This is a genomic window from Streptomyces monticola (assembly GCF_042665355.1).
Classification (GTDB): Bacteria; Actinomycetota; Actinomycetes; order Streptomycetales; family Streptomycetaceae; genus Streptomyces; species Streptomyces monticola.
Genome location: NZ_JBHTCF010000013.1, coordinates 57672 through 112547, shown reverse-complemented (window position 1 = coordinate 112547; position 54876 = coordinate 57672). Strand labels below are relative to the sequence as shown.

Sequence of the window (54876 nt, the reverse complement as noted above, 5' to 3'; positions counted from 1 at the left end):
ACGAGGACATGACCGACTGGCAGCACCACACCACCAAGGGGTTCGCCATCCACACGTTCACCTCCGGCCACTTCTTCCTGCACGACCACGAGCGGTCCGTCGTCCGTACGATCGCGGACCATCTGCGGACGATCACGGACCCTCTGCGGGCGGGTGCGTGATGACCCTGGACCTGGCACCGGCGGCCACGACATCGCCGTATCTCACTGTCGAACACGAGGCGTTCCGGGAGAGCGTGCGTGCCTTCCTCCACCGGGAGATGGCCCCGCACGCCGCACAGTGGGAGCGCGAGCGCACCATGCCGCGCCCGGTGTGGCGCAAGCTCGCCGGACAGGGGCTGCTCGGCCTGCAGCACGCACGGGCGGTCGGCGGTGAGGAGAAGGACATCTTCCACTCCGTCGTCTTCCTGGAGGAGCTGGGCCGCCTCGGCTTCGGCGGGGTGCGCTTCGCCGTCGCCCTGCACGCCTACATGGCCACCAGCTATCTCGCCTCCGACGGATCCCACGCCCTGAAGGAGCGCTTCTTGCGCCCGGCCGTCGCCGGAGAGCTCCTCGCGGGCCTGGCGATCACCGAACCGCAGGCGGGCTCCGACCTGTCCCGGCTCAGTGCCACCGCCCGTGAGGAGGGCGACGAGCTCGTCGTCGACGGCGAGAAGCGGTTCGTGGTCAACGGCGGCTTCGCCGACTTCTTCGTGACGGCCGTGCGCGTGGGCGAAGCACACAACGGCACCGGGCCCGCCGCCGGCGGTGCGCGGCGCGACCTGAGCCTGTGCGTGATCGAACGCGAGCGGCCCGGGGTCCACGTCAGTGCCAACGACTGTGTCTCCTGGCGCGCATCGGCGATGGCCGACGTCTCCTTCCAGGGGGTGCGCATCCCACGGGCGAACCTGATCGGGCGACGCAACGGCGGCTTTGTGCAGATCATGAAGAACATGCAGCTGGAGCGGCTCGCCGCGGGGCTCACCGCGGTCGGCGACGCCGCCCACTGCCTGGAGATCACCTGGCGGCACCTGAAGCGGCGCGGCGCCTTCGACGCCACGCTCAGCACCCGCCAGGCGCTGCGCCACCGTATGGCGGACCTGCTCACCGAGGTGGAGGCCACACGGCAGCTCGCCCACTACGCCGCCTGGAGCTACGCCCGCGACCCGCTGTCCATCACTGCCTGTTCGATGGCGAAGCTCAAAGCCACGGAAGTGGCCCGCACCGTCGCCGAGGAGTGCCAGCGACTGCACGGCGCCGACGGCTTTCGCGAGGGAGCTGCGCTCGTGCAGATCGTGCACGACGCGCAGGCGGCCACCGTCGCCGCCGGGGCCAGCGAGGTCATGCGCGACATCGTGGTGCAGAGCGGATACGAGGAGTCCCATGACCACCGTTGACACCCCCGGCACCGGGACGCAGGCGGCCCCCGGTGACCGCGGTCAGCTGGTCAAGGCCGTCACCGCCGGTCTCATCGCGGCCTTCGTCGGCTTCTCCAGCTCCTTCGCGGTGGTACTCGAAGGGCTCGAACAGGTCGGCGCCACCCGGGCCCAGGCCGCCTCCGGCCTGATGGCCCTGAGCCTGGGCATGGGCGCCTGCGGCATCTTCCTCAGCCTGCGCACCCGGATGCCGGTCAGCGTCGCCTGGTCCACGCCGGGCGCCGCGCTGCTCGCCGGATCGGCGTCGGTGAGCGGCGGATTCCCCGCCGCCGTCGGGGCGTTCCTGGTCTGCGGCGCGCTGATCGTGGTCACCGGACTGTGGCGGCGCCTGGGGGAGTGGGTGACGGCGATCCCCAAGCCGCTGGCCGGAGCGATGCTGGCGGGCATCCTGCTGCCGCTGTGCCTGGCTCCGGCCAAAGCGGTGCAGGCCAACCCGGCAGCGGGCCTCGCCATCGTGGTCACCTGGGCGGTCGTGGCGGCCTTCAAGAAGCTGTACGCGATGCCCGCGGCGGTCCTGGTGACCTTTGTGGTGATCATCGTGAGCAGCGACGTACCGCTCTCGGGCCTTGGGCCGCTGTGGCCCCAACCCACCCTGGTGACGCCGGAGTTCACCGCGTCCGCGCTGATCGGTATCGGCCTTCCGCTGTATCTGGTGACCATGGCCTCGCAGAACATCCCCGGCATCGCCGTACTCAACGCCAACGGCTACGAACCGAGGCCCGGCCCGTTGTTCAGCTGGACCGGCGCCTTCGGGCTCGCCTCGGCGCCCTTCGGCGGGCATGCCCTCAACCTGGCGGCGATCACCGCGGCGCTCTGTGCCGACGAGGGCGCGGGCCCCGATCCGCGCAAGAGGTTCCGGGCGGCCGCCGTCAGCGGCGCCGCGTATCTGGTGTTCGGTGTGGGGGCGGGCGCCGCGGTCACCTTCGTCGGCGCCGCACCACCGCTGCTGATCGAAGCGGTGGCGGGCCTCGCCCTGTTGGGGGCGCTCGGCACCTCGCTGCTCAGTGCGATGTCCGACGCCGAGCACCGGGAGGCCGCGGCGGTCACCCTGGTGGTGACGGTCTCGGGTGTGCAGTTCTTCGGGATCAGCGGGGCCTTCTGGGGGTTGCTCGCCGGGGGCGCGGTGTATGCCCTCGGGGACTGGCGGGCGGCGCGGCGCTCGGCCGGGGTGGCGGATTCGTCGTCGGGGGCGGCGCGGACGCCGGGGTCGGCGTGAGGCCGCCGCTGCTTTCCGTCGGGAGCGGGCTTACGCGGGAGTGTCCGCACCTTCGCCGTCCTGACCCTCGCCGTCCTGGCCGTCGTCGCCGAACAGATGGCGCTCAAGGGTGTCGTTGTAGGTCCGCAGCGCGAACTCCTGGGTACCGAAGACATGTTCGTCGTTGGCGCCCGCGGCCAGACCCTGCTGGATCTCGCGGTAGATCTCCAGGTCCTCGTACTGCACCTGGTAGGTCAGCCGGCGGTTCTCCTCCCATGACTCTGCGGCCGGGCCCGCCGCCGACCCGGGCGGCACCAGGAGCCGGAGCTTGACGAGCGTCCGGGCCGGGCCGAGCGGATGCGATGTGATCCACAGGAAATGGTCGGACTGATGCAGCACCGTTTCATTGGGAAAGATCGTGTGAATCACATTCGCGACCGAAAGCAGGCGCTGCTCGCTCCGCTTCGTTCTGCCGAGCATGTTGATGGAGCGCTTCGGCAGGATCGACCGCAGATGCGGGCCGAACGCATCGAAGAAGAACGTGTTGTTCTCAAAGAGCGGATTGGCGCTCTTCGGGTGAAGGAAAGGAAAGTGATAGCCCTCCAGAGTTCCCTCCACCACCAACTTCCAGTTGATTTCCCACTCGTGGCTCTCGGCCCCATAGATCTCGAAGTCGGCCAACCCCAGGTCATCGATGTCGGGGCGGAAGTCACCGAGGAATTCATCGACATCGGAACGGTTCGGGCGGTCCGGCGGCATCAGCCAGACGAAGCCGTAGGCCTCCACGGAAGGAAGGGACCGCAGATTCCGCTTGCCCGGGCCGAGACCAGGAAAGCAGTACGCGCTGGGGATGGTGCTCAAGGTGCCGTCCAAGTCATAGCGCCAGGCGTGATAGCCGCAGGTGAACTGCCTGCGCAGCCCTGACTCGGCCTGCTCGACGCGGGCGCCGCGATGGCGGCAGGCGTTGAGCAGCACATGCGCCCGGCCGTCGGCATCACGACTCACGAGCAGCGGGCGGCCGAAGTGCTCCAGTGTGACGAAAGCGCCGGCTTCCGGAATCTCCGATGTGTGCACCAGCATCGAGGGAAGCCGGGTGAAAACACGGTCGAGTTCCGCCTGATACCACTCGGGCGACCGATAACGCTCGACACCCACTCGGGTATCGGTGTCGGTCAACTGGATCTTCTTGTCGCGCAGATGCTCCACCGCACGGTCAAGTAACCGGAATTCCTCGTCCCGATCCATCGACCCGCCCCCTTGGAAAAAATCCTCGATTTCAACGGCGACCACTGCGATACTACAAGGCACCTGCCCGGCATTCAATGTTGATCCGTCGTCGGTTTTCCGCAGTCCCGGCACTTCCGTGCACAGGCATTGCCGTAGATCCATTTCATTGAATCCCGACGATGTATCCCGACCACGTATCTCGATGACGTACCCGGACGTCACATCTCGACGACGTATCAGGACGACGTGCTACTCACGGGAGTGACATTTCGTGTCCCACGCCCTCGCGCTCACGGCGCCGGCCCCGATGCCTCTCGCGCACACGCTCGTCGCGCTGGCCCTGATCCTCGCGGTGGCCCGGGTGTGCGGCCGGATCGCCCGGCGATTACGTCAGCCGACAGTCGTCGGGGAGATCGTCGGCGGAGTCCTCCTCGGTCCGAGCCTGCTCGGGCTGCTCCCCGGCCACCTGGACACGCTCCTGCTGCCCGCGGAGATACGGCCCGCACTCCACGTACTGTCCCAACTCGGCCTGGTCTTCTTCATGTTCGGCGTCGGCTACCACTTGGACGCGGCGCATCTGCGGTCGGGCCGGGCCAAGCGGCAGGTCGCGGCCGTCTCGCTCAGCTCGGTCGCGCTGCCGTTCGCACTCGGCGCGGGTCTGGCCGTCCTGCTCCACCCCTGGACGGACCGGAAGGCCCTGGCCGCGGACGGACCGCTCGGGCCTGCGCTCTTCCTCGGCACCGCCATGGCGATCACCGCCTTTCCCGTGCTCGCCCGCATCCTGGCCGAACGCGGCCTGCAGCGGGACCCGTTGGGCGCTATCTCCCTCGCCTGCGCGGCCGTCCAGGACCTTCTCGCCTGGTGCGTCCTCGCGGCCGTGGTTGTCGTGGTGCAGGCGGACGGCCCGTGGCCGGTGGTCCGCATGCTGCTCCAGAGCGCCCTGCTGTTCGGCTGCCTGATCTTCCTCGTACGCCCCGCCCTGGCCTGGATGCTCGCCCCGGACCGGCGGTGGGCCGGGGCGGGTGCCGCGCCGGTCCACACCGTCATCGTCGTCGGAGTCCTGCTGACGGCGGCCGGTACCGAGGCCGTCGGGCTGCACGCGGTGTTCGGCGCCTTCGCCTTCGGCGCGATCGTCCCGCGCGACCGGATCGAGACGGTCGCTCCCCAAGTGCCCCAGCAGATGGACCAGTTCAGCGCGCTGCTGCTGCCCGTGTTCTTCACCGTCACCGGCATGGCGGTGAACATCGGCGGCCTCGGCGGAGAGGGTCTGGCCGTGACGGCCGCCGTGCTCGCGGTGGCCTGCACGGGCAAGTTCGTGGGCGGCTTCGCCGCCGCCCGCCTCACCGGCGCCACTTCCCGGGAGGCCGGCGTGCTCGGCGTGCTTCTCAACGCCCGCGGCCTCACGGAACTCGTCATCCTCAACGTGGGCCTGAGCCTGGGTGTGATCGATCCCCGGTTGTTCACCGCGATGGTCGTCATGGCGATCGTCACGACGGTGATGACCGGGCCGCTCCTGACCTGCTTGCGGCGCCCCGGCGACGACCCCGCACCGCCCCGTGCCGAGCGGCCCTCCGCCGCCGCGGGGCGGGCGGAGGTGCCGGGGCCCTGAGCGCGGGGGCCGGGCGGGGCGGGTTCCACCTCCGGCCCGCCTCGGTTCAGCCGCTCTTCACGATGGCCCGTACGTTGTCGACGGCACCGCAGTCCGTCTTGAGCCGCTCGCCCCGCTCCCGCCAGAACGCGTCACCGAGTTCCTCGCGCCGGTCCATGGCCACGTTCTCGCGTGTGCTGTTGAGGATGGTGCGCTCCTCCTCGTCCGTGTGATGGGTCACCGCCTCGACGAGTTTCTCCAGCTTGTCGTCCCACTCGTCGGAGCCGACCTCGCTCACTTCGAGCAGTGCGAGCAGCGCCTTGTTGCCCTCTTCGTGCTCCTCCTCGCCGTGCTCGACCTCGTCGTCGTCGATGTGCTTGTAGCGCTTCAGGGCGGGGTAGACCTCGGACTCCTCCGCGAGGGCGTGCGCGATCAGCAGGTCGGCGAACTCCCGCAGCGCGGCGGCCCGGTCGGCCTCGACGCTGCGCATGTCGCGGAAGAGGTCCTCCATCCTGCGGTGATCGTCGAGAATCAGCTCGACGACGTCCTTGGTGCCGTTCCTGGCCGTGTCCATGGTTTCTGTCTCCTTCGAATCCGATCAAGGCCGGCGGTAGCGGTACTGGGGCTTCCTGGCGTCCGCGGCTGTGAAAGCTTCGAGGTATGGCTACAAGAGGCAAGGTACGGACTCGCGCGTGACGCGCGGACGTTCGTGCGTATGGCGGTGCCCGCAGGTCCGGTGACAGGCGGCCGCGGTCCTCGATGGCGGGCTACCGGTTCGGCACATGAGTGCTCCACACTGGGGCTTCTGGTCGCAGCGGTCCTTGCCCGGCCGCTTCGGCCGCCTCGGCTGTTTCTGCAGGTCTGCCGGATCGTCCCGACGCGGGAGTGCACCATGGGGAGTCTGCTGGTTCTTGCCTTCTGGGCTGCTGTGATCTACGGCGGGTGGCGGTTGGCCAGAGGGCTGATGGACAACCCGCCTTCCCGGCCCAAGCGCCCTTCTGCGCCACCGCCGAGGGCTACCCCGCCGAGGGCGACTCCACCGCGGGCGACCCGTCCCACGCCCCGCGTGTCAGGGGCCGCGAGGCCGGCCCCGAAACCGCACCGTCCGTCGCGCCGTCCGTCGACCGGGGTGGCGAAGAACGACGCATCGGCCCGGCCCCAGGAAGACGGGCAGGCCGGGGCGGCCTCGTCCGCGTACGCCGCCTCCGACAACGATGGCGCCGCACAGAGCCAGTGGACCGCGGCCCACCACCATCACCAGCACCATCACGGCAGCGGGCACAGCAACCACAGCAGTGGCCATGACAGCGGTAGTGGCAGTGGCAGTGGCCACTCCAGCAACAGCAGCCACCACAACAGCGACCACCACAACAACAGCAGTCATGACTACGGAAACAGCAACGACTACGGAAGCAGTGACCCCGGCGGCTACTGAAGCTGTTGAACGAGCGGCGCCGGGGCTGGGCCGCTGAGCTCAGGCGATCCGGGTCATGGCCGACTCGTAGCCCCCGCCGCCCGGGTACACCCAGGCGCCGGTCACCGCGGTGCCGTCGTCGTTGAAATCGCCGCGGAAGTAGGCGGGTGAGCCCTTTTCGCCGCCCCAGATGGTGAGGGTGTCGCCGGTCAGCTCGTAGACGTAGTCGAGGGTGTTGCCCTGGCTGTCGTAGAAGCGGGATTTGAGGTCCTGCCCCGGCTCTTCGGCGCCGAACGGGCGCTCCCTGCCGATCACTTCGAGACCCGTGATGCGCTGGCCCTCATGCTGCAGGCTGACGTCCTGGAGCAGGAAACGGCCGCCTTCCAGCCAGCGGTAGGTGACGACGCCCTCGGCACCGCCGGATACCTTCCACGTGCCGGTCAGACGGTCGAGCTCGGCGAGTTCGGCATCGCCGGTGAAGGGGGTGTGCTGCGTCATGGTGGGTGTCCTTTCCCGGGCCCTTGCGGGCTGCGTCCTGGTTGTGCCTCATGTGACGGGCGGGCGCGGGAAAAGGAATCGGTCGCGGGCGCCCGGAGGTCGGTGACCTGCGTCACAGAGTCGCGGGGAGTCCGAGGGCCGGGAGGATCTCGGGGGCGAAGGTCGTGATCTCGGCGATCAGGCCGGCCTCGATCCGCAGTACGTCGATGTTGACCGGAGTGAAGGCCGTGGCGCCCGGCTTGCGGACGTAGTTCACGACGGCCGGCATCCGGTTCACCGTGACCGGCACCGTCCGCCACTCGCCCCAGGCCCCGTCGCCCTCGTACACCGGCCGCCACAGGTCGAGGATGGCCGCCCTGCCGTCGAAGACGAGCGCCGCGGGTGGCATCGCCTGCCGTGCGTCCTCGCGCAGGAGGGCCGCGAGGGTCTTCATGTCGGCCTCCTGCGAGGCCCGGACGTAGCGCCGCAGTACCGCCTGCTCGTCCTCGCTCGGGCCGGTCGCGGTGCCCCAGTCGGCCCGGCGCTCGGGCAGACGGTCGCGGAGGGTGGCGCGGGCCCGCTGCAGGGCGCTCTTCACCGAGGCGACCGTCAACTCCAGGGCGTCCGCGGTCTCCTGGGCGGACCAGCCGGCCACGTCCCGGAGGATCAGCACGGCACGCTGGCGCGGCGGCAGGTGCTGGATGGCGGCGAGGAACGCCAGCTCGATGGTTTCCCTGGCGATGAGCGCGGCGTCCGGCCCGGCCGCGTCGAGCAGCTCGTCCGGGTACGGCTGCAGCCAGGCCACCTCGGCCAGCGGCGCGTCGGCCGGAACCAGCTCGCGGCGGTGCGCAGGGCTGTCCAGGAAGTCCAGGCAGGCATGGGTCGCGATCTTGTAGAGCCAGGCCCGGAAGGTGGCACGCCCCGCGAAGGTCTCCCGGCGCCGCCAGGCCCGCAACAGCGTTTCCTGTACGAGGTCCTCGGCGTCGGTGAACGAGCCGAGCATCCGGTAGCAGTGCACCCGCAGCTCGGGCCGGTGCCGCTCGGCCAGCTCCCCGAAGACCGCCGCGTCACCGCTGCGGACCGCCTCCACCGCGTGCAGGTCCTGCTCGTGCACCTCGCACCTCCGTACCGCTCGGGGCCCGCTCCGGCGCTCGTCGGCAGCAGCCCGAGGGCGGCCTGGCACCAGCACCTGTCGAGGCAGCCTAAGTGCCCGGCGCCGTCACCCCGGCGCTGTCACCCCGGCGCTGTCACCCCGGCGCCGTCACTCGTCGCCGCGAGGCGCCGCCTGGCCGAGTGCCTCCAGGACCGGCCGGATCAGCGGATGCTCCTCTGCCCCGCGCCGTACGGCCGCGAAGACCCGGCGGGTGGGGGCGACGCCGTCGACGGGACGGACCACGACCGAGCCGAGGTCCGTGCCGCGCAGCGCCGAGCGCGGTACGAGGGCGACGCCGGCGTCGACCGACGCGAGGGCCACCACCGCGCGGAAGTCGTCCGACTGATGCTCCAACTCCGGCTGGAATCCCGCGCTTTCGCAGGCCAGGACCACCACGTCGTGGCATGGATTGCCCGGGTAGGGGCCGATCCAGGGATCCTTCGCCAGCTCGGCGAGCGGGACCCGGTCGGCCGCCGCGAGGGGATGGGTGTCGGGGAGTACGGCGTCGAACGGCTCGGCGTACAGGGGCAGATGGGTCAGCCGGGTGTCGTCGGCGCCCGGAGCGCCGCGGTACTCGACGGCGATGGCCACATCCACCTGCCGGTCGAGGACCATCGGCAGGCTCGCGTCGCCCTCGGCGTCGTGGACCCGGACCCGGATGCCCGGCGCCGTCCCGGCGAGGAGGGCCAGGGCAGGTGCCACGACCAGGCTGATGCCGGTGGCGAAGGAGACGACGGTGACCGTGCCCGCGGTACCGGAACTGTAGTCGGCGAGCTCGGCCTCGGCCCGTTCCAGCTGGGCGAGGACCTCGTTGGTGTGGCGCAGCAGGATCTCGCCGGCGGGCGTGAGCCGTACGCCACGTGCCCCGCGCTTCACGAGCTGGTGTCCCGTCTCCTGCTCCAGGGCGATGAGCTGCTGGGACACGGCGGACGGCGTGAGGTACAGCGCGGCGGCGGCAGCCGTCACCGTACGGTGGTCGGCCACCGCGCGGAGGATGTGAAGGCGCCGTGCTTCGAGCATGAACGCGATCCTCTCAGGTCGGCCGGAGCGGCCCGCGGGCACCTCACGCGTAAGGCGGGGGCGCGGGCACCTCACGCGTAAGGCGGGGGCGCGGGCACCTCACGCGTAAGGGTGGCCGCGGGCGCCTCATACGTAAGGGGAGCCGCGGGTACCTCACTCGCTCATGGACCCGCGGCACGTCACCCGTACTCACACCGGCCGGCGGCTCACGCCCACGTCACGCGCCCAGCTCCGCGCGGGCGGCGACGAAGGCGTCCACGGCCCGGTGCACGTCCTCGGTCGAGTGCGCGGCGGACAGCTGGACGCGGATCCGGGCCTGGCCGTGCGGCACGACCGGATACGAGAAGCCGATCACGTACACACCGCGGTCGAGCAGCAGCTCCGCCATGCGCCCGGCCACGGTCGCGTCGCCGAACATCACGGGGGCGATGGCGTGGTCACCGGGAAGGACGTCGAAGCCCTCATCGGCCATCCGGGAGCGGAACAGCGCGGTGTTCGCCGCGAGCTTCTCCCGCAGGTCGCCGGCCGACTCCAGCAGATCGAGCACCTTGAGCGAGGCCGCGGCGATCACCGGGGCGAGCGTGTTGGAGAAGAGATACGGGCGCGAGCGCTGCCGCAGCAGGGCGACGATCTCGGCGCGGGCCGCCACATAGCCGCCCGAGGCGCCGCCGAGCGCCTTGCCGAGGGTGCCGGTGATGACGTCGACGCGGTCCATGACTCCGTGCAGCTCCGGGGTGCCGCGCCCGCCGGGGCCGACGAAGCCGACGGCGTGCGAGTCGTCGACCATCACCATGGCGTCATGGCGGTCGGCCAGATCGCAGATCTCGCGCAGCGGGGCGACGTAGCCGTCCATGGAGAACACCCCGTCGGTGACGATCAGCTTGCGGCGCGCCCCGCCCTCGGTGGCCTCCTTCAACTGCCGTTCCAGATCGGCCAGATCGCGGTTGGCGTACCGGAAGCGACGGGCCTTGGACAGCCGGATGCCGTCGATGATGGAGGCGTGGTTGAGGGCGTCGGAGATCACCGCGTCCTCTTCACCGAGCAGGGTCTCGAAGACACCGCCGTTGGCGTCGAAGCAGGACGAGTAGAGGATCGTGTCCTCCTGGCCGAGGAAGGCCGACAGGCGCTGCTCCAGTTCCTTGTGCACCTCCTGCGTACCGCAGATGAAGCGGACGGACGCCATGCCGTAGCCCCAGCGGTCGAGGGCCTCGTGCGCCGCGGCGACGACATCGGGGTGGTCGGCGAGGCCGAGGTAGTTGTTGGCGCAGAAGTTGAGCACCTCGCCGGGACGGCCCCCGGCGGTGACGTGGACGGTCGCGGACTGCGGGGTGCCGATGACCCGTTCGGGCTTGTGCAGGCCCGCGGCCCGGATGTCATCGAGCGTGGCGCGCAGATCGTCGCGTACGGAGTCGAACATGAGGAGGCTCCTGAGGTCCTGGGGGTCCTGAAGGTCACGAGAGTGCGAGTGCGGTCGCTGAACGTGCCGATGCGGTACGGGAGGTGAAGGGGAGCGCGCGGACGGCGGTCACGCGGTCCAGTCGAGGATGACCTTGCCGCCCTTTCCGCTCGCGGCGTCCGTGAAGGCCGCCTCGAAGTCGCGGTAGCCGTACCGGCCGGTGATCACGGGGGCGAGGTCGAGGCCGCCTTCGAGCAGCACCGACATGGCGTACCAGGTCTCGAACATCTCCCGGCCGTAGATGCCCTTGACCGTGAGCATGGAGGTCACCACCCGGGCCCAGTCGACGGCGAACTCCTGCGCGGGCAGGCCGAGCATGGCGATACGGCCGCCGTGCGTCATGTTCGCGATCATGTCGCGCATCGCCTCGGGCCGCCCCGACATCTCCAGGCCGACGTCGAAGCCCTCGCGCAGGCCGAGTTCGCGCTGCCCGTCGGCGATCGTGGCGTCCTTCGCGTCGAGCGCGAGGCTGACGCCGATCTTGCGGGCCAGTTCGAGGCGCTCCTCGCTCACGTCCGTGATGGCGACATGGCGCGCGCCGGCGTGCCGCGCCACCGCCGCGGCCATCAGACCGATCGGACCGGCCCCGGTGATCAGTACGTCCTCGCCGACCAGCGGGAAGGACAGCGCGGTGTGCACGGCGTTGCCGAACGGGTCGAAGATCGCGGCGATATCGAGGTCCACGGGCACGCGATGCACCCATACATTCGCCGAGGGCAGCGCCACATACTCGGCGAACGCGCCGTCACGCCCCACGCCGAGCCCGACCGTCGCACGGCAAAGATGGCGCCGGCCTGCCTGGCAGTTGCGGCACTTGCCGCACACGAGATGGCCCTCGCCGCTGACCCGGTCGCCGACCGCGACATCGACGACGTCACGCCCGATGGCGACCACGTCGCCGACGAACTCGTGCCCCACGACCAGCGGGGTGCGGATCGCCTGCTGCGCCCAGCCGTCCCACGCGCGGATATGCAGGTCGGTGCCGCAGATTCCGGTCCTGAGGACCTTGATCAGCACGTCGCCGGGGCCGATGGACGGCTCGGGCACGTCCGCGAGCCGGAGTCCCTGCTCGGGCTTCTCCTTGATCAGTGCCTTCAACGCTACGGCTCCCGTGAAGTGAGGTCCCGGGTCCGGGCATGCCGAAGGCACCCGTACCGGGGAGGGAAGGGGGATCTCCCGGAAATCATCCGCACGGCGGCCCCCGGGGTCCATCGAGGATTTCTTAAGCGCCGCCGCAGCTTTCCTTCACGCGGACAGCAGTACGCACTTCACGCGGACAGTGCGCATCTCACTCAGGCAGTACGCACTTCACGCGGACAGTGCGCACCTCACTCAGGCAGCACGCACTTCACGCGGACAGTGCGCACCTCACGCACACACCGCGCATCTCAAGCACACTGCTCCCCATGAGCCGACCGCAGATCAGCGACGAGCAGCGCCGCGCCCGCCTCGTCACCCGTCACCTGCTGACTCCCGCCACCCGTGCGGCCGGGCCCGAGCAGGTCGCCGACGCCCTGCTCGCCCTGCACGCCACGGACCCGGCCTCGGTGTATCTGTCGGTGGCCGCCCGGACGGCCGCGCCGTCGGTGGCGGATCTGGAGCGTGCCCTGTACGAGGACCACACGCTCCTGCGGATGCTGTGCATGCGGCGCACCATGTTCGTCGTACCCCGCGCTCTCGCACCCGTCGTCGACGCCTCCACCGCCCGCGCCGTGGCGGCCCGCGAGCGCAGGAACCTCCTGAAGGACCTGGGCGCACAACTCGGTCATGACGAGCGCCGGCTCATCGCGACCGAACAGGAGGTACTCACCGCCCTGGCCGAACTCGGTGAGGCCACGGCCGCGCAACTCGCCGACGCCGTACCGGTGTTGAAGGCGCAGCTCGTGATGGCGCCGGGCAAGCCGTACGAGTCGCGGCCGCGTATCACCAGCCGCGTCCTGTCCGTCCTCGCCGCCGAGGGCCGTATCCGGCGCGGCCGCCCCCTCGGCACCTGGGCCTCGTCCCAGTACCGCTGGATCGTGGCCGAGCCCCATCCCGAGCTGCCGGCCGACGAGGCGAAGACCGAGCTCGCGGCCCGCTATCTGACCGTCTTCGGTCCCGCCACCACCGAGGACCTCAAGTGGTGGACCGGCTGGACGCTCACCGACACCCGGAAGGCCCTGGCCCGCGCCGGTGCCGTCGAGGCCGACCTCGCCCACGGCCCCGGGCACGCCATGCCCGAGCATCTGGAGGCGCCCGCGGCACCCGAGCCCGCGGCGGCGCTGCTGCCCGCGCTCGACCCGACGCCGATGGGCTGGCGCCACCGCGACTGGTACCTGGACCCCGCCCACGCACCCGAACTCTTCGACAACAACGGCAATATCGGCCCCACGGTGTGGTGGGACGGCCGGATCGTCGGCGGCTGGGTACAGCGCCCCGACGGCGAGATCGTCACCCATCTCCTCGTGACCCGGGGCGTCGGCCGCGAGGCCAAGGACGCCATCGCCGCCGAAGCCGCCCGCCTCGCCGCCTTCTTCGGTGACATCCGGATCCGCCCCAGCTTCCGCACCCCGCTGGAACGCCGCCTCACGGGGAGCTGAGTGCCCGCGCACCTCAAGGCGAGGGCCACCCGGTCGGGGCCGCCCGGTCGGAGCCGCTCGGTGCGGGTTAGTCGGTGAGCCCCGCCTCCGCGCACGCCACCGCGTACTTCGGGGTGCAGATCTCCGACACCTTGAAGATCCCGTCCTTGATCACGGTGCTCTTGATGTTCTCGCGGGTCAGCGGCTCGACCATCACCGTGTGTGCCTTGATCTCCTTGGCCGTCGGGCTGTCCACCACGTCCGCGGCCATCGCCTCGAACTCGATGTTGCGCCCCTGGGAGATGCGTACCGCCATCTCGGCGACCGTCGCGGCCTCCTTGATGTACGGCTTGTAGACGCTCATGTACTGATCACCCGTCAGAATACGTCGCACGGCGGCGAGTTCGGCGTCCTGTCCGGTGACCGGCGGCAGCGGGGAGACCCCGGCGTCCTTCAGCGCCTTGATGACACCGGCGGCCATGCCGTCATTGGCGGAGTAGACCGCGGCGATGTTGTCGCCGCCGAGCTCGGAGACGGCCCGCTTCGTATGGGCCTCGGCGTTCTGCGGCTTCCAGCCGGCCGTGTCGTACGACTTGGCGATGGTCACCGCGGAGAGCCGGCTGCGGGCGCCCTTCTCGTACGAGGCGCTGTTCGGGTCGGTCGGCGAGCCGTTGATCATGACGATCTTGCTGCGCTTGGAGGCCTTGCCGTCCAGCGCCTCCACCAGCGCCTTGCCCTGGGTCTCGCCGACGAGCTCGTTGTCGAAACCGATGTACGCGTCGATGGGGCCCTCGGCGAGCCGGTCGTACGCGAGGACGTGGATACCGGCGTCCTTCGCCGCCCGCACGGAGCCGGCGATGGCGTGCGCGTCGACCGCGTCCACGACGATCGTGTCCACCTTGTCGGAGATCATCGACCGCATCTGGCGCTTCTGCAGGGCCACGTCCCCACCGGAGTTGGCGTACACCAAGTGACCCTTGCCGTTGGTCAGTTCCTCCACCTGTTTCTTGACGATGGGGTGGTCGAACTTCTCGTAGCGGGCCGTCTCCTTCTCCGGAAGGAGCAGGCCGATCGTCACGTCGTCGCCCTTGCGTACGGGCGGACTGCTGTCACCGTCCCCGCCGGGCAGCATGCCACCGCAGGCGCCGAGAGCGAGACCAGCAGGACGGATGCGATGCAGACAGCGGCGGCGCATCGCATGCGCGCATTCATGTTCGGTGCCTCCCTGACATGGCCGAAATGGTGCGGCCGAAGTGGACCGCAGCCAACTCGGTCACCCGGCCCGAGTCAAGAGGTGAACCCATACCGCAATAGAACTGGGCTCTTGCCTTCCTCAAGTGAAGTCATCGCCGGTCCGATCGGCCGGGCGCTGCGCGGGAGTGCAGACTGTCCCCGTGGAGAGCTGTCAGGGGGTGTCCCGCGACCCCGCCCCAAAACGGTACGGCCGGCTGCGCGTCGAGAGCGCCGATCTCGGCCCGGCCCGCTGGCTGACCGAACGCGCCCCGGGGCAGGGCGACTTCGGGACCGTCGCGGGAGTCTCCGCGCCGGGGTTCCCCGCCTACGCGCGGGTGCTGCATCCGGCTTCCCTGGACGAGCGGCCGGTGCGGTGGAGCACCGTGGCCGCCGCCGACGGGCGCAGGATGACGCCGGGTACGACCTGGCACGAACTCATCGGAACGGACCGCAACTACCACAACCTCTCCGAATACGGTCGGCCCGGTGTCTGGGACGAGCACCCGGCCGAGGGCCCGACACCGCCCGAGGTCGCCCGCGCCCTGCTCCCCGTCCTGGTCCGGCACACCGACGCCCCCGAGCGCTGCTGGTACGGCCTCTGGCACGGCTACGGCCGCTGGGACTTCGAGCACATTCCCTGCTTCGCGACCCCGGGCCGTGACGAGGTGCTGCTGTCCGGGTCCCTCGCCGATGCCGTCTCGCCGGTGTCCCTGGACGAGTTCGCCGAGCTGCCCGACCTGTGGTGGCCGCAGGACCGCGCCTGGTGCCTGGGCGGAGACGTGGATCTGGTCAGCACATACGTCGGCGGGTCCCCGGAACTGGTCGCCGAACTGCTTGCGGCACCTGACCTCGAGGCCCATCCGGTGGCGCCCGGCGACCCGGTCGACTGAGCGCCGCCCGGGTGCCTTGGGGTGCTGTCCGTGCCGCTTTATGCTCGCTTTCATGAACGTGTCGCCGCCTTCTGGTCCGTTGTGCACGAAGGACTCCCTGGCCGTGGATCTGCGGGCGGCGGGGGTGCGGACGGGCGGGACCGTTCTGGTGCACTCGTCGCTGCGGTCCCTCGGCTGGGTCGTCGGCGGCCCCGTGGCGGTGGTCCAGGCACTCCTTGAGGTCCTCGGGCCCGGCGGGACGGTGCTGGTTCCGGCGTACACGGTCGACAACTCCGATCCCGCGGGCTGGTCGCGGCCCCCGGTGCCGCCGGAGTGGTGGCCGGTGATCCGTGCGTCCATGCCCGCCTACGACCCGAGGATCACGCCGTCCCGCGGCCTCGGGGCGATCGCGGAGACGGTGCGGACCTGGCCGGGGGCGCTGCGCAGCGCGCATCCGCAGACCTCGTTCGCGGCGGTGGGTGCGCGGGCCGCCGAACTCACCGAGGGGCACGCCGTCGACTGCCGTTTCGGCGACGCCAGTCCGCTGGCCAGGGCGGAGGCGGCCGGGGCCCAGGTGCTGCTGCTCGGCACCGGGTTCGACACCTGCTCCTGCTTCCACCTGGCCGAGTTCCGCGCCTTCAGCGCCACCGAGGAAGAGTCGTCCGCGGTGCTGACCCCGCAGGGCCGCAAGTGGATCACGGTCCGCGAACGCGTCAACAACAGCGAGGACTTCGACGAGCTGGGCGCTGCCTTCGAGCGCGAACGGCCCGTCCGGCACGGCACGGTCGGGGCGGCGGCCACGCGGCTGTTCCCTCTCGCGGACGCCGTCGCCTACGCCGAACAGTGGCTGGTGCGCACGCGAACCGGCGCTTCGTGAACCGGCGCTTTATGAAACGGACTTGGTGAGCCGGACCTGGTGAACCCGGCTCGGTGAAGGGGGCGGGGTCAGCAGGTCTTCCCGCCGGGGCCGGGCGGCTCGCCCCACGGTGCTTCCAGTGCCGCGCGCAGGGCTGTCACCGTTTCGGGGCCGAGGCGCCGGGCCAGGGTCTGTTCGAGGTCGGCGAGGATGCGTTCGGCCAGGTGGTGGGTGCGCAGACCCTCGGGGGTGCGACGGATCAGACGACGCCGGGCGGAGGCGGGGTCGGGGGCCTGTTCGAGCAGGCCGATACCGATCAGACCGTGGACCGCTTGGTGGGCGGTCTGGCGGGTGACGCCCATGCGCCGGGCCAGTTCGGAGACGGTGGTGCCCTCTTCGTCCAGGGCCGCGAATACGGCGGTCTGCGTCGGGGACACGGGCGCGGCACCGGCCTCCGCCAATGTGGCGAGCAGCGCTTCTTCGAACCACCGTCTGGCGTCGCCGAGGAGCTGGGGCAGGGGGCGGCCGGTCGTCGACATCGGGTATCGGGTCCTCATGTGCGGGGAGCGGGGAGCGGGTGCGGGGAGGGCGCGGCAGGGGTCCGGGGACGGCGGAAGTGAATCGCGAGCTTATCGACCGGGGCTGCCGGGGCTACCGGGGGTTGTCGGCCGCGATCCGACTGTGTCAGGCTACCTGACATGCAACGGTGGTGCGGTGTGCCGAATCCGGCTGCCGGCCACCGGCCGCCGTCCGCGTCGCCGAACGCCACTTGGGGAGCCATGACCATCGAATACGCCACGCGCTACCGCAGCGCCTCACGCATTCCGGCCGACCCGGCCAAGCCGTACTTCATAGAGAAGGGCGAAGGGGACCGGGCCCACCTGTTCGGCGACCTCGTCACCGTCTACGCCGGCGGGGAACAGACCGAGGGCACCTTCAACTTCTTCACCGTCGAGGGCCCCAAGGGAGATGTGATCCCCGCCCACCGGCACGCCGACACGCACGAGGTCTTCTACATCACAGCGGGGGCCGTGCGGCTGTTCGTCGAGGACACCGAGGGGGAGCAGCAGGAGAAGCTGCTCACGCCCGGCGACTTCGGCTTCGTGCCGAAGAACTGCACCCACGCCTACCGCATGGAGCGCCATCACAGTCAGGTCGTGGGCGTCGCCGCCGGTCCTGCCGGTACCTTCGAGCGGTTCTTCGAGACCCTCGGTGCCCCCGTCACCGAGCTCGGCCTGCCCCGGACGCCGCTGATTCCGGCGCCCGAGAAGTTCGCCACGGTGCCGCGCGAGTACGACGTGGAGTTCAAGCCCGGCCACCAGTGGCGCACCCGGTGAGCGCCGCCGCCCGGCCGGTGCCGCGCGAGCTGATCGCCGCGCCCCACCCGGACACGGCGCCCCTGCCGCCCGCCGCCGGGCTCGCACACGGCGTACGGCTGCTACGGGCCCTTCCCTATGCCCAGTTGGACGGCAGCAGGCCGCTGGAGCTCGACCTGTGGCTGCCCGGTGCGGACGCCGCCGGGCCCGTGCCGCTGGTTTTGTTCGTGCACGGCGGTGCCTGGCGCCGTGGCCGCCGCGACGACATGGGGCTTCGCACCCGCGCCTGGAACCCCGGGCCCTTCGCACGGATCGCGGCCGCGGGCGCGGCCGTCGCGTCTGTCGACTACCGGCTGAGCGGCGAAGCGGTCTTCCCGGCCCAGCTGGATGATCTGCGTGCCGCGCTGCGCTGGCTCGCCCTGCGGGGCGGGGAGTTGGGCGTCGACGCCGGGCGGACGGTGGTGTGGGGCGAGTCCGCCGGCGGCCACCTCGCGTCGCTGCTCGCCCTCGGCCGCACCGCGCCGAGCCTCGCGGGCGCCGTCGTCTGGTACGGCCCGAGCGATCTCACCGCGGCCCGCGCGCCCTTCGACCCGTACGACCCGGCCACGCCCGAAGCCTCGATGCTGGGCGCCGTCCCCGCCGCGGATCCGGCACGGGCCCGTGCCGCCAGCCCCGCGGAGCAGGTGCACGCGGAGGCCCCGCCGTTCCTGGTCATCCACGGCGGGGCCGACACCATGGTCGCACCCGGTCACAGCGAGCACTTGGCGGAACGCCTCCAACAGGCGGGAGTGCGGGCGGAGTTGGAGATAGTGCCGGATGCGGACCACGGCTGGTACGGGCTGTCCGACGCGGAGGTGGAACGGATCTTCGCCCGCTCGACGGCCTTCGCGGCGACCTGCCACGCGGCCTGGAACGTGCCCTGAAGGGGCGCGGGGAACTGTGCGACCAGCCGCGACGCACCCGCAGGTGTCGTACCGGACTTCCCGCGGAGCGCTCAGCTGACGGGTTCGGCACCGGCGCGGGCGGGCACCCGTGCGCCGTGCAGGACCGCCGTCAGCGAGGAGTGCGATATGCCGAGCCGGATCCTCAACCGCCAGGAGGTGCGGCGTTTGGCCGAGGAGGAAGGCGCGCAGCTCGTCGATGTGCTGCCCCGCGAGGAGTACGCGTACGCGCATCTGCCGGGTGCGGTGCACATCCCGCTGCGACGGCTCGACGACAAGGCCCCGCGGCTTCTGGACCCGGACAGGCCCGTCGTCGTCTACTGCTGCGACGCGCTGTGCGACCTGAGCCCGCGGGCCGCGGTACGCCTTGAGCAGCTCGGCTTCCGGTACGTCTACGACTACGCCCCCGGCAAGGCGGACTGGCTGGCCGCGGGCCTGCCCAGGGAAGGCGCGGCGGCGTACCTCGTCTTCGCCGGTGATGTGGCCCGCGACACCGTGCCGACCTGTGGTTACGGCCGGCCCCTCGACGAGACACTGGCCCAACTCCGGGCGGCCGCCCAGGACTTCTGTGTCGTCGTGGACGACGACCAGATCGTCCTCGGCACGCTCTCCGCGCGCGAGGCCGAGCCCCGCGCGGGGGCGACCGTCCAGGACGTGATGCGGCAGGGGCCGCCCACGGTCCGCGCGGGCGAATCCCTGAAGCCGCTGGTGAAGCGGATGGGGAAGCGCGCGTCGGACCATGTCCTGGTCACCGATCCGGAGGGGCGACTGCTCGGCGCCCTCTCCCGGCGCGACGCGGAACGCGCCCTGGAGAGGGCCGAGTCCGACTGACGGCGGCTTGCCGCCCCGGCCGACTCGTGCGGTCGGCAACGGCTGCCCGTGAGGCCGGACCTGCAGGTCCGCGTCGTTGCCCGTCCGCCCGTCCGCCCGTCCGCCCGTCCGCCGGTCCATCGGCCCATCGGTCCGTCGCTACTGATCCGCGACGTGCCTGCCGCCCTCCAGAAGGGTCTTCAGAGCCGACAGGATCATGATCCAGCCGCCGCTGACGCCTTCCAGCATCTTGCTGTCCGGGCTGTCGAAGTCGTCGTGCGTGATGGTGAGCTTGACGCCCGCCGAGGGCTCCTCCGCGGGCTCGATGTCGAAGGTGACCTTGGAACGCTCCTTGGTGGCCTGCTCCCACGCCTCGTCCGAGGCGAAGTCGAACATCTCACGGTGCATGGGCTGCAGCGTGTGCCAGGTGTACGAGAGGCGCTTGCCCGGCTCGGCCTCGAGGACGCGCTGGCCCAGCTCCTCGGCCTCGCCGTCGGGGCCCATCTTCCACTTCACGGTCGAGCCGACCTCCCACGTGGACTGCGGGCCCCACCCGTCCATGTACTCCTTGATGAACTCCCAGTCGGTGAGCGCCTCGTAGAGCTTCTCGGGGGTGGTCTGAATGTACGTCACGTAGACGAACTCGGGCTTGGTCATGGCCGGTTGTCCTTCCAGGGTCTGTTTGAGCCGGGAGAGTGTCGCCATCCGGCCGCGTTCGTAGCGGCCGATCCAGCGGTCGGCGATCTCCTGGATCGGTACGGGATTGAGGTAGTGCAGCTTTTCCCGGCCGCGCCGGACGGTGGATATCAGCCGGGCCGCCTCAAGGGCCGCCAGGTGCTTGCTCACCGCCTGCCGGCTCATGTCCAGGCCCTCGCTCAGCTCCCGCAGACTCTGGCCGTTGCGGGCGTTGAGCCGGTCGAGCAGGGCGCGGCGGCTGGGGTCGGCGAGCGCGCGGAACGCGGCGTCCATCGTCACGCCACGACTATAGGCAACCAAATGGTTGCCTATCAAGCCGAGCTCCGCAGGGCTGCGGGTGCGGGGGAGCGGAGGAGAGGTGGGGCGGGGCGGGATGGGGGAGCGGGTCAGGCGGCCCGCCAGTGCGACGGGCGCTCCGCCCAGGCCGGGAGCCGGGTCGCCGCGTTCCCCTTGGCCGCGTTGACCTGCACCTGAGTGAGGAAGAGCGCGCCGCGCAGGTCCGCACCGCTGAGATCGGCGTCGCGCAGGTCGGCCCCGATGAGATCGGCGGTGCGCAGATCGGCCCCCGAGAGGTCCGCCGCGATCAGATACGCGCCGCGCAGGTTCGCGCCCCGCAGGTCGGCCCCCTTGAGGCGGGCACCCATGAGGTCGGCCCCGCGGTGGTTCTTCTTGCGGCCGGGCGCCTTGGCCCGTGCGTGTTCGCTCGTACGCAGCAGCAGTCCGCTGACGTCGGCGCGCAGCGCGGGCACGTCCGCGGCGGCGAGCGTGTCCGCGTCCGCCCCGGTGAGCCGCTCGACGTCACGGAGGGCGCGGCGGAGGTCGGTGAGGAGGGGTCCGGACGTCGGCAGGGTGAGCGCCTCGTTCAGGTACCAGAGCAGCTCGTGCAGATGCCGCATCACAGGGAAGACCGCGAACATCTGCCGCGCGCTGCCCGGCTCGCGGCGCCAGTCGCGGCCGCCGAAGGTGACCTGCGAGACCTGCTGGCCGGCCCCGAAGCAGTCGTAGACCGTGCAGCCGGAATAGCCGCTCTCCCTCAGCCGGTTGTGGATGCCGCAGCGGAAGTCGCTCTGCAGGTTGCCGCACGGCTGGCCCGCGGCTTTGCTGGCCGCGAAGTCGGCGGAGGCGGTGAAGGGCAGCGCGACGCAGCACAGCCCGAAGCAGTCCCCGCACTCCGCCTTGAGCCCCCGCCGCGCGGCCTCGGCCACCGTGGACTCCTCGGATGCCTTGGGTTCATAGGGCGCCCTGGATTCGTGGGGCGCCTTGGTTTTCAGGGGCGCCTTGGACTCTTGGGGCGCCCTGGTTTCCGGGTACGCCTTGGATTCCGGGGACACTTTGGACTCCTGGGACTTGAGGGTCTTTCGGGACCCATGGGGTTCCCGGCGCTTCTGGGGCTTCCTGGGCTTCCGGGGGTTCTGAGCTTGCAGAGACTCAAGGGACCCCTTGCCTTCCTTGGGCCCTCCGGTCTCCTTACGCTTCTGGAAGTCCGAGACGCCCTTGCGCTTCGTGGCCCCCCTGAGCCCTTGGGATTCCTTTGCTCCCTTCGCTCCCCTTGCTGCCTTGGCCCCCTGGGACTCCCGGGCCGTCCTGGCCTCCTGGGATCCCCCGACTCCCTTGGGCTCTTCGGGCGCCTTGGATGCCCTGGACTTCCGGGAGTCCTGAGCTTTCAGGGACTCCCGGGATTCCCTGGCCCCTTTGGAGCCCTGGGATTCCGTGGCTCCCTTGCCCCTACCGGCCCCCCTGGCCCTCTTGGACCCCTGGTGCTCCCTGGCTCCCTTGGAGTTCTCGGCTTCGCGGCGCGGTCGGCCGGCTGCTGCGGACTGCTTCGACAAGGGGGTGGTCTCCTGGTGACGCGAGGGAGTGGCGCCGTATGCAGCGGCGCCGGTGCAGACCTCCCATTCTCCCCGATGAGGGGAGGCGTCCCCCGACCCGGGGAAGGCCTCGCCCACCTGGGACGGGGCCGGTCGCGCTTCACCCTTTGTGGCGCACGCGCCTCGGAGTCCACATCCCCGCCCTTGATGCCACGTTGTCAGGAGTGCCGGATACAGGATTTACCGAAAGGACTATGACGTGCTTCGTTCCCTTGCCCGTGGGGCTGGAGTCACCGCTGCGGCGCTCGCTCTCGGCAGCGTCTTCACGGCTTCCGGGGCCTTCGCAGCGGACTATCAGGGCACTCCCGAGCGTCTCAACGCGGCCGCCTACTACGGATCCGTCGATGTGCTGGCCCGCCAGACCCACGGCCTGAAGGCGAAGCTCACCAAGGTGGACGGCAGCCCGGTCGCCGGTCTGCCCGTCACGTTCACCGTGGCGGGCGAAAAGACAACCCTGTGCGAGGCCACCACGGACACCAACGGCAACGCCGAGTGCCAGAACTCCCCTCTCCCGCTCGGGATCCCGACGGTCAAGCTGGTGACCGCCGGATACGACGCGACCTTCGACGGAAACGCCAGGTACGCACCTGTCAGCGCCCACAACTCCGTCGGTGCCCTTTAGCGATGCCTCCGGCGGTCTGCGCGTGGGGCCGGAGGCGCACAGGAGCAACGGTGTCCTTTGTGGCCACGGCCCGGAAGGTCTTTGACGCATTGATCGTGCGCTCCACCTCGTCCGTGCGCTTGTAGATCGCCTTGTCGCAGCCGACGGGCCGGCCGCCCCCGCTCCCGCGGGCTTGCCGGTCGGCCCGCTGGTTCTTCGGCCCGGCAACCGTGTGCTTTCCCGGCACCCGCGGCGCTCCCCTGCAGGCTCGTGCGGAGTTCTGGCGGGCCCGGCAGGAGCGCCGAAACGCGCAGGCCGACGTCGTTCTGCGGGGCCGTGACAATCAGCCCAGCCCAGCCCAGCCCAGCTCAGCTCCGAGCGGACGCAGCCACGAGCCGCGCCGCCGCCGCGTCCCAGGCCGCACGGTCACCGCTCGGCTCGTAGTGCCGCAGCGGCTGCGTGGCAGCGACCAGGGCCCGCATCTGCGCACGGTCGCCGACAAGCCCGGCAGCCCTGGCCTGGACGAGGATGTTGCCGAGCGCGGTGGCCTCCGCGGGCCCGGCCACGACGGGCAGGCCCGTGGCGTCGGCGGTGAACCGGCACAGCAGCTCGTTGCGGGAGCCGCCGCCGACGAGGTGGACACGCGTGACGTCGTGACCCGCCAGCGCGGCGGCCGCACGCAGCACCCGCCGGTGGGCGAGGGCCAGACTCTCCAGGACACAGCGGACCAGGGCGCCCCGGCTCTCGGGTACCGGCTGCCCGGTGCGCGCGCAGAACTCCCGTATCCGGGCGGGCATATCGCCGGGCGCGAGGAACTCGGGCGCGTCCGGGTCGATGACCGCGGCGAACGGCTCGGCGCGGGCGGCGGCGGCCAACAGCTCCGGCATGGAGGAGGGTTCGCCCCGCAGGTCCCAGGTGCGGCGGCACTCCTCGAGGAGCCACATGCCCATGATGTTGCGCAGATAGCGGACGGTGCCGTCGATGCCGCGCTCGTTGGTGAAGTTGGCGGCCCTCGACTCCTCCGAGAGGACCGGCGCGTCGAGTTCAAGGCCTGCCAGGGACCAGGTGCCGCACGAGATATAGGCGAAGCCCGGCTCGGTGGCGGGGACGGCGGCCACCGCGGACGCGGTGTCGTGCGAGGCGACCGTGGTCACCGCGGTGCCGGGCGCCAGGCCGGTGTGCGCGGCGGCATACGGCAGCAGCGTGCCGGCCGGAGAGCCGGGGGCGCGCAGCGGCGGCAGCAGCGCGGGGTCGATGCCGAGCCGGTCGAGGAGGTACGGGGACCACATACCGGTACGGGCGTCGAGGAGCCCGGTGGTGGAGGCGTTGGTCTGCTCCGCGCCGACGGATCCCGTCAGCCAGTGGGTCAGCAGGTCGGGGATGAGCAACAGACGGTGTGCTGCGGCTAGTTGGGCACTTCCGGCGGCCGCGGTGAGCTGGAACACGGTGTTGAAGGGCAGGTGCTGCAGGCCCGTGATCCGGTAGAGCTCGTCCGGCGCCACCTTGGGCCATACGTGCTCGGCGGCGCCCTCGGTGCGGCCGTCCCGGTAATGGAACGGCGCACCGAGCAGGGCGCCGTCGCCGTCCAGGAGCCCGTAGTCCACGGCCCAGCTGTCGATGCCGACGGAGGTCACGGACGGGCCACTCGCCGCTGCCGCCGCCCGCAACCCGTCCAGGATCCCCTGGAAAAGGGCGAGTACGTCCCAGCGCAGCCCGTCGGGCAGTCGCACCGGCGTGTTGGGGAACCGGTGCACCTCGGTGAGGTCGAGGCGGCCCGCGCCGACCCGGCCGAGCATCACCCGGCCACTGGTGGCGCCGAGATCGACCGCGGCGAATGCCGAGCCGGGGGCCGGAGGTGATGGCGGGTTGGTGGTCACGAGTGGCAACTCCGCGTAAGAGAGGGCTGGTTGACGGTCTGCCCGTTGCAGGGGCCGGATGCACACGGGCGCAGGCCGGCTGAGCGCTCCGCGGGAAGTGCGCCCCACGGGGCGTGGGGCTGTGTCGATATGCGGCTCCGCCGCGTGGGCGCGACCAGCCACGACGCACCCGCAGTTGCCATACCGGACTTCCCGCGGGGCGCTCAGCGCAGAAACGCCGCCGCCACCCCCGCGTCGACCGGGACGTGCAGCCCCGTCGTATGCGTCAACTCGCCGCCTGTCAGGGCGAATACCGCGTTCGCCACATGCTCCGGGAGCACCTCGCGCTTGAGCAGGGTGCGCTGGGCGTAGAACTCGCCGAGCTTGTCCTCCTCGATGCCGTACGTCGCCGCGCGCTGTGCGCCCCAGCCGCCCGCGAAGATGCCGGAGCCGCGTACCACCCCGTCCGGGTTCACACCGTTGACCCGGATGGCGTGCGCGCCCAACTCGGCCGCGAGCAGCCGTACTTGATGGGCCTGGTCGGCCTTCGTGGCGGAGTAGGCGATGTTGTTGGGTCCGGCGAAGACGGCGTTCTTCGAGGCGATGTAGACGATGTCGCCGCCGAGCCCCTGCTCGGTCATGACGCGGGCGGCCTCGCGCGAGACCAGGAAGGAGCCGCGGGCCATGATGGCGTGCTGCCGGTCCCAGTCCTGCGCCGAAGTCTCAAGGAGGGGTTTGGAGATGGAAATGCCGGCGTTGTTGACGACCAGGTCCACGCCGCCGAAGGCGAGCGCCGCGGTCCGGAAGGCGGCCGCGATCTGCTGCTCGTCGGTGACGTCCACGGTGACCGCGACGGCCTTGTCGGGGCCGCCCAGTTCCTCGGCGACGGCGGCGGCGTTCGCGGCGTCGACATCGGCGACCAGTACGCAGGCGCCTTCCGCGGCGAGGCGGTGCGCGATGGCCTTGCCGATCCCCGATCCCGCGCCGGTCACCAGGGCGACGCGGGTGGCGAGCGGCTTGGGCTTGGGCATCCGCCGCAGCTTGGCCTCCTCCAGCTCCCAGTACTCGATCCGGAACTTCTCCGCTTCCTCGATGGGGGAGTACGCGGAGACGGCCTCGGCGCCGCGCATCACGTTGACCGCGTTCAGATAGAACTCGCCCGCCACCCGCGCGGTCTGCTTGTCCTTGCCGAACGAGAACATGCCGACACCCGGTACGAGCACGATGGCCGGATCCGCGCCGCGCATCGCGGGCGAGCTGGGCGTGGCATGGCGCCGGTAGTAGGCGGCGTACTCCTCGCGGTAGGCGGTGTGCAGCTGCCGCAACCGCGCGGTCACCGCGTCCGGTTCGGCGTCCGGCGGCAGGTCGAGGACGAGGGGGCGGACCTTGGTCCGCAGGAAGTGGTCCGGGCACGAGGTGCCGAGCGCGGCGAGCCGTGGGTGCTCGGTGCGGGCCAGGAAGTCAAGGACGGCGTCCGAGTCGTCGAAGTGCCCGACCTGCGGACGGTCCTGCGAAGCCAACCCCCTGATGAGCGGCGCCAGTTGAGCGGCGCGCTCGCGGCGCCTGTCCGCGTCCAGGGGTGTGTAGCCGGGGCGGAGGGGACCGAAGGGCTCCGCCTTGCCGCGCTCGGCGAGGAAGGTCTCCGCGGTCCTGATCATCCACAGGGCGTTGCGCTCGCACTCCTCGGCCGTGGCGCCCCAGGCGGTGATGCCGTGCCCGCCGAGCACGACCCCGACCGCCTGCGGGGCCGACTCCTTGATCGCGGCGATGTCCAGGCCGAGCTGGAATCCGGGGCGGCGCCACGGCACCCAGGCGACCCGGTCGCCGTAGCACTCCTTCGTCAGGGCCTCCCCGTCGGCGGCGCAGGCAAGGGCGATCCCGGAGTCCGGGTGCAGATGGTCCACGTGCGCCGCGTCGACCAGGCCGTGCATGGCCGTGTCGATGGACGGGGCAGCGCCGCCCTTGCCGTGCAGGCAGTAGTCGAACGCGGCGACCATCTCGTCCTCGCGCTCCACCCCCGGGTAGACGTCCCTGAGCGCCCGCAGCCGGTCGAGGCGCAGCACGGCGAGGCCGTCCTCGGTCAGGGTGCCCAGGTCGCCGCCCGAGCCCTTGACCCACATCAGCTCGGTGTCGCCACCGGTGACCGGGTCGGTGGCGGTGCCCTTGGCGGACGCGTTGCCGCCGGCGTAGTTGGTGTTGCGCGGGTCGGAGCCCAGGCGGTGGGAGCGTGCCAGGAGAGCGGCGACTTCGGGGTGGGTGGCGGAGGCCATGCGTTCTTCCTTCGGGGCGGGCGGGGACATCGGGTCGGCGTGGGTGAAGTGAGGGCCGGGGCCGGGTGCGTCGGAGGGGGCCGGGGCGGACGGAAGGGCTATGCCCCCCAGCCCGCCTGCTCCCCGCCCACCCGCTCCGCGGCGATCCGCTCCTGGCGCCCCGAGGCGAGATAGGCCGCCACCGGGTCGGGCGCGAGCCCCCGCTCCTCGCGGATTTCGGCGAGCAGCGGTCGCACGTCGGTGTTGTACGCGTCCATCAGGACCGCGTTCGCGGCCAGTACGTCACCGCCGCGCTGTGCGGCGCCCAGCGCGTCGAGGTCCACGAGCAGGGCCTTCGCGGTGGCCTCCTGGACGTTCATGACCGAGCGGATGACGGCCGGGACCTTCGCCTCGATGTTGTGGCACTGGTCGAGCATGAACGCCACCCGGGTCTCCGGCGCGAGTCCGCCGTTCTTGGCGACCTCGTGCATGATCCGGAACAGCTGGAAGGGGTCGGCGGAACCAACCATGAGGTCGTCGTCGGCGTAGAAGCGCGAGTTGAAGTCGAAGGCGCCGAGCCGACCCTCGCGCAGCAGGAACGCGACGATGAACTCGATGTTGGTGCCGGGCGCGTGGTGCCCGGTGTCGACGACCACCTTCGCCCGGGGGCCGAGCCGCAGACAGTGTGCGTACGACGTGCCCCAGTCGGGCACGTCGGTGGTGTAGAAGGCCGGCTCGAACAACTTGTACTCCAGGAGCAGCCGCTGCCCCTCGCCGAGGCGCTCGTACACCGTGGACAGGGACTCGGCGAGCCGGTCCTGGCGGCCCACCACATCGTCCTGGCCCGGGTAGTTGGTGCCGTCCGCGAACCACAGCTTCAGATCGCGTGAGCCCGTGGCGTCCATGATGTCGACGCAGTCGAGCAGATGGTCCACGGCCTTGCGGCGGACCGCGGCGTCGGGGTGGCAGACGCTGCCGAGCCGGTAGGAGTCGTCCTGGAAGGTGTTGGAGTTGATCGCGCCGAGTTCCAGGCCGCGTTCCTTCGCGTACGCCGCCAGGGCCGCGTAGTCGTCGGTCCTGTCCCACGGGATGTGCAGGGACACTTGGGGCGCCACTCCGGTGAACTCGTGGACGGCGGCGGCGTCGTCCAGCTTCTCCCGCACCGTCCGTGGCACGCCTGCCTGCGCGAACACCTTGAACCTGGTGCCGGAGTTGCCATAGCCCCAGGACGGCGTCTCGATCCGCTGGGCGGTCAGTGCGGCCTTCACGGCAGCGATGTCAGGCATGTCCACCTCGTGTGATGAATCGATTCATTCAGAAGCGGAAGCTAGACCCGGACGTGGTGAGCGTCAAGACCTTGGACATTCGGCCGGTGAGTTTCAGAACCTTCTTTGATACGGGCAGTTCCTCTTCGCGCAGGACCTCTTGACGCACCAAGCCGACCGGGCTAGCTTCCCGGCAACTCGGTTGAAACATTTCAGTTCCAAGCGACGGTCAGAGCCAGTCGCCGCCCTTCGCGCCAGCCGCCCGGGCCCGCCCCTCCCGTATCGCAGCCGTACCGCACCGCATCCGTACCGCACTGGAGAGCTCATGACGCACCCCGAACCGGAGCCGACTCCGGTGCTCGCGCTGGAGGGGGTGAGCAAGTCCTTCGGCGCCGTCCGGGCCCTGCGCGATGTCTCGCTGCGCCTTTACGCCGGTGAGGCGCACGCCCTGGCGGGGGAGAACGGGGCCGGAAAGTCGACCCTCATCAAGACCCTGGCCGGTGTGCACCGCCCCGACACCGGCACGGTCCTCCTCGACGGCACCCCCGTCGGCCTGCACAGCCCGGCCGACGCCCGTGACGCGGGCATCGCCGTCATCTACCAGGAGCCGACGCTCTTCCCCGATCTGTCCGTCGCCGAGAACATCTTCGTGGGCCGCCAGCCGCGCCGCTCCCTCGGCCGTGTGGACCACCGCGCGGTCCGGCGGGCCGCCGCCGGTCTCTTCGCCCGCCTCGGTGTCGACCTCGACCCCGACCAGCCCGCCCGCGGCCTTTCCATCGCCGACCAGCAGTTGGTGGAGATCGCCAAGGCGCTCTCCTTCGACGCCCGGGTCCTGATCATGGACGAGCCGACGGCCGCGCTCACCGGCTCCGAGGTGGCCAGGCTGTTCGGTGTCGTCGAGACACTGCGCGAGCAGGGCGCGGCGGTGCTGTTCATCTCGCACCGCCTGGAGGAGATCTTCGAACTCTGCCAGCGCGTCACCACGTTGCGCGACGGCGCCCTGATCTCCAGCGAGCCCCTCGACGGACTGCGCGAGGACGACCTGGTGCGCCGCATGGTCGGCCGTGAACTGGCCGAGCTCTACCCCAAGCAGCACACCGAGCCCGGTGAAGTCGCCCTGAGCGTAAGGAGGTTGACCCGCGAAGGAGTCTTCACCGATGTCTCCTTCGAGGTGCGCCGCGGCGAGATCGTCGGTCTCGCGGGCCTGGTCGGGGCGGGCCGCAGCGAAGTGGCACGGGCGGTGTTCGGCGTCGACCGCTTCGACGGCGGCGAAGTCGAGGTGCTCGGCCGCCGGCTCCGCCCCGGAGCGCCGAGCCTGGCGATGGCCGCGGGCCTCGCCCTCGTACCCGAAGACCGCAGGGCGCAGGGCCTGGTGATGGATCTGTCCATCGAGCGGAACATCGGGCTCACCGGATTCGCCGACACCTCACGAGCCGGCCTGATGAGCCGCCGCGCCGAACGCAGCCGCGCCGTGGACTGGGCGGTGCGGCTCCAGGTGAAGTACGCCCGCCTGGCCGATGTCGTCGGCACGCTCTCGGGCGGCAACCAGCAGAAGGTCGTCCTGGCCAAGTGGCTGGCCACCGCGCCCCAGGTGCTGATCGTGGACGAGCCGACCCGGGGCATCGACGTCGGCACCAAGGCCGAGGTGCACCGGCTGCTCTCCGCGCTGGCCGCCGACGGTGTGGCGGTGCTGATGATCTCCTCCGACCTGCCGGAGATCCTCGGTATGGCCGACCGGGTCCTGGTCATGCACGAGGGCCGCCTCAGCGCCGGGCTCACGCGCGCCGAGGCGGACGAGGAGACCGTGATGGCGGCGGCCACGGGCCGGTCGTCGAGCCGGGGGAGGGCGGCGGGATGACCGTGACAGCGGAGCCGGTGCGGCAGCGGACCGCACCCGAGTCCGTCGCCGCCCGACGCTTCCTCGACAAGGTGTTCAAGGCCCGCGAACTCGCCGTGGCCGCCGTGCTCGTGCTGATGCTAGGCGCGACCCAGCTGTCCAACTCCGAGTTCCTGTCCCAGCAGGGCATCAAGGACCTGATGCTGAACGCGACCATCCTGGTTCTGGTCGCCGTCGGCCAGGCCATGGTCGTGATCACCCGCAATGTCGACCTGTCCGTCGGATCGGTCCTGGGCATCTCGGCGTTCGCGGCGGGTGTCCATCTGCAAGGCGGCGGCAGCCCGTTCGTCGCCGTGCTGCTCGCGGTGGGACTCGGCGCGGTGTTCGGCGTCCTCAACGGGGCGCTCGTCAGCCTGGGCAAGGTGCCCGCGCTCGTCGTCACCCTCGGCACGCTCTACATCGTGCGCGGCCTCGACTCGCTCTGGGTCGGCTCCCGGCAGATCACCGCGGACGCCCTGCCGCAGAGCTTCGTGGACTTCGGCCACGACGGCCTGTGGGTGGTGCCCTGTCTCGCCCTGCTCGCCGTACTCGTCCTGGCCGCCGTGGGCTACTACCTGCGCAGCTACCGCGGCGGCCGCGACATGTACGCCCTCGGCTCCAGCCCCGAGGCGGCTCGCCTGGCCGGAGTCCCGGTGCGCGCCCGCATCATGACGGCGTACGTGCTGTGCGGCGCCCTCGCCGGCCTCGCCGGTGCCCTCTACCTCGCCCGCTTCGGCAACGTCGACTCCGCCACCGGCAGCGGCTACGAACTCACCGTGGTCAGCGCCGTGGTCGTCGGCGGCGTCGCCTTCACCGGCGGCTCCGGCACCGTCTACGGCGCCGCGCTCGGCGCCGTCCTGCTGACCTCCATCAACAGCGTGCTCCCTGCGATCGGTGTGAGCTCGGTCTGGGTCACCGCGATCAACGGCTTCCTGCTGCTGCTCGCCATCGCCGTCGACCGGATCCTGGCCCTGCGGGTCGCCGGGGTGCTGCGGAAGAAGGCCGCACAGAAGAGGAGTGCCCGGCATGGCTGATCCCGCGACGGAGGCACGGGGCCACAAGTCCCGTACCGCTACTGCCTCTTCCGGCTCTTCCGGCTCCTCCGGCTCTTCCGGCTCTTCCGGCTCTTCCGGCTCTTCCGGCTCCTCCGGCTCCTCGCCACTGGCCGGGCTCGGTGGGGCGGTGCGCTGGGACAGTGCGGTCGGTGCGCTGCTCCTGGTGCTGCTGATCTGCTCGTTCTCGTTCGTCGACAACTTCGGCAACGCGCTGAACCTGTCGTTCCTGATCGGCAACACCCTGCCCATCGCCCTGATCGCGCTGCCGATGACGATGCTCGTGGTCGCCGGTGAGGTCGATCTGTCCGTGGGCTCCACGGCCGGACTCTCCGGGGCCGTGATGGGCGCCCTGTGGAACGCGGGCATGGCCATCGAGACGATCATTCCGCTCTGTCTGCTGCTCGGCGTGGTCTGCGGTCTCGTCAACGGTCTGCTCGTGACCCGCCTGGGCCTGCCGTCTCTCGCCGTCACCATCGGCACCATGGCGGCCTACCGCGGTATCGCCCAGATCGTGCTCGGCTCGGACTCCGTCACCGACTTCCCCGCGCAGTACCTCGACTTCGGAGCGGGCCGGATCGGCGACACCTTCATCCCGTACGCCGCCGTGCCCTTCACCGTGCTCCTCGCCGCGGCCGTCGTCGTGCTGCACGCGACCAGGGCGGGCCGCTCGCTCTTCGCCATCGGGGCATCCGAGGAGGCCGCCAGGTTCTCCGGTGTCCGGGTCAAGCGGCTCAAGCTGTCGATGTTCGTGGCCACCGGCCTGGTCTCGGCGCTGACCGGGGTGTTCTGGGCCCTGCACTACGCCAGCGCCCGCTACGACAACGCCACCGGCCTCGAACTCTCCGTCATCGCGGCCGTGTTGCTGGGCGGCGTCGACTTCGACGGCGGCCGCGGCACCCTCGGCGGAGCCATCGCGGGCGTCTTCCTGCTCGGCACCCTGCAGAACGTGATGAGCCTGCTCAACGTCTCGGCCCAGTCCCAGATCGTGGTCACCGGTGTGCTGCTCGTGATCTCCGTACTCGCCCCGCGCGTCGGCCGCCGGATCGCCCACACCCGGGCCCGCAGGAGAACGGCCTCCGCGCCCACGGCCAAGCCACCCGCGGCTTCGCTCCCGTAGCACCGAGCCCGGTGCACACCGCCGGTCACCGCCCCTCTCTCCCGGCCCTCCCCTGCCCAAGGCAGCGAAAGGAACCCCCATGCCCGCCACCGCTCCACGCCGCCGGCTCACCGCCGCCCTCGCCGTCACCGCGGCCCTCACCATGGGGGTCACGGCCTGCGGCGGCACCACCAAGGACTCCGCCGGCAAGGAGGGCGGCGCCACCGCCACCGGGTCCGCCGACCCGAAGGCGCCCCTGAAGAAGGGCCTGACCGTCGCGTATCTGCCCAAGCAGGTCAACAACCCCTACTTCACCACCGCCGACAACGGCGGCAAGAAGGCCGTCGAGCAACTCGGCTCCACGTACAAGGAAGTCGGCACCAGCAGCGGCACCGACACCTCGGGCCAGGTGTCCTACGTCAACACCCTCACGCAGCAGCAGGCCGACGCCATCGCCGTCTCCGCGCAGGACCCCGGCGCCCTGTGCACGGCCCTGAAGCAGTCGATGAAGAACGGCGTCAGCGTCGTCACGTACGACTCCGACACCAACAAGGACTGCCGCCATGTCTTCGTCTCCCAGGCGAGCGCCGAGGATCTGGGCCGCACCCAGATCCGGCTGCTCGCCGAACAGATCGGCGGCAAGGGCGAGATCGCGATCCTGTCGGCGGCCCAGACGGCCACCAACCAGAACACCTGGATCGAGTTCATGAAGGACGAGCTGAAGAAGCCCGCGTACAAGGACATCAAGCTCGTCACGACCGCGTACGGCGACGACGACGCCCAGAAGTCCTTCCAGCAGACCCAGGGGCTGCTGCAGGAACACCCCAAGCTGAAGGGGATCGTCTCGCCCACGACGGTCGGCATCAAGGCGGCGGCGCAGTATCTGTCCGGCTCCCGCTACAAGGGCAAGGTCAAGCTGACCGGCCTCGGCACTCCCAACGACATGCGTGCCTACGTCAAGAACGGCACCGTCGAGGCCTTCGAACTCTGGGACCCGGCCCAGCTCGGCGCCCTCGCCGGACACACCGCCGTCGCCCTGGAATCCGGGCGGATCACCGGCGCCGAGGGCCAGAAGTTCAAGGCGGGCGACATGGGCACCTTCACCGTCGGCAAGGACGGTGTGGTCCTGCTCGGCAAGCCCACCGTCTTCGACAAGTCCAACATCGACGAGTACGACTTCTGAGCGCACTCCGCGGAAGGCGGTCCCCTCGCATGCAGCGCGTCTGTTTCCTTCTGAAGGTCCGCCCCGAGCGTGCCGAGGAGTACCGCGAACGGCACGCGGCCGTCTGGCCCGAGATGCTCGACGCCCTTCGCGGCGCCGGCTGGCACAACTACTCGCTGTTCCTGCGCGAGGACGGCCTCCTCGTCGGCTACCTGGAGACCGAGGACTTCGAGGCGGCCCGCGCCGCGATGGACGCCACGGAGGTGAACGCCCGCTGGCAGGCGGAGATGGCGGAGTTCTTCGAAGCGGAGCCCGGCTCGGTCCCGGGCTCCGGCTCCGGCTCGGGCTCGGGAGAAGGGGGAGGGGGAGGCTGGACCCCCGACGCCGCCATGCGTCCCCTCACCGAGGTCTTCCATCTGGCGTGAGGCCGGCGTGGGGCCCGGCGGGAGGCCCGCTGGCTGTCAGACCCCGCCGCGGGCTTCATAGGATGACGGGCTCCATAGGATGAACCGGGTCCGTCAGGTCCGATGCCTGCGGGACGCAACACGGGGACAGATGGCGGTGCACACCGGATGAGGCACATGACGAGCAACGGACGGACCGTCGGCATCAAGGACGTGGCCCGAGAGGCCGGGGTGTCGGTGGGAACCGTGTCCAACGTGCTCAACCAGCCCGAGCGCGTCTCGGAACGTACCCGCAGCCATGTCGAGGGCGTCATCTCGCGCCTCGGCTATGTCCGCAGCGAGTCCGCCCGCCAACTGCGGGCCGGCCGCAGCCGGATCATGGCGCTCCTCGTGCTCGACATGGCGAACCCGTTCTTCGTCGACGTCGCCCGCGGTGCCGAGCGCACGGCCCGCGCGGCCGGCCTGGGCGTGATGCTCTGCAACAGCGCCCAGAGCCCCCAGGAGGAGGCGGACTATCTCGCGCTCTTCGCCGAGCAGCGGGTCCGCGGCGTGCTGATCACCCCCGCCGACCCCAGCGGCCGGAACCTGGCGGAGTTCCGCCGCCACGACATCCCCTTCGTCCTGGTGGACCGGGTGGCCGGCGGGCAGGAGGGCTGCTCGGTGTCCGTCGACGACGTCGCCGGCGGCGCCCTGGCCATCCGCCACCTCACGGCGGCGGGGCACCGCTCATTGGCGTACATCAGCGGGCCCGAGCAGCTCAAGCAGGTGCAGGACCGCAGGGAGGGCGCCCTGGCCGCACTCGCCGAGGCGGATCTGCCGCCGTCCGCGCTCCAGGAGATCCCCGCCGAGCGCCTCGACGTGGCCGCCGGACGCGACGCGGGCGCCCGCCTCCTCGGCCTCGCGGCCCGGCCCACCGCGGTCTTCTGCGCCAACGACCTGCTCGCCCTCGGCGTGCTCCAGGCCCTCTACAGCGCGGGTGTCGGCGTCCCCGACGACATGGCCATCGTCGGCTACGACGACATCGAGTTCGCCGCGGCAGCCACGGTGCCCCTCACCTCGGTACGCCAGCCCGCCCTCACCATGGGAGCGATGGCGGCGGACCTCCTCCTCCAGGAGACGGACACACAGGCCGAGGACCACGAGCACCAGCACGTCATCCTCCAACCGGAGCTGGTCGTACGGCACTCCAGCCTCAGCCGCCGCTGAGGGCGTACAGAGCGGGTCCGGCGGCATGGGCGGCCCGCCGGTGCCCGTCGACACTGCCCAAGGCCTCCACAGCATTGATCACGATCAGCCTGAGCTGCGACGGAGCCCGTTCCAAGAAACCGTGAGATGTGCCGTGCAACCACACGGGGTGTTCACGAGTCCTTCACATGTACTCGTAAGAGCCCTGGGGGGTCCATGCGCATCCGTACGCGCATCATCACGGCCACTGTTCTGGTGGCCGGTCTGCTCACCGCCGCAACGGCCTGCGGTGGCACCGCATCCGTCGACACCAAGCCCAAGGGGTCGACGGCCGAGAAGGCCAAGGACAAGGGAGAGGGCACGTCCGAGGAAAAGGGCGAGGCCGAGGCCAAGGACAAGGACGCGGGGGTCGGTGACACCCTGGCCCTCAGCGGGATGGAAGAGGGCAGCGAACTCGACGTCACCGTCGTCAAGGTCGCCGACCCCGCCAAGAGCGGTGACGAGTTCTCCTCGCCGCAGGCCGGAAACCGCTCGGTGGGCGTCCAGTTCCAGCTGGTCAACACCGGCGGCAAGCCCTACGCGGACAGCCCCCAGAACGGCGCACAGCTCGCCGACGCGAAGGGTCAGCAGTTCGAGTCGACCTTCGCGGACATCACCGCGGGCCCGTCGATGTCGTCGGACGTGAAACTCCGGCCCGGCGCGAAGGCCTTGGGCTGGGTCGTGTTCGAGGTCCCCAAGGGCGCCAAGCCCGTCACGGCGCAGTTCGCGATGGACTCAGGCTTCGCGGACGAGTCGGGCCAGTGGAATCTCAAGTAGCCACGTGGGCAGGCGACTACATCGGCACATAGCCGCACAGGCACCGGAACCGGCCCGGCCGTACCCCCAGTACGGCCGGGTCTTGCCCGTACGGCGGGGGCTTGCCCGGCAAGGGCGTGGCGGTGGCCCGTGCCGGCACAAGATCGCTGCGGTGTACGCCCTGTCGATAACATGCCGCAACAGGGGCGAGGTTTGGGAAGCTTGTCCGTTCGGTTGCGACAGTGAGGGAGTGCCCATGGGGGTTCCGGAGAAGGGCCCGCAGCGGTTCGCCGCGATGCACGAGCGGATCTTCGGCGAGCACAACAAGGCCGTGGCCGACGCCCGCGCCCGCGTGATCGACACGATGGCGACCGGAACCGGAACCGTCGACGCCCTCGACGCACTGGAGCGCGCCGTGGAAAAGCGCGCCGCGGAAAGGATCCGCGACAGCCTGCCCGGCGCCGCCGAGCACTCCGCCCCCACCGAAACCACCCGGGCCTGGCTGGCCGCCGCCGACCTCATCGACCCGGAGGCGCGGTAACAGGCGCGGTAGCGGCGCCGCCGCGTACAGGCGGTCCGGATCCGTAGCGGTCTCGCTTGCCCAGGTGCCCGCCCTCCCGCCGACGTGGGCGGGAGGGGGCACGTGCAGGTGGCTACCGGTCGTCGCGGTCGCGCAGCGAGTCGCGTACGCCGTCGGCCTTCTCGCGCACGTCCTCGGCCGCGTCGCGGACCTTGCCCTTGACCTGGTCGGTCTTGCCCTCGGCCGCCATGCGGTCGTTGCCGGTGACCTTGCCGAGCATCTCCTTGGCCTTGCCCTTGGCCTTGTCCATGGCGTTTTCGCCCATGATCACTCCTCTGGTGGTTAATGGGGCGATCATCACGCTATGGGCGGTATGGGCAACCCGCATCCGGGGGAAGTTTCGGCCCGCTGCGTTTGGGGGCTCGCTCGAGCCGGCCTTCTCGGGTCGTCCCACCGTCCGGGCGTGACTCCCACCGGCACACGAGCCCGGCCCGCGGGCGCACGAATACCGCCGGCCTGCGCCTTCTACAGTCGAGCCCAAGATCCGCTGAAGCAGGCCGCGGCAGCGCCTCGGAGCGGGAACGTCAAGGTCACGGGGACTGCCTGGCAACGGCTGGTTTTCGCTGTGGGGTCTAGCGGGCAAGCCACAGGGGGCCAAGAGAAGAGGGGGAACCGTGATCGTTTGGATCAACGGTGCGTTCGGTGCGGGGAAGACCGCCGCCGCACGGGAACTGATCGAACTGATCCCGAACAGCACGCTCTTCGACCCTGAGATCATCGGCGGCGGACTGCGCCACCTGCTGCCCCAGAAGCATCTCGACGAGGTCGGCGACTACCAGGATCTGCCCATCTGGCGACGGCTCGTCGTCGAGACTGCTGCCGCGCTGCTCGCCGAGGTCGGCGGTGTGCTCGTGGTTCCCATGACGCTGCTGCGGCAGGAGTACCGGGACGAGATCTTCGGCGGGCTCGCCTCGCGCCGCGTGGTCGTACGGCATCTGCTGCTCGCCCCGGCGGAAACGATCCTGCGGGAGCGGATAGCCGGCCGCGCCGCCCACGAGGACGGCGCGGAGGACGGCCCGGACGGCCAACTGCGCCTGCGGCAATGGGCGTACGACCACATCGACCCCTATCGCGCGGCGCTGGCCGGCTGGCTCACCGCCGATGCCCATGTCGTCGACACCAGCACCCTCACTCCGTACGAGACCGCCGAGCGCATCGCCGACGCCGTGCGCAACGGACAGGCCGGACTCTGCGACATCGTGCAGACACCCGAGCCGACCGCCGAGACCCTCGCCGCCGGGGTGCTGCTCTTCGACGAGCAGGACCGGGTGCTCCTCGTGGACCCCACGTACAAGGCGGGCTGGGAGTTCCCCGGCGGCGTCGTCGAGTCCGGTGAGGCGCCCGCGCGGGCCGGGGTGCGCGAGGTCGCGGAGGAGACCGGCATACGACTCGACCGGCTGCCGAGCCTCCTGGTGGTCGACTGGGAACCGCCGCGGCCGCCCGGCTACGGCGGGATGCGGCTGCTCTTCGACGGCGGCCGTCTCGACAGCGGAGCCACCGAACGCGTGCTGCTGCCCGGACCCGAGCTGCGCGGCTGCCGCTTCGTCACCGAGCAGGAGGCCGCGCACCTCCTTCCGCCCGTGCGCTTCGAGCGGCTGCGCTGGGCGCTGCGGGCGAGACAGCAGGGCAGCGCCCTGTACCTAGAGGGCGGCGTACCCGTCGGCTGAGGCGCGCAGCGCCGCCGCATCCTCGGTGACCGGGGCGCCGTGCCCGGAGCACGCCACTCGCGTATCGAGCGCCGCCAGCTTCCGGAACGACGCGAGCGCACGCTCCCGGTCCAGGTTGAACACCCCGAGCATCACCTGGCCGTCCACGGGTGACGCCGCGACCGCGTCACCCGCGAACAGCACACCCGGGTGCGGGAGATGGAGCGCGATACTGCCGTCCGTGTGGCCGGGCGCCGCCACGACCCGGGCGCCACCGCCGAAGTCGAGCACATCCCCGTCCGCCAGTTCCCGGAGATCCCGGACCGGTGCCGGCGCCGGTGCGTTCTGGTGGGCCGCGAGCGTTGGCTGCGCCTCGGCCCGGACCGGCAGCTCCCACTCCTCCAACACCGGCCGCGGACCCGGCACTTCACCGCGTACGAACGGGGCGTCCAGGTGGTGCGCGAAGACCGGCGCCCCGCTCAGCGCGGCGAACTCGCCCGCCCCGCCCATGTGGTCCTCGTGGAAGTGCGTCAGGACGATCCGGCGTACGTCACCGGGGTCATGACCGAGCGTCCGTACGGCGTCCGCGATCGTACGGCCCGCCCCCGCCGGACCCGCGTCGATCAGGGTCAACTCCGCGCCGTCACGCCACAGATAGGCCTGACCGACGGGAAAGCGCAGGAGGTGGAGGCGGGGGACCACCTCGATCACGTCCACGGGAAGGGAGATGCTCATGGACGGGAACATACGCAGGCCCCCCGCCACGGGCGAGGGGCCTTGGCTCTCGGCAGAGCGGCTCAGCTCGTCGCGTACTTCTGCAGGAACAGGGCCTCCGTCACCGACAGCCGCTCCAGCTCCTCCGGCGAGACGCTCTCGTTGACCGCGTGGATCTGCGCCTGCGGCTCGCTCAGACCGATCAGGAGGATCTCCGCCTCCGGGTAGAGGGCGTTGAGGGTGTTGCACAGCGGAATGGAGCCGCCCTGACCCGCGTACTGCATCTCCTCACCCGGGTACGCGATCCGCATCGCCTCGGCCATCGCCGTGTACGCCGGGCTCGCGGTGTCCGCGCGGAAGGGCTGGCCCTGGCCGATCTGCTCGGTGCGCACCCGGGCGCCCCACGGCGTGTGCGCCTCCAGGTGGGCGCGAAGGAGCTTGGTGGCCTCGGCGGCGTCCGCGCCCGGCGGCACCCGCAGGCTGATCAGCGCCCGCGCGCCCGCCTGCACCGAGGGCGTGGCGCCCACGACCGGCGGGCAGTCGATGCCGAGCACGGTCACCGCGGGCCGGGCCCAGATCCGGTCGGCGACCGTGCCGTCACCGATCAGGCCGACGCCGTCGAGCACCTTGGCGTCCTTGCGGAAGTCGCCCTCGTCGTACTGAAGGCCGTCCCAGGTCTGGCCGCCGTCGAGCCCGTCGACCGTCGTCGAACCGTCCTCCGCGCGCAGCGAGTCCAGGACCCGGATCAGCGCGCCCAGAGCGTCGGGCGCCGCGCCGCCGAACTGGCCGGAGTGCAGATTGCCCTCCAGGGTGTCGATCTCCACGCGCACCAGGGTCATGCCGCGCAGGGTCGAGGTCACCGTCGGCAGGCCGACCCGGAAGTTGCCGCTGTCGCCGATCACGATGGAGTCGGACTTCAGGAGCTCCGGGTGGGCCTCGGCGTACTTCTCCAGACCACCGGTGCCCTGCTCCTCGGAACCCTCGGCGATGAACTTGACGTTCACCGGCACACCGCCGTCGGCCTTCAGGGCGCGCAGGGCGAGCAGATGCATGATCACGCCGCCCTTGCAGTCGGCGGAGCCGCGTCCGTACCAGCGGCCGTCCCGCTCCACCAGCTCGAACGGCGGGGTCTGCCAGGCCGCTTCGTCCAGCGGCGGCTGCACGTCGTAGTGGGCGTAGAGCAGCACGGTCGGCGCACCCTCGGGCCCGGGCAGGAAGCCGTACACCGACTGCGTGCCGTCCGGGGTGTCGAGCAGCGCCACATCCTGGAAGCCCTCGGCGCGCAGTGCGTCCGCCACCCAGTTCGCGGCGGCCTCGCTCTCGCTCTTCGGGAACTGCGCGAAGTCCGCCACCGACTTGAACGCGACCAGCTCGGCCAGCTCCGCCTGCGCGCGCGGCATCAAGGAGGAGACGGTTTCGGCGATCTGCTGCGACGGCATGGGCACGCTCCTGTTGGGTGCGACGTTGATACGTATTGGGTGTGTATACGCACTTCGAATATGGGGCCGATCTTCCCACAGGCGAAGGCGTGCGGTACCCGCCGTAGGATGCCGTGGACAGCGGCGGAAGACAGCTGATCGGAGCAGCAGCCCATCGTGAGCAGCGAGAACTCGAGCGAGCACCCGACCGACGAGCGGCCCGAGCCGGGCGACGAGCGGCCCGAGCCCGTCGGAGAGCGGTCCGAGCCGGGCGACGAGCCGTCCGAGCCCGTCGGCGAGCGGCCCGAGCAGCCGGGGGCCGATCCGGGCGACGCGGCCCCGGAAGAGCGTGCGGGCGACGCGGTCCCCGAGAAGCATGCGGGCCGGGAGGGCCGCGAGGAGCGCGAGGCGTGGGACGTCATCGTGGTCGGCGCGGGCCCCGCGGGCGCCTCCGCGGCGTATGCCGCAGCCGTCGCCGGACGCCGCGTGCTCCTCCTGGAGAAGGCCGAGCTGCCGCGGTACAAGACGTGCGGCGGTGGCATCATCGGCCCCTCGCGCGACGCCCTGCCGCCCGGCTTCGAACTGCCGCTGCGCGACCGGGTGCACGCGGTCACGTTCGCGCTCGACGGCAAGTACGCGCGTACGCGCCGCTCGAAGCAGATGCTCTTCGGACTGATCAACCGGCCCGAATTCGACCACCAGCTGGTGGAGGCCGCGCAGAAGGCCGGCGCCGAACTGCGCACCGGCGTCACCGTCTCGCGCGTCGAGCAGCACGGCCCCGCGGTGCCCGACCGCCGCACCGCTGCCGTCGTCCTGGCCGACGGCGAGACGCTGCTCGGGCACGCCGTGGTCGGCGCGGACGGCAGTGCGAGCCGCATAGGAGCACATGTCGGGGTGAAGCTCGACCAGGTCGACCTCGGCCTTGAGGTGGAGGTCCCGGTGCCGCCGCCGGTCGCGGAGGACTGGGCGGGCCGCGTCCTGATCGACTGGGGGCCGATGCCCGGCAGTTACGGCTGGGTCTTCCCCAAGGGCGACACCCTGACCGTCGGCGTGATCTCCGCGCGCGGCGAAGGCGCCGCCACCAAGCGGTACTTGGAAGACTTCATCGCCCGCCTCGGCCTCGCCGGCTTCGAGCCGAGCATCTCCTCGGGGCATCTGACCCGCTGCCGCAGCGACGATTCGCCGCTCTCGCGCGGCCGGGTCCTGGTGTGCGGGGACGCGGCGGGACTGCTCGAACCGTGGACCCGCGAGGGCATCTCCTTCGCGCTGCGCTCGGGGCGGCTCGCGGGGGAGTGGGCCGTGCGGGTCGCCGAGGCGCACGACGCCGTGGACGCCCGCCGGCAGGCCCTCAACTACGCCTTCGCCATCCGTGCGGGCCTCGGTGTGGAGATGAGCCTGGGGCGGCGGATGCTCCATCTCTTCGAGCGCCGTCCCGGCCTGCTGCACGCGGCGCTGACCGGGTTCAGGCCCGCGTGGAACGCGTTCGCGCGGATCACCCGCGGTTCCACCACCCTCGCCGAGATCGTGCGGACCCACCCTGTGGCACGGCGCGCCCTGCACGCACTCGACCGCACCGGGGTGCGTGCCGAGTCGGCCGAGGGGACGGCCGCCGGATCGGAGGGCTCGGAGGGCTCGGAGGGCGGCTCCGTCAGCCCTCGACCCTGATCCGGAAGGTCAGCCCTCGACCGTGATCCGGAAAACCGGGTGGTCCGGCGCCGCGGCGAGCAGTTCGGCGTCGCCGGACTGCGCCGTCACGCCCTTGAAGTACTGGTTCACCTCCCACCCCCAGCGCTCCAGATAAGTGCGCAGAACGGCGGTCTTCACCACGTCGTCGGTGATCTCCACGGCGGTGAAGCGGCGCACCTTACGGCCGACGCGCAGCTCGCCGCCGCCCGCCGCCCGCATATTGCGCACCCACTGGGAGTGGCCGCGCGCGGAGACGAGGTACTGGCCGCCGTCGTGGCGGTGCGGGTTGACCGGGATCCTCTGGAGCTTGCCGCTCTTGCGGCCCACGACGGAGAGCTCGGCGGAGCCCATGAGGCTGATGCCACGGCGGGCCAGCCAGCCGATGACACCGTTGAACCGTGCGGCGATGGTGCCGGCCTGCAGGTAGTACGGGTTCGGAGTCGGCGTCGGCGTCGGCGACTGGGAGGACGGCTGGCTCTGGGCCTGGGGCTCGGCCTGGTTCTTGACCTTGCTGCGCTGTGCGGACATGCGGGTCACCCGACTCTCAGATAGTGAGCGGTGCGCCGAACTGTGAGCACTGCTCTCACGTAAGAGCAGTGTTCCACGGCCGTGCGCGCTAAAGCAAGAGCAGTGCTCACGATTGTGTTCACCGCTCACCAACGAGGGCAGCGCTCCCGGTTCGGAACAGTGCTCTGGCACACTGGCCCCCATGAGTACCCACGGGAAGAGTGCGAGCGAGAGCGACCGCGAGCCGGGGAAGGCGCGGGGCGCCAGGGCGCGGGCCCGGATCGAGATCACCGCGGCCATCAAGGACGAGGCCCGCCGCCAACTCGCCGCGGACGGCGCCGCGAAGCTCTCCCTGCGCGCGGTGGCCCGCGAACTCGGCATGGTGTCGTCCGCGCTCTACCGCTATTTCCCGAGCCGCGACGAACTGCTCACCGCGCTGATCATCGATGCGTACGACTCTCTGGGCGAGGCCGCGGAGGCGGCCGACGCGGCGCACGCCAAGGCCGGTGCAGCCCCCGAAGTGCGCTGGGTGGCGGTCTGCGGCGCGGTGCGGGAATGGGCCGTCGCCCGGCCGCACGAGTACGGCCTGATCTACGGTTCGCCCGTGCCCGGCTACACCGCCCCGCAGGCCACGGTCGGCCCGGCCTCGCGCGTAGGGCTGCTGCTGATCTCCATCGCGAGGGACGCGCACCGGGGCGCGGGACTCGGTGTCGCCCCGCTCTCGGAGGACGTACGGCCCGAGGCGGACCGGCTCGCCGCCGATGTGGCGCCCGACCTGCCGCCCGCCGCGGCCGTCGCGCTCGCCGCCGCGTGGGCGCAGCTGTTCGGCCTGGTCTCCTTCGAGGTGTTCGGCCAGTTCAACCGGGTGGTCGAGGACCGTGAGGCGTTCTTCGTCCACGCCGTCACCGAACTCGCCCGCGGCGTAGGGCTGCTGAGCCGCGACAGGCCGGCCTGAAAAGGGCTCAACAGAGCAGTGACGGGGCTGAACAGATCCGTAGCGGCGGGGATGGACGGGGCAGTACGGCCCGGTGGGCGCGGGCGTCACGTACTCCCCGGGGAGTACCCGTGATCACTGCGCCAGGCTGACGCCCCCGCCGGGGCCCGGCGATTAGCGTGACCGGTATGGATGAGCAGCGCACACGCAGGCCGGACGGCCCGCCGCAGGGATCGGGCGGGCCGCCGTGGCGGGACGGGCCGCCAGGGATGCGCCGCTGGGAGGCGGTGGTGGCCGACCGGCGCCGACTGCCCTGGGCGACGACGCTCGCGCTCGTCGTCTTCACCCAGCTCGGCTCGACCTTCGCGGCGCACGGCCAGGAGGGCGTACGGGCGGACCTCGACGTCTTCGCGCGCGTGCTGCTCTTCGTCGCATCGGCCGTGCTGCTCCTGCGGCACCGCCACCCGGTGCCGGTCGCCTTCGTCAGCGCGGCCGCGGCCATGGTCTATCTGGGCGCCGGATACCCCTATGGGCCGGTGCTCGTCTGTGTGGCCGTCGGCTGCTTCGCGGCCCTGGTCGCCGGGCACCGGTACGCGGCGTGGAGCGCGCTCGTCATGCTGTGGGCCGGCCATCTGCTGATCTCGCACTGGCTGTACCGATGGCTGCCGCCGAGCGGTGACGCCGCGGCGAGCTGGGGGCAGGAACTGTTCGTCGCCGCCTGGGTGGTGGCGATCGTCGCGCTCGCCGAGCTGATGCGCAGCCGCCGCGAGCAGTGGGCCAAGGAGCGCGTCGAGCGCGAACAGGCGGCAAAGCGGCGTGCCGACGAGGAACGGCTGCGTATCGCGCGCGAGTTGCACGACGTCCTGGCCCACTCGATCTCGGTGATCAACGTGCAGGCGGGTGTCGGCCTCGCCCTGCTCGACTCCGACCCCGAGCAGGCCCGTGCCGCCCTCACCACCATCAAGTCCGCCAGCAAGGAGGCGCTCGGCGAGGTGCGCCAGGTCCTGGACACCCTGCGCACCCCGGGTGACGCGCCCCGCGCCCCGGCGCCCGGCCTCGACCGGCTGCCCGAGCTCGTGGAGCAGGCGGCGAGCGCCGGCCTGACAGTGGAGGTCACCGCCGAGGGGAAGTGGGTGGCGCTGCCGCCGGGCACGGATCTGGCCGCGTTCCGGATCGTGCAGGAGGCGCTCACCAACGTCGTACGTCACTCCGGTTCGCGGCACGCGCGCGTGCGGGTGGTGTACGAGGACGGGACGGTGCGTCTGACCGTCGACGACGACGGCCCCGCCACCAAGGCGGACGCGGGCGGCAGCGGCAACGGCCTTGCCGGGATGCGGGAGCGCGCGGGCGCCCTGGGTGGCACGATCAAGGCGGGCCCGCTCCCCGACGGCGGATTCCGGGTCCTCGCCGTGCTGCCGCAGCGCCCCGAGCCCGAGGAGAAGACCACGTGATCCGCGTACTGCTCGCCGATGACCAGTCCCTGGTACGGGCCGGTTTCAAGGCGCTGCTCGACGCCCAGCAGGACATCGAGGTGGCCGGGGAGGCCGCCGACGGCGAGGAAGCCGTCCGCATGGTGCGTGAACTGCGCCCCGACGTCGTCCTGATGGACATCCGGATGCCGGTGCGCGACGGTCTCGCCGCCACCCGCGCGATCTCCGGCGACCCGGATCTGGCCCAGGTCAAGGTGGTCATGCTCACCACCTTCGAACTCGACGAGTATGTCTTCGAGGCGATCCGTTCCGGCGCCTCCGGCTTCCTGGTCAAGGACACCGAGCCGGATGAACTCCTGCGCGCGGTAAGGGCGGTGGTCGAGGGTGACGCGCTGCTTTCGCCCGGGGTGACGCGGCGTCTGATCGGCGAGTTCGCGGCCCGCTCCAAGGAACCGGCCGTCGAGGAGTCGCTCGCCGGGCTCACGGAGCGGGAGCGCGAGGTCATGGCCCTGGTCGGCATCGGCCTGTCCAACGAGGAGATCGCCGGCCGTCTGGTCGTCAGCCCGCTCACCGCCAAGACACATGTGAGCCGCACGATGGTGAAGCTGGGCGCCCGTGACCGGGCCCAACTGGTCGTCCTGGCCTACGAGTCGGGGCTCGTGCGTCCCGGCTGGCTGGGCTGAGGGAACTCCTCCGCGGCGCCCTCTACCTCAGCGCCCTCCCGCGTACGTTCCTCCTGTGCGGCCACGGCCTCCTGGTACCGCACCAGCACGCTGACCACGCGTACGCCGAACACCAGCGGAACCAGCACGGTGGCCGCGATCAGCAGCGCGTGGTCGACGCCGCCCGGCAGGTCGAAGAGCAGCACGGGCCCGGCGAGCGCGCCGAGGACGAGTGCGGCGGCGACGGCCGCGGAGGTGAGGGCGTAGGCGATCTCGACGGTCATGGCGTCGCGTTGGGCCTGGCTGCGTGTCCCCATGGGCCGAGTGAAACAGGCCCGCGCCCGGTGGACAAGGGAGACCTCGGTCCACCGGGCGCGCGGTGTGCCGCACTGGAGCAGCGGGAGCGGCAGCGGCTCAATCGCGGCCAGCCGCAGATACGGCAGCGGCCTCCCTTGTCGTCGAAGCGGCCTCCTCCGGCGCCGACTTGGCGACCACGAGCGACGGTGCGGCGCCCCGCGCGCGCAGGCCGGGCAGCGTGATCAGGAGTCCGGCGAAGGCGACCACCGCGACCACCACGAGGCCGGGACGGAAGCTGTCGAGCACTTCCTGCGGCGGCGCGCCCGCGGTGTCGGACGCCGTCACCACGGCCGTGGTCACGGCGAGGAAGATGGCCCCGCCGACCTGCACCGAGGTGTTGAGCAGACCCGAGACCATGCCCTGTTCGTCGTCGTCCACGCCGTTGGTGGCCTGGATGTTGAGCGAGGGGAAGACCAGGGCGCAGGCCGCGCCGATCAGGAGCATGGTGGGCAGGATGACGGTGGCGTACTGCGGGCTGAGGCTGACCCGCAGGAACAGGACGTAGCCGATGACCATGAGGACGAAGCCCGTGGCGATGACGCGTGGGGTGCCGAAGCGGTCCACCAGCGGGCCGATCTTCGTCGAGGAGAGGGCGACCAGGGCGCCCGCGGGCAGGAACGCGAGCGCGGTCTGCAGCGCCGACCAGCCGAGCAGCGACTGGAAGTAGAGCGTCACCATGAACTGGAAGGACACATAGCTGCCGAAGAACGTCATCGCGCCGAGGTTGGCCCGGATCTGGCTGCCGGAGCGCAGCACTCCGAGCCGGATCAGCGGGCTCGCGCTGCGGCGTTCGATCACCACGAAGGCGGTGAGCAGTGCGGCGGTCGCGAGGAACGAGAGCAGGGTGCGGGCCGATGTCCAGCCGGCCTCGGGGGCCTCGACGACGGTGAACACGAGCAGCAGCATCGAGGCCGTGCCGGTGACGGCGCCGGGGATGTCATAGCCGCCGCGGGTGGTCTCGCGGGCGCTGTGCGGAATCAGCTTCAGGCCGAAGAGCAGCGCGATCAGGGCGATCGGCGCGGGCAGCAGCATGGTCCAGCGCCAACTGGCCTGGGTGAGCAGGCCCGACAGGACCAGGCCCATGGAGAAGCCGGTGGCCGCGCAGGTGGTGTAGATGGACAGGGCCCGGTTGCGCACGGGGCCCTCGGCGAACGTAGTGGTGATGATGGACAGTCCGGCGGGCGCGGTGAACGCGGCGCTCAGGCCCTTGATGAAGCGGCTGGCGATCAGCAGCGGCCCGGAGTCCACCAGGCCGCCCAGCAGCGAGGCGAGCGCGAAGACGGCGAGCGCGATGAGGAAGACACGGCGGCGGCCGAGGAGGTCGGCCGCGCGGCCGCCGAGGAGGAGCAGGCCGCCGTAGCCCAGGATGTAGCCGCTGACGATCCACTGCAGGGCCGAGGTGGACAGGCCGAGGTCGGTGGCGATGGAGGGCAGGGCGACGCCGACCATGGAGACGTCCAGGGCGTCCAGGAACATCGCGGCGCAGAGCACCAGGAGCGTGCCCCACAGTCGTGGAGTCCAACGCTCCGTGGAGGCAGGGGTGTTGAGCGGAGAGGTCATACGGAGGACAGTACATGCACATGCATTGAATGCAAGTGCATTTAATTCCTGTGCAACAAACCTTCGTTTCTCTGCTACCGTGCGGACATGGCGGCGAAGAAGGTGGAAAGCGGTCTCGTGGACCACGAGGACGCCCTCGTGGGCCGGTGGCGGGAGATCCTCGCCGTGCATGCCCGCACGACCTGTGAGCTCGACCGTGAGCTGCACCAACACGGTCTGGGAGCAAGCGACTTCGAGGTGCTCGACGTGCTCGCGCAGGCCGATTCCTCGTATCGCGTGCAGGAGCTTTCCGGGCAGGTCCACCTCAGCCAGAGCGCCCTGTCGCGCCTTGTGGCCCGTCTGGAGAAGGAAGGCCTGCTGACCCGCGGAATGTGCAGTTCCGACCGGCGCGGAGTGCAGGTGGCGCTCACCGAAAAGGGGCGCGCCTTGTATACGGAGGTACGTCCGCTGCAGCGCGCGGTGCTCGAACGCACCCTGGGTCGGACGACCCGATAGCGCGCGTACGCAAGGCGGTTCAGCCGGCGCGAGCGCGCAAGGCGGTTCAGCTCCAGGTGACCCCCGAGGTCTCCCGCCACAGGCGTGCGAGGGCCGGATCGCCGGTGAGCTGCGGCGCCGGGAGCCGGTTCCACAGCGACAGGTAGACCCGCGCGGCAGGACCGCTCAGTTCGCAGTCCGCCTCCACTTCGCCGTCGCGCGCCGTCCCCGGTGCGCTGTCTCGCGTCGTCACCGGTGCGTCCTGCGAGAGGCGTATGGTCCACGCGTCGCCGGTGTCGGTGGTCCGTACCCGCAGAACGGCGGGCTTCTCGGTACGCACTTTGCTGCGCCGCCGCCCGTGGAAGCCGAGCAGCAGCTCGTCGATGCCGTCGGCGGCGAAGGCGGCGGCGATACCGACCCGTCCCGTGCTGCGCCGTGCGGACTCCGCGTCGAAACGGTGCACCGTCGTCTCGTGGGCCTGCCGCCGCGCCCAGAACGCCAGCGGCGACGGCGCGGGCAGGAACGACCAGCACTCGAGGTCGGCGGGAGCCTCGGTCAGCGCGGTCACCAGGGCGCTGTGGCCCTCGCGGAACCAGCGGAGCAGCGCGGCCCCGTCCAGGTCGGGAAGCCCGCCGTCGGGGTGGGGCGAGGTGTACCCCTCGGTGATGAAGGCGGCGGCCCACCGGTGCACCATCCCCGTGTGCCGCAGCAGGTCGCGCACCTGCCAGCCGGGGCAGGTGGAAACGGTCGCGCCGGGACCCGCGTCCTCGGCCGCGTGGGCGAGCAACTGGCCTTCCCGGTCGAGGACTTGGATGTGTTCGGCAATCTCCATGGCCTGATTGTGCCCTTGATCGGACCGAGGTAGGCGAGGGGCTGCAGAGTCGTCCCGTGCGGGGCTACGACTTGAGAGAATCCCCGCACGGCCCCGCCGCGGCCCGCAGGTCCCTGCCGCGTGCCCGCAGATTCCCCGTTTGCTCAGGCCCGGGCCCCGGCCCCCCGCACCGCGTACCCGATCACCGCCGCCACTCCGGCGAGCACGGCCACGCTCGTCAGGGCCGTCGGCAGCGAGAACCAGTCGGCCATGAAGCCGATCGCGGGCGGACCGAGGAGCATGCCGCCGTAGCCGAGCGTGGAGGCCGCGGCGACGCCGCTCGGTCCTGCCAGGGCGCCGGCGCGCTCGATGGCGACGGGGAAGATATTGGCGAGGCCGAGTCCGGTGATCGCGAAGCCCGCCAGGGCCGCCCACACCGACGGCGCGAGCGAGCCGAGCAGCATGCCGAGCGCCGCCGTGACACCGCCCGCCACCAGGGTGCGGGTCTGGCCGAGCCGCTCAAGGAGCGTGGTGCCGCTGAGTCGGCCCAGGGTCATGGCCCCCGCGAACAGCGAGTAGCCCGCCGCCGCGGTGCCGGGGTGCGCGGCGAGGTCCTGCTGCAGATGCAGCGCGCCCCAGTCGGCGAGCGCGCCCTCGCCGTACGCGGTGCACAGCGCGATCAGGCCGAAGACGGCGACGATCCAGCGGGTGCGGCCGTCGAGGCGGCCACCGTCGCGGGGGGCGCCGTCGCGGGATGCGTCCTCGCGGGATGCGCCGTCGGCGGCGGTCGCCGGCCTGGGCGCCGGGTTGTCGTGGCGCAGCAGGGTCGGCGCCGCCACCGCGGTGATGAGCAGGCCGAGCACGGTCAGGGCGAGCAGATGCCGGGTGGGGGAGAGGTGGCCCGCGACCAGTCCGCCGAGCCCGGCGCCGATCATTCCGCCGAGGCTGAACGCCGCGTGGAAGCTGGGCATCACGGGGCGCCGCAGGGCGCGCACCAGGTCGACGGCGGCGCTGTTCATCGCCACGTTGATGCCGCCGTACGCGGCGCCGAACACCAGCAGTACCAGGCCGAGCGCGAGCGGCGAGTGGGTCAGTGGCGGCAGCGCGACGCTGAGCGGCATGAGGATGCCGCAGACCACGGTCACCGCATGGCTGCCGTATCGGCGGCACAGGCGGCCGGTCAGCGTCATCGTGATCACCGCGCCCGCCGAGACGCCGAGCAGGGCGAGGCCGAGGTCGCTCGCGGAGGCGCCGGTCTGCTGCTTGATCGCGGGGATACGGACCACCCAGCCCGCGAAGATGAACCCGTCGAGGGCGAAGAACGCGGTCAGGGCGATACGCAGCCGGGTGAGGCTGGTGGCCCGGGGTCCGTCGGACGCCGTTGTCCTGAGTTTGTTTAGTGTCGGCACAAAGTCAGGGTAGGGGTCGGCGGGGGCTCTTCACAAGCGCGCGCGGAGGCGTGCGGACTGCGCACCGATGGCGAGGGTGCGCGGCGGATCGGCCCGGCCCACAGGGGAGTTCACTGCAGGGAAGGAACCGCCGCTCACGATGAGGGAGGAGCCGCCGTTCACGATGAGGGAGGAGCCGCCGTTCACGGCGCGGGAGGAGTCCCCGGGCGAGCAGCGGACGGCCGGGTGACCGTGCGGCGGCGGTGTGCCAGATGCCGGCCCAGGGCGAGCGAGGTGAGCAGCGCGACCAGGGCGCACACCCCGAGCCAGCCGAGACCGGTGTACGCCCGTGCGCCCAGCCATGAGCCGAGGCTGCCGCCGAGGAAGCCGCAGGTCATATAGGCGGTGTTGAGGCGGGAGCGGGCCTCGGGCCGGAGCGCGAAGATCCGCACCTGGTTGGCGACCATGCCCGCGGACATCGCCACGTCGAGCAGCAGCGTGCCCGCGACGAGCGCCGTGAGCCCCACCGCGCCGCCGAGCACACCGCCCGCGAGCACGCCCGCCGACACGAGCGCGTCCAGGATGGCCACCAGGCTGACCGCGTCGGGACCCCGGCGGTCGGCCTTGCGGCCCGCCAGCGGCGAGCACGCCATCGTCGCCACATTGACCAGGGCGAGGAGTCCGACGGCCTGGGCGCCCAGGCCGTACGTACCGCTGGTGAGGAGCAGTGCGACACCGGTCCACACCGCCTGGAACGCACCGAAGACCATCGCCTGGTACCAGCAGGAACGGCGCAGTTCGGGCTCGGTGCGCAGCAGGCGCAACGGCCCGGCGACGAGGCTCGCGTAACGCTGCCGGGTCGGCGCGGGCGTCGTCGGCAGGGCTCGCGCGAGCAGCACCGCGATACCCCCGGCCAGCGCCGCGGCCAGCAGATACGGCGCACGCCAGCCGAGCCATTCGCCGAGCGCACCGCCGGCGGCCCGGGAGAGCAGCATGCCGCCGAGGGAGCCGCTCAGGAGGGTGCCGTTGACCGCGCCCCGTCGGTCGGCGGGCGCCAGGCCAGCCGCCATCGGGGCGATCACCGGCGCGATGACGGTGGTGACGCCGACCAGGACGCTCGCCCCGAGCAGCGCGGGCAGTTCGGGCGCCGCGCCCGCGGCGAGCAGGCTCAGGGCCGTGATGCCGAGCAGGGTGGCGATCAGCGGGCGGTACGGGAAGCGGTCGCCGAGCGGGACGAGCAGGAAGATGCCGACGGCGTAACCGAGTTGGGCCGTGGTGACCACCAGGGCCGCCGTGTCCGGCGGCACCCCGAGGCCCGTGGCGACCAGCGGGCTGACGGCCTGCGGAAAGTAGATATTGCCCACGGCGGCACCGCAGGCCACCGCGAGCAGCAGCACCAGACCCCGGCTGAGGGCGGGCGGGGAGGCGGACGGGCACGGGGACGCGGGCGGAGGCGGGGACGTCGGCACAAGCACCTTTCTCGACGGAGCGCGCCCACGATCCACGGTGCCCCGGTGGGGCGCAAGGGATTTGTGAGCGGTACGGGGCAACCGGTGCGCGGCACAAAGGAGTTGGCCCACGGGGTGCGGCACGGCTTCTCTCTGTGGAGGGCAGGCGACCTGCAGAGGGCATGCGTCCTGCGGAGGGCATGTGTCTGCGACGGCTGGTTCCCCGCGACGGCGGGCGGGACGCAGGCGTGGCCGGGGGAGCCGGAGCGAGTCGCTGCCCCGGGGCGGCCGGCGCCGTGCTTGGGAGAATGGCCGCATGAGTCACCCGCACGACCAGGCCGACCAGCTCTTCCCCAGGGAGCGCGCCGAGATCGCCCCCGGAGCCGTCCACGTACCCGACTGGCTGGCCCCGGAGCTCCGGCGTGAACTCCTCGCGGCGTGCCGTGAGTGGGCGCGGCCGCCCGCGGGCCTGCGCACGGTGCGTACGCCCGGCGGCGGGCAGATGACCGCGCGGCAGGTGTGCCTGGGACGGCACTGGTACCCATACGGCTACGCCCGGACCGTCGTCGACGGGGACGGCGCTCCGGTGAAGCCGTTCCCCGAACTCCTCGGCAGGCTCGCCCGAGAGGCGGTGCGGGCGGCGTACGGGGCGGAGGCACAGCCCGTGGCCTACGGCGCGGACGCTCCCCCCTCCGCGTACGACACCGCGTACGACACCGCGTACGACATCGCGCTCATCAACTTCTACGACACCGAGGCCCGTATGGGCATGCACCGCGACAGTGACGAACGCGCCGACGCCCCGGTCGTCTCGCTCAGCCTCGGAGACAGCTGTCTGTTCCGCCTCGGCAACACCGAGCACCGCGGGCGCCCCTACACGGACGTGGAGCTGCGCAGCGGCGATCTGTTCGTCTTCGGCGGCCCCTCGCGGCTCGCGTACCACGGTGTTCCCAAGGTGTATCCGGGCACCGGCGACCCCGCCCTCGCCATGGGGCCCGGCCGGCTCAACATCACGTTGCGGGTCTCCGGTCTGCCGGACTGACCTGCCCCGGATCATGGGAGACTCGCCTCCATGAACGGCAAGGCGGCGCCCCGCGATGCGGGGCAGATGTCCACGCGGACCCGGCTGGAGCGAGGGCGCGGCGCGCTCGGCCCCGCACTGGAACTCGTGCACACCGGGCGGGCCCCGACCCGTGCCGTGCTCACCGCCGAACTCGGCGTGACCCGGGCCACCGCGGGCGCCGTCGCCGCCGAACTCGAGGCGCTCGGCCTCATCCATGTCGAGCCGGGTTCGGCGGCCGGCGCCCAGGGCCGTCCCTCGCACCGGCTCGCCGTCGCCGACGACGGGCCCGTGGCGCTCGCCGCGCAGGTGCACGCCGACGGGTTCCGGGCCGCGCTCGTCGGCCTCGGCGGGCAGATCGTCGCCACCGCACCCGGCTGCGAGCCCATCGAGGCCGACCCGGCGCAGGTGCTCGGCTCCCTCGTCGAGGCGGGCGTGGAACTGCTCGCGCAGACCGGGCGCCGCTGTGTGGGCGCGGGTCTCGCCGTGCCGTCGGCGGTCGCCGAACCGGAGGGCAACGCCCTCAACCCGCTGTATCTGGCATGGCCCGCGGGCGCCCCGGTGCGCGAGATCTTCGCCGAGCGGGTACGGGCCGCGGGCCTGACCGGACCGGCCTTCACCGGCAACGACGTCAACCTCGCCGCACTCGCCGAGCACCGGCACGGCGCCGGGCGCGGTGCCAAGGACCTGCTGTGCGTGGCCACCGGGCATCGCGGCGTGGGCGGCGCCCTCGTCCTCGACGGCCGTCTGCACAGCGGCAGTTCGGGCCTCGCCCTTGAGGTCGGCCATCTGACCGTGCACCCCGAGGGGCGCCCCTGCTACTGCGGCAGCCGCGGCTGTCTGGACGTCGAGGCCGACCCGATGGCCTTCCTCACCGCGGCCGGCCGCGATCCGGGCCCCGAGGTGTCCCTGCTGCAGCAGGCGCGCGATCTGCTGCGCAGGGAGTACGCCGGCGACCCCGCGGTGCGGCACGCCGCCGACGCCCTCATCGACCGCCTCGGACTCGGCCTCGCGGGCCTGGTCAACATCCTCAACCCGGACCGCATCATCCTCGGCGGCCTGCACCGGGAACTCCTCGCCGCCGACCCGGAGCGCCTGCGCGCCGTCGTCGCCGACCGCAGCCTGTGGGGCCGTAGCGGCCAAGTCCCCATCCTGGCCTGCACGCTGGACCACAACAGCCTCGTCGGCGCGGCCGAACTCGCCTGGCAGCCGGTGCTCGACGACCCGCTGGGAGCTCTGACCGCGTAGGCCACGGGCCGAGTAGGTCGCGGGCCGCCCTGGCTCCACAGGGCGGCAGCTCCAGGAAGCAGGCCGTGACCTGCCGCGTACTCCCCGGGAGGTATGTCAACGGCCGCTGGCCGTACGACGACCCGGACCCCCTCTGCAAGCGAATCTCAAGGCATCGAAGAAACCGGCGCCCGAATCCTCGGGCAACCGGTGGACCCGCTACCGAGGAGATGAATCGATATGCAGACACTGGCGCACTGGGACGGCGGGCCCGGCCCGTGGATCCTGCTCTTCCCGCTGTTCTGGGCGGCCGTGCTCACTGGTGCCGTGACACTGCTGCGGCGCACCGTGTGGCGCCGTCGCGGCCGCGGGCCATGGGGCGGCCCCGACCATCACTCGCCGATCTCCGTGCTCGGCCACCGCTTCGCCGCGGGTGAGATCGACGAGGACGAGTACTGGCGCCGGCTTTCCGTCCTGAACGAGGAGTTCGGACGCACGGCCGCAGGCAAGAAGGGCGGCGCGGCATGAACAGCACCGCCTCCGCCTCTGCCTCCGTCAGGGAAACCACCACTCCGGCCGCCCGGGTCGTCGACGCCGCGAAGGTCTACGGCTCCGGCGACACCGAGGTCAGGGCCCTGGACGGGGTGAGCGTCGACTTCCGGGCCGGCCGTTTCACCGCGATCATGGGGCCCTCCGGCTCGGGCAAGTCCACGCTGATGCACTGCGCGGCCGGGCTCGACCCCCTCACCTCGGGCGCCGCGTACATCGGCGACACCGAGCTGAGCTCACTCGACGACCGCAGGCTCACGCTGTTGCGCCGCGACCGGGTCGGCTTTGTTTTCCAGGCGTTCAACCTGCTGCCGACGCTGACCGTCGCGGAGAACATCACGCTCCCGATGGACCTGGCCGGTGCCCGCGGGGACGCCGAGTGGATCGACGCCCTCGTCGACGTGGTCGGGCTCGGTGACCGACTGCACCACCGGCCCGCGGAGCTCTCCGGCGGACAGCAGCAACGCGTCGCCGTGGCGCGGGCGTTCGCGAGCCGCCCCGACGTGGTCTTCGCCGACGAGCCCACCGGCAACCTCGACTCGCGCTCCGGCGAAGAGGTCCTCGGACTCCTCGGCCGCGCGGTGCGGCAGATGGACCGTACCGTCGTCATGGTCACCCACGACCCGGTCGCCGCCGCCCACGCCGACGAGGTGGTCTTCCTCGCCGACGGCCGGCTCGTCGACCGGATGCCCGCCCCCACCGCCGACCGCGTCCTGGACCGTATGAAGGCCTTCGACGCCGCGGGCGGCCTGCGCCGGGCGGTGCGGTCATGAGCGCCGCAGCCACCGCC

54 protein-coding genes (2 of these 54 running past the window's edge) are annotated in these 54876 nt (G+C 71.5%); 31 read left to right on the top strand and 23 right to left on the bottom strand.

The features are described 5' to 3' along the window. The 3 genes in view from ACFQVC_RS27220 to ACFQVC_RS27210 are tightly spaced (each overlapping or abutting the next) and all read left to right on the top strand, a layout consistent with a single transcriptional unit that may run on beyond the window. Positions 1-161, top strand: the 3' portion of a protein-coding gene (locus ACFQVC_RS27220) for a thioesterase II family protein (RefSeq protein WP_381835393.1). It extends 616 nt beyond the left edge of the window; only the last 161 of its 777 coding nucleotides appear in the window; its start codon lies off the left edge, out of view; the stop codon is at positions 159-161. Then, positions 161-1375 (top strand): acyl-CoA dehydrogenase family protein, encoded by a 1215-nt coding sequence (locus ACFQVC_RS27215; RefSeq protein WP_381835391.1) that lies wholly within the window; start codon positions 161-163, stop codon positions 1373-1375. Before ACFQVC_RS27220 ends, ACFQVC_RS27215 begins: the two co-directional genes overlap by 1 nt. Then, complete coding sequence (locus tag ACFQVC_RS27210; protein WP_381835389.1) at positions 1362-2630, top strand: benzoate/H(+) symporter BenE family transporter; 1269 nt, start codon at positions 1362-1364, stop codon at positions 2628-2630. The genes ACFQVC_RS27215 and ACFQVC_RS27210 overlap by 14 nt, the downstream gene beginning before the upstream one ends. A gap of 30 nt (positions 2631-2660) precedes the next feature. Here ACFQVC_RS27210 and ACFQVC_RS27205 read toward each other — a convergent pair whose 3' ends face one another. Next, complete coding sequence (locus ACFQVC_RS27205; RefSeq protein ID WP_381835387.1) at positions 2661-3998, bottom strand: aromatic ring-hydroxylating oxygenase subunit alpha; 1338 nt, start codon at positions 3996-3998, stop codon at positions 2661-2663. A 109-nt stretch (positions 3999-4107) separates the two neighbouring features. Between ACFQVC_RS27205 and ACFQVC_RS27200 the strand changes: the two genes are divergently transcribed. Beyond that, positions 4108-5445 carry a cation:proton antiporter gene (locus ACFQVC_RS27200; protein ID WP_381835385.1) on the top strand — a complete coding sequence of 446 codons (1338 nt, stop codon included), beginning with the start codon at positions 4108-4110 and terminating at the stop codon, positions 5443-5445. A gap of 46 nt (positions 5446-5491) precedes the next feature. Here ACFQVC_RS27200 and ACFQVC_RS27195 read toward each other — a convergent pair whose 3' ends face one another. Continuing rightward, on the bottom strand, positions 5492-5998 hold the full coding sequence (locus ACFQVC_RS27195; protein ID WP_381835383.1) for a hemerythrin domain-containing protein: 507 nt from the start codon (positions 5996-5998) through the stop codon (positions 5492-5494). A 555-nt stretch (positions 5999-6553) separates the two neighbouring features. Between ACFQVC_RS27195 and ACFQVC_RS27190 the strand changes: the two genes are divergently transcribed. Further along, positions 6554-6859 (top strand): hypothetical protein, encoded by a 306-nt coding sequence (locus tag ACFQVC_RS27190; RefSeq protein WP_381835381.1) that lies wholly within the window; start codon positions 6554-6556, stop codon positions 6857-6859. 39 nt (positions 6860-6898) lie between these two features. Here the strand turns inward: ACFQVC_RS27190 and ACFQVC_RS27185 are convergent, their stop codons facing one another. From ACFQVC_RS27185 to tdh, 5 genes are all read right to left on the bottom strand, one after another. After that, positions 6899-7336, bottom strand: a complete 438-nt coding sequence (locus tag ACFQVC_RS27185) for a hypothetical protein (RefSeq protein ID WP_381835379.1) — start codon at positions 7334-7336, stop codon at positions 6899-6901. Positions 7337-7448: 112 nt separating this feature from the next. Continuing rightward, positions 7449-8429, bottom strand: a complete 981-nt coding sequence (locus ACFQVC_RS27180; RefSeq protein ID WP_381835377.1) for an RNA polymerase subunit sigma-70 — start codon at positions 8427-8429, stop codon at positions 7449-7451. Between the two features lie 147 nt (positions 8430-8576). Beyond that, entirely contained in the window at positions 8577-9488 is a 912-nt protein-coding gene (locus ACFQVC_RS27175; protein ID WP_381835375.1) for a LysR family transcriptional regulator, read from the bottom strand. A 217-nt stretch (positions 9489-9705) separates the two neighbouring features. Beyond that, a complete protein-coding gene (locus ACFQVC_RS27170) occupies positions 9706-10905 on the bottom strand; it encodes a glycine C-acetyltransferase (protein WP_381835373.1) in 1200 nt (399 codons plus the stop codon). Between the two features lie 108 nt (positions 10906-11013). Then, complete coding sequence (gene tdh, locus ACFQVC_RS27165; protein WP_381835371.1) at positions 11014-12042, bottom strand: L-threonine 3-dehydrogenase; 1029 nt, start codon at positions 12040-12042, stop codon at positions 11014-11016. A 308-nt stretch (positions 12043-12350) separates the two neighbouring features. On the opposite strand from tdh, the gene ACFQVC_RS27160 reads away from it, so the two are divergent. Then, positions 12351-13523, top strand: coding sequence for a winged helix DNA-binding domain-containing protein (locus tag ACFQVC_RS27160; protein WP_381835369.1), 1173 nt, complete (start codon positions 12351-12353; stop codon positions 13521-13523). A 67-nt stretch (positions 13524-13590) separates the two neighbouring features. Here ACFQVC_RS27160 and ACFQVC_RS27155 read toward each other — a convergent pair whose 3' ends face one another. After that, entirely contained in the window at positions 13591-14634 is a 1044-nt protein-coding gene (locus ACFQVC_RS27155; RefSeq protein WP_381835367.1) for a substrate-binding domain-containing protein, read from the bottom strand. Positions 14635-14896: 262 nt separating this feature from the next. Between ACFQVC_RS27155 and ACFQVC_RS27150 the strand changes: the two genes are divergently transcribed. Then, positions 14897-15625 carry a hypothetical protein gene (locus ACFQVC_RS27150; protein ID WP_381835365.1) on the top strand — a complete coding sequence of 243 codons (729 nt, stop codon included), beginning with the start codon at positions 14897-14899 and terminating at the stop codon, positions 15623-15625. 52 nt (positions 15626-15677) lie between these two features. After that, on the top strand, positions 15678-16481 hold the full coding sequence (locus ACFQVC_RS27145; protein ID WP_381835363.1) for an AAC(3) family N-acetyltransferase: 804 nt from the start codon (positions 15678-15680) through the stop codon (positions 16479-16481). A 68-nt stretch (positions 16482-16549) separates the two neighbouring features. Here ACFQVC_RS27145 and ACFQVC_RS27140 read toward each other — a convergent pair whose 3' ends face one another. Next, the gene (locus ACFQVC_RS27140) at positions 16550-16999 is read right to left on the bottom strand and encodes a MarR family winged helix-turn-helix transcriptional regulator (protein ID WP_381835361.1); all 450 of its coding nucleotides are present in this window, start codon (positions 16997-16999) and stop codon (positions 16550-16552) included. Between the two features lie 240 nt (positions 17000-17239). Between ACFQVC_RS27140 and ACFQVC_RS27135 the strand changes: the two genes are divergently transcribed. The 3 genes from ACFQVC_RS27135 to ACFQVC_RS27125 all read left to right on the top strand — a co-directional run bounded on the left by ACFQVC_RS27135 (position 17240) and on the right by ACFQVC_RS27125 (position 19548). Continuing rightward, entirely contained in the window at positions 17240-17797 is a 558-nt protein-coding gene (locus ACFQVC_RS27135; RefSeq protein ID WP_381835359.1) for a quercetin 2,3-dioxygenase, read from the top strand. After that, entirely contained in the window at positions 17794-18699 is a 906-nt protein-coding gene (locus ACFQVC_RS27130) for an alpha/beta hydrolase fold domain-containing protein (RefSeq protein ID WP_381835357.1), read from the top strand. The genes ACFQVC_RS27135 and ACFQVC_RS27130 overlap by 4 nt, the downstream gene beginning before the upstream one ends. A gap of 147 nt (positions 18700-18846) precedes the next feature. Further along, positions 18847-19548: a rhodanese-like domain-containing protein gene (locus tag ACFQVC_RS27125; protein ID WP_381835355.1), complete on the top strand. Its 702-nt coding sequence runs from the start codon at positions 18847-18849 to the stop codon at positions 19546-19548. A 138-nt stretch (positions 19549-19686) separates the two neighbouring features. Here the strand turns inward: ACFQVC_RS27125 and ACFQVC_RS27120 are convergent, their stop codons facing one another. Both ACFQVC_RS27120 and ACFQVC_RS27115 read right to left on the bottom strand, forming a co-directional pair. Next, positions 19687-20496, bottom strand: coding sequence for an ArsR/SmtB family transcription factor (locus ACFQVC_RS27120; protein WP_381835676.1), 810 nt, complete (start codon positions 20494-20496; stop codon positions 19687-19689). A 113-nt stretch (positions 20497-20609) separates the two neighbouring features. Then, positions 20610-21428, bottom strand: coding sequence for a pentapeptide repeat-containing protein (locus tag ACFQVC_RS27115; RefSeq protein WP_381835674.1), 819 nt, complete (start codon positions 21426-21428; stop codon positions 20610-20612). 862 nt (positions 21429-22290) lie between these two features. On the opposite strand from ACFQVC_RS27115, the gene ACFQVC_RS27110 reads away from it, so the two are divergent. Next, positions 22291-22713: an Ig-like domain-containing protein gene (locus ACFQVC_RS27110; RefSeq protein ID WP_381835353.1), complete on the top strand. Its 423-nt coding sequence runs from the start codon at positions 22291-22293 to the stop codon at positions 22711-22713. A 347-nt stretch (positions 22714-23060) separates the two neighbouring features. Here ACFQVC_RS27110 and ACFQVC_RS27105 read toward each other — a convergent pair whose 3' ends face one another. The 3 genes from ACFQVC_RS27105 to rhaI all read right to left on the bottom strand — a co-directional run bounded on the left by ACFQVC_RS27105 (position 23061) and on the right by rhaI (position 28083). Next, a complete protein-coding gene (locus ACFQVC_RS27105) occupies positions 23061-24569 on the bottom strand; it encodes a rhamnulokinase (protein ID WP_381835351.1) in 1509 nt (502 codons plus the stop codon). Between the two features lie 203 nt (positions 24570-24772). Then, entirely contained in the window at positions 24773-26818 is a 2046-nt protein-coding gene (locus tag ACFQVC_RS27100) for a bifunctional aldolase/short-chain dehydrogenase (RefSeq protein ID WP_381835349.1), read from the bottom strand. Positions 26819-26916: 98 nt separating this feature from the next. Then, a complete protein-coding gene (gene rhaI, locus ACFQVC_RS27095; RefSeq protein WP_381835347.1) occupies positions 26917-28083 on the bottom strand; it encodes an L-rhamnose isomerase in 1167 nt (388 codons plus the stop codon). Between the two features lie 304 nt (positions 28084-28387). On the opposite strand from rhaI, the gene ACFQVC_RS27090 reads away from it, so the two are divergent. From ACFQVC_RS27090 to ACFQVC_RS27055, 8 genes are all read left to right on the top strand, one after another. Next, the gene (locus ACFQVC_RS27090; protein ID WP_381835345.1) at positions 28388-29920 is read left to right on the top strand and encodes a sugar ABC transporter ATP-binding protein; all 1533 of its coding nucleotides are present in this window, start codon (positions 28388-28390) and stop codon (positions 29918-29920) included. After that, positions 29917-30972 carry an ABC transporter permease gene (locus ACFQVC_RS27085; RefSeq protein ID WP_381835344.1) on the top strand — a complete coding sequence of 352 codons (1056 nt, stop codon included), beginning with the start codon at positions 29917-29919 and terminating at the stop codon, positions 30970-30972. Before ACFQVC_RS27090 ends, ACFQVC_RS27085 begins: the two co-directional genes overlap by 4 nt. Beyond that, positions 30965-32110: an ABC transporter permease gene (locus tag ACFQVC_RS27080; protein WP_381835342.1), complete on the top strand. Its 1146-nt coding sequence runs from the start codon at positions 30965-30967 to the stop codon at positions 32108-32110. Before ACFQVC_RS27085 ends, ACFQVC_RS27080 begins: the two co-directional genes overlap by 8 nt. A 79-nt stretch (positions 32111-32189) precedes the next feature. Beyond that, positions 32190-33272, top strand: coding sequence for a rhamnose ABC transporter substrate-binding protein (gene rhaS, locus ACFQVC_RS27075; RefSeq protein WP_381835340.1), 1083 nt, complete (start codon positions 32190-32192; stop codon positions 33270-33272). 29 nt (positions 33273-33301) lie between these two features. Continuing rightward, complete coding sequence (locus ACFQVC_RS27070) at positions 33302-33676, top strand: L-rhamnose mutarotase (RefSeq protein ID WP_381835338.1); 375 nt, start codon at positions 33302-33304, stop codon at positions 33674-33676. 156 nt (positions 33677-33832) lie between these two features. Beyond that, positions 33833-34861 carry a LacI family DNA-binding transcriptional regulator gene (locus ACFQVC_RS27065; RefSeq protein WP_381835336.1) on the top strand — a complete coding sequence of 343 codons (1029 nt, stop codon included), beginning with the start codon at positions 33833-33835 and terminating at the stop codon, positions 34859-34861. Positions 34862-35056: 195 nt separating this feature from the next. Continuing rightward, positions 35057-35656, top strand: a complete 600-nt coding sequence (locus ACFQVC_RS27060; protein ID WP_381835334.1) for a DUF4352 domain-containing protein — start codon at positions 35057-35059, stop codon at positions 35654-35656. Between the two features lie 235 nt (positions 35657-35891). After that, complete coding sequence (locus ACFQVC_RS27055; RefSeq protein ID WP_381835332.1) at positions 35892-36176, top strand: hypothetical protein; 285 nt, start codon at positions 35892-35894, stop codon at positions 36174-36176. 112 nt (positions 36177-36288) lie between these two features. Here ACFQVC_RS27055 and ACFQVC_RS27050 read toward each other — a convergent pair whose 3' ends face one another. Further along, positions 36289-36480 carry a CsbD family protein gene (locus tag ACFQVC_RS27050; protein WP_381835330.1) on the bottom strand — a complete coding sequence of 64 codons (192 nt, stop codon included), beginning with the start codon at positions 36478-36480 and terminating at the stop codon, positions 36289-36291. 349 nt (positions 36481-36829) lie between these two features. Between ACFQVC_RS27050 and ACFQVC_RS27045 the strand changes: the two genes are divergently transcribed. Continuing rightward, on the top strand, positions 36830-37882 hold the full coding sequence (locus tag ACFQVC_RS27045; protein WP_381835328.1) for an NUDIX hydrolase: 1053 nt from the start codon (positions 36830-36832) through the stop codon (positions 37880-37882). Here ACFQVC_RS27045 and ACFQVC_RS27040 read toward each other — a convergent pair. Then, the gene (locus ACFQVC_RS27040; RefSeq protein ID WP_381835672.1) at positions 37856-38578 is read right to left on the bottom strand and encodes an MBL fold metallo-hydrolase; all 723 of its coding nucleotides are present in this window, start codon (positions 38576-38578) and stop codon (positions 37856-37858) included. The two genes, ACFQVC_RS27045 and ACFQVC_RS27040, sit on opposite strands and share 27 nt — an antisense overlap. A gap of 80 nt (positions 38579-38658) precedes the next feature. Beyond that, complete coding sequence (locus ACFQVC_RS27035; protein ID WP_381835327.1) at positions 38659-40014, bottom strand: dipeptidase; 1356 nt, start codon at positions 40012-40014, stop codon at positions 38659-38661. A 399-nt stretch (positions 40015-40413) separates the two neighbouring features. Between ACFQVC_RS27035 and ACFQVC_RS27030 the strand changes: the two genes are divergently transcribed. Next, positions 40414-41658, top strand: coding sequence for a geranylgeranyl reductase family protein (locus ACFQVC_RS27030; RefSeq protein WP_381835670.1), 1245 nt, complete (start codon positions 40414-40416; stop codon positions 41656-41658). A 9-nt stretch (positions 41659-41667) separates the two neighbouring features. Here the strand turns inward: ACFQVC_RS27030 and ACFQVC_RS27025 are convergent, their stop codons facing one another. After that, positions 41668-42207 (bottom strand): nitroreductase family deazaflavin-dependent oxidoreductase, encoded by a 540-nt coding sequence (locus ACFQVC_RS27025; protein ID WP_381835325.1) that lies wholly within the window; start codon positions 42205-42207, stop codon positions 41668-41670. Between the two features lie 181 nt (positions 42208-42388). Here ACFQVC_RS27025 and ACFQVC_RS27020 point away from each other — a divergent pair, with 181 nt between their 5' ends. The 3 genes from ACFQVC_RS27020 to ACFQVC_RS27010 all read left to right on the top strand — a co-directional run bounded on the left by ACFQVC_RS27020 (position 42389) and on the right by ACFQVC_RS27010 (position 45233). Beyond that, the gene (locus ACFQVC_RS27020) at positions 42389-43141 is read left to right on the top strand and encodes a TetR/AcrR family transcriptional regulator (protein WP_381835323.1); all 753 of its coding nucleotides are present in this window, start codon (positions 42389-42391) and stop codon (positions 43139-43141) included. Between the two features lie 167 nt (positions 43142-43308). Further along, positions 43309-44571, top strand: a complete 1263-nt coding sequence (locus ACFQVC_RS27015) for a sensor histidine kinase (protein WP_381835321.1) — start codon at positions 43309-43311, stop codon at positions 44569-44571. Continuing rightward, complete coding sequence (locus ACFQVC_RS27010; protein ID WP_381835319.1) at positions 44568-45233, top strand: response regulator transcription factor; 666 nt, start codon at positions 44568-44570, stop codon at positions 45231-45233. Before ACFQVC_RS27015 ends, ACFQVC_RS27010 begins: the two co-directional genes overlap by 4 nt. Here ACFQVC_RS27010 and ACFQVC_RS27005 read toward each other — a convergent pair. Together ACFQVC_RS27005 and ACFQVC_RS27000 are read right to left on the bottom strand one after the other, a co-directional pair. Further along, positions 45194-45529: a DUF6332 family protein gene (locus tag ACFQVC_RS27005; protein WP_381835317.1), complete on the bottom strand. Its 336-nt coding sequence runs from the start codon at positions 45527-45529 to the stop codon at positions 45194-45196. The genes ACFQVC_RS27010 and ACFQVC_RS27005 overlap by 40 nt on opposite strands. A gap of 97 nt (positions 45530-45626) precedes the next feature. Then, complete coding sequence (locus ACFQVC_RS27000; protein ID WP_381835315.1) at positions 45627-47129, bottom strand: MFS transporter; 1503 nt, start codon at positions 47127-47129, stop codon at positions 45627-45629. An 87-nt stretch (positions 47130-47216) separates the two neighbouring features. On the opposite strand from ACFQVC_RS27000, the gene ACFQVC_RS26995 reads away from it, so the two are divergent. Further along, positions 47217-47624 (top strand): MarR family winged helix-turn-helix transcriptional regulator, encoded by a 408-nt coding sequence (locus tag ACFQVC_RS26995; RefSeq protein ID WP_381835313.1) that lies wholly within the window; start codon positions 47217-47219, stop codon positions 47622-47624. Between the two features lie 46 nt (positions 47625-47670). On the opposite strand, the gene ACFQVC_RS26990 is transcribed toward ACFQVC_RS26995, so the two are convergent. From ACFQVC_RS26990 to ACFQVC_RS26980, 3 genes are all read right to left on the bottom strand, one after another. Continuing rightward, positions 47671-48435, bottom strand: a complete 765-nt coding sequence (locus ACFQVC_RS26990) for a maleylpyruvate isomerase family mycothiol-dependent enzyme (protein ID WP_381835311.1) — start codon at positions 48433-48435, stop codon at positions 47671-47673. Positions 48436-48578: 143 nt separating this feature from the next. After that, a complete protein-coding gene (locus ACFQVC_RS26985; protein WP_381835309.1) occupies positions 48579-49823 on the bottom strand; it encodes an MFS transporter in 1245 nt (414 codons plus the stop codon). 182 nt (positions 49824-50005) lie between these two features. Then, on the bottom strand, positions 50006-51271 hold the full coding sequence (locus ACFQVC_RS26980; RefSeq protein WP_381835307.1) for an MFS transporter: 1266 nt from the start codon (positions 51269-51271) through the stop codon (positions 50006-50008). Positions 51272-51566: 295 nt separating this feature from the next. On the opposite strand from ACFQVC_RS26980, the gene ACFQVC_RS26975 reads away from it, so the two are divergent. The 5 genes from ACFQVC_RS26975 to ACFQVC_RS26955 all read left to right on the top strand — a co-directional run. Continuing rightward, positions 51567-52292, top strand: a complete 726-nt coding sequence (locus ACFQVC_RS26975; protein WP_381835305.1) for an alpha-ketoglutarate-dependent dioxygenase AlkB family protein — start codon at positions 51567-51569, stop codon at positions 52290-52292. A gap of 30 nt (positions 52293-52322) precedes the next feature. After that, a complete protein-coding gene (locus ACFQVC_RS26970; RefSeq protein WP_381835303.1) occupies positions 52323-53558 on the top strand; it encodes an ROK family protein in 1236 nt (411 codons plus the stop codon). A gap of 219 nt (positions 53559-53777) precedes the next feature. Beyond that, positions 53778-54065, top strand: coding sequence for an SHOCT domain-containing protein (locus ACFQVC_RS26965; RefSeq protein ID WP_381835301.1), 288 nt, complete (start codon positions 53778-53780; stop codon positions 54063-54065). Continuing rightward, positions 54062-54859 carry an ABC transporter ATP-binding protein gene (locus ACFQVC_RS26960; RefSeq protein ID WP_381835299.1) on the top strand — a complete coding sequence of 266 codons (798 nt, stop codon included), beginning with the start codon at positions 54062-54064 and terminating at the stop codon, positions 54857-54859. Before ACFQVC_RS26965 ends, ACFQVC_RS26960 begins: the two co-directional genes overlap by 4 nt. After that, positions 54856-54876, top strand: the beginning of a protein-coding gene (locus ACFQVC_RS26955; protein WP_381835297.1) for an ABC transporter permease. Its footprint extends 2550 nt past the window's final position; the window shows 21 of its 2571 coding nt (coding positions 1-21); the start codon lies at positions 54856-54858; the stop codon falls past the right edge of the window. Before ACFQVC_RS26960 ends, ACFQVC_RS26955 begins: the two co-directional genes overlap by 4 nt.

Excerpts from the sequence above, each read along its gene's own strand:
- ACFQVC_RS27080 (WP_381835342.1), top strand. The coding sequence starts at position 30,965 with ATGGCTGATCCCGCGACGGAGGCACGGGGCCACAAGTCCCGTACCGCT.
- ACFQVC_RS27120 (WP_381835676.1), bottom strand. The coding sequence starts at position 20,496 with ATGGACGCCGCGTTCCGCGCGCTCGCCGACCCCAGCCGCCGCGCCCTG.
- ACFQVC_RS27015 (WP_381835321.1), top strand. The coding sequence starts at position 43,309 with ATGGATGAGCAGCGCACACGCAGGCCGGACGGCCCGCCGCAGGGATCG.
- ACFQVC_RS26995 (WP_381835313.1), top strand. The coding sequence starts at position 47,217 with ATGGCGGCGAAGAAGGTGGAAAGCGGTCTCGTGGACCACGAGGACGCC.
- ACFQVC_RS27210 (WP_381835389.1), top strand. The coding sequence starts at position 1,362 with ATGACCACCGTTGACACCCCCGGCACCGGGACGCAGGCGGCCCCCGGT.
- ACFQVC_RS26975 (WP_381835305.1), top strand. The coding sequence starts at position 51,567 with ATGAGTCACCCGCACGACCAGGCCGACCAGCTCTTCCCCAGGGAGCGC.
- ACFQVC_RS27085 (WP_381835344.1), top strand. The coding sequence starts at position 29,917 with ATGACCGTGACAGCGGAGCCGGTGCGGCAGCGGACCGCACCCGAGTCC.
- ACFQVC_RS27000 (WP_381835315.1), bottom strand. The coding sequence starts at position 47,129 with ATGACCTCTCCGCTCAACACCCCTGCCTCCACGGAGCGTTGGACTCCA.
- rhaS (WP_381835340.1), top strand. The coding sequence starts at position 32,190 with ATGCCCGCCACCGCTCCACGCCGCCGGCTCACCGCCGCCCTCGCCGTC.
- ACFQVC_RS27140 (WP_381835361.1), bottom strand. The coding sequence starts at position 16,999 with ATGTCGACGACCGGCCGCCCCCTGCCCCAGCTCCTCGGCGACGCCAGA.
- ACFQVC_RS27215 (WP_381835391.1), top strand. The coding sequence starts at position 161 with ATGACCCTGGACCTGGCACCGGCGGCCACGACATCGCCGTATCTCACT.
- ACFQVC_RS26970 (WP_381835303.1), top strand. The coding sequence starts at position 52,323 with ATGAACGGCAAGGCGGCGCCCCGCGATGCGGGGCAGATGTCCACGCGG.
- ACFQVC_RS26990 (WP_381835311.1), bottom strand. The coding sequence starts at position 48,435 with ATGGAGATTGCCGAACACATCCAAGTCCTCGACCGGGAAGGCCAGTTG.
- ACFQVC_RS27125 (WP_381835355.1), top strand. The coding sequence starts at position 18,847 with ATGCCGAGCCGGATCCTCAACCGCCAGGAGGTGCGGCGTTTGGCCGAG.
- ACFQVC_RS27205 (WP_381835387.1), bottom strand. The coding sequence starts at position 3,998 with ATGGATCTACGGCAATGCCTGTGCACGGAAGTGCCGGGACTGCGGAAA.
- ACFQVC_RS27155 (WP_381835367.1), bottom strand. The coding sequence starts at position 14,634 with ATGCTGCCCGGCGGGGACGGTGACAGCAGTCCGCCCGTACGCAAGGGC.
- ACFQVC_RS27055 (WP_381835332.1), top strand. The coding sequence starts at position 35,892 with ATGGGGGTTCCGGAGAAGGGCCCGCAGCGGTTCGCCGCGATGCACGAG.
- ACFQVC_RS26965 (WP_381835301.1), top strand. The coding sequence starts at position 53,778 with ATGCAGACACTGGCGCACTGGGACGGCGGGCCCGGCCCGTGGATCCTG.
- ACFQVC_RS27175 (WP_381835375.1), bottom strand. The coding sequence starts at position 9,488 with ATGCTCGAAGCACGGCGCCTTCACATCCTCCGCGCGGTGGCCGACCAC.
- ACFQVC_RS27100 (WP_381835349.1), bottom strand. The coding sequence starts at position 26,818 with ATGGCCTCCGCCACCCACCCCGAAGTCGCCGCTCTCCTGGCACGCTCC.
- ACFQVC_RS27035 (WP_381835327.1), bottom strand. The coding sequence starts at position 40,014 with ATGCCGTCGCAGCAGATCGCCGAAACCGTCTCCTCCTTGATGCCGCGC.
- ACFQVC_RS27185 (WP_381835379.1), bottom strand. The coding sequence starts at position 7,336 with ATGACGCAGCACACCCCCTTCACCGGCGATGCCGAACTCGCCGAGCTC.
- ACFQVC_RS27050 (WP_381835330.1), bottom strand. The coding sequence starts at position 36,480 with ATGGGCGAAAACGCCATGGACAAGGCCAAGGGCAAGGCCAAGGAGATG.
- ACFQVC_RS27160 (WP_381835369.1), top strand. The coding sequence starts at position 12,351 with ATGAGCCGACCGCAGATCAGCGACGAGCAGCGCCGCGCCCGCCTCGTC.
- ACFQVC_RS27025 (WP_381835325.1), bottom strand. The coding sequence starts at position 42,207 with ATGTCCGCACAGCGCAGCAAGGTCAAGAACCAGGCCGAGCCCCAGGCC.
- ACFQVC_RS26960 (WP_381835299.1), top strand. The coding sequence starts at position 54,062 with ATGAACAGCACCGCCTCCGCCTCTGCCTCCGTCAGGGAAACCACCACT.
- ACFQVC_RS27005 (WP_381835317.1), bottom strand. The coding sequence starts at position 45,529 with ATGGGGACACGCAGCCAGGCCCAACGCGACGCCATGACCGTCGAGATC.
- ACFQVC_RS27170 (WP_381835373.1), bottom strand. The coding sequence starts at position 10,905 with ATGTTCGACTCCGTACGCGACGATCTGCGCGCCACGCTCGATGACATC.
- ACFQVC_RS27065 (WP_381835336.1), top strand. The coding sequence starts at position 33,833 with ATGACGAGCAACGGACGGACCGTCGGCATCAAGGACGTGGCCCGAGAG.
- ACFQVC_RS27070 (WP_381835338.1), top strand. The coding sequence starts at position 33,302 with ATGCAGCGCGTCTGTTTCCTTCTGAAGGTCCGCCCCGAGCGTGCCGAG.
- ACFQVC_RS27060 (WP_381835334.1), top strand. The coding sequence starts at position 35,057 with ATGCGCATCCGTACGCGCATCATCACGGCCACTGTTCTGGTGGCCGGT.
- ACFQVC_RS27195 (WP_381835383.1), bottom strand. The coding sequence starts at position 5,998 with ATGGACACGGCCAGGAACGGCACCAAGGACGTCGTCGAGCTGATTCTC.
- rhaI (WP_381835347.1), bottom strand. The coding sequence starts at position 28,083 with ATGCCTGACATCGCTGCCGTGAAGGCCGCACTGACCGCCCAGCGGATC.
- ACFQVC_RS27020 (WP_381835323.1), top strand. The coding sequence starts at position 42,389 with ATGAGTACCCACGGGAAGAGTGCGAGCGAGAGCGACCGCGAGCCGGGG.
- ACFQVC_RS27135 (WP_381835359.1), top strand. The coding sequence starts at position 17,240 with ATGACCATCGAATACGCCACGCGCTACCGCAGCGCCTCACGCATTCCG.
- ACFQVC_RS27090 (WP_381835345.1), top strand. The coding sequence starts at position 28,388 with ATGACGCACCCCGAACCGGAGCCGACTCCGGTGCTCGCGCTGGAGGGG.
- ACFQVC_RS27145 (WP_381835363.1), top strand. The coding sequence starts at position 15,678 with ATGAACGTGTCGCCGCCTTCTGGTCCGTTGTGCACGAAGGACTCCCTG.